This is a genomic window from Acerihabitans sp. (genome assembly GCF_036398755.1).
GTDB lineage: Bacteria > Pseudomonadota > Gammaproteobacteria > Enterobacterales > Enterobacteriaceae > Acerihabitans.
Genome location: NZ_DASWOM010000083.1, coordinates 1 through 57088, shown reverse-complemented (window position 1 = coordinate 57088; position 57088 = coordinate 1). Strand labels below are relative to the sequence as shown.

54 protein-coding genes and 2 pseudogenes (1 of these 56 cut by a window edge) are annotated in these 57088 nt (G+C 58.9%); 23 read left to right on the top strand and 33 right to left on the bottom strand.

What is annotated here, in order from left to right:
- The 7 genes from VGC33_RS13645 to VGC33_RS13615 form a co-directional block, all read left to right on the top strand.
- On the top strand, window positions 1–11 hold the final stretch of the coding sequence (locus VGC33_RS13645; protein ID WP_331121307.1) for an amino acid ABC transporter permease. 898 nt of this gene lie to the left of the window's left edge; 11 of the gene's 909 nt are visible here — the last part of the coding sequence; its start codon lies beyond the left edge, outside the window; the stop codon is at window positions 9–11.
- A gap of 59 nt (window positions 12–70) precedes the next feature.
- Window positions 71–1132 (top strand): LLM class flavin-dependent oxidoreductase, encoded by a 1062-nt coding sequence (locus VGC33_RS13640; RefSeq protein ID WP_331121306.1) that lies wholly within the window; start codon window positions 71–73, stop codon window positions 1130–1132.
- A 45-nt stretch (window positions 1133–1177) separates the two neighbouring features.
- Complete coding sequence (locus tag VGC33_RS13635) at window positions 1178–2341, top strand: aromatic ring-hydroxylating oxygenase subunit alpha (protein ID WP_331121305.1); 1164 nt, start codon at window positions 1178–1180, stop codon at window positions 2339–2341.
- A gap of 53 nt (window positions 2342–2394) precedes the next feature.
- Window positions 2395–3381 carry an aldo/keto reductase gene (locus tag VGC33_RS13630; protein WP_331121304.1) on the top strand — a complete coding sequence of 329 codons (987 nt, stop codon included), beginning with the start codon at window positions 2395–2397 and terminating at the stop codon, window positions 3379–3381.
- A 38-nt stretch (window positions 3382–3419) separates the two neighbouring features.
- Window positions 3420–4778, top strand: a complete 1359-nt coding sequence (glnT, locus tag VGC33_RS13625) for a type III glutamate--ammonia ligase (protein WP_331121303.1) — start codon at window positions 3420–3422, stop codon at window positions 4776–4778.
- Window positions 4779–4887: 109 nt separating this feature from the next.
- Entirely contained in the window at window positions 4888–5871 is a 984-nt protein-coding gene (locus VGC33_RS13620; RefSeq protein WP_331121302.1) for a PDR/VanB family oxidoreductase, read from the top strand.
- 21 nt (window positions 5872–5892) lie between these two features.
- Window positions 5893–6318: a VOC family protein gene (locus VGC33_RS13615; protein WP_331121301.1), complete on the top strand. Its 426-nt coding sequence runs from the start codon at window positions 5893–5895 to the stop codon at window positions 6316–6318.
- Window positions 6319–6355: 37 nt separating this feature from the next.
- On the opposite strand, the gene VGC33_RS13610 is transcribed toward VGC33_RS13615, so the two are convergent.
- Window positions 6356–6991, bottom strand: coding sequence for a TetR/AcrR family transcriptional regulator (locus VGC33_RS13610; protein ID WP_331121300.1), 636 nt, complete (start codon window positions 6989–6991; stop codon window positions 6356–6358).
- Window positions 6992–7174: 183 nt separating this feature from the next.
- Between VGC33_RS13610 and VGC33_RS13605 the strand changes: the two genes are divergently transcribed.
- Window positions 7175–8191 carry an alpha/beta fold hydrolase gene (locus tag VGC33_RS13605; RefSeq protein ID WP_331121299.1) on the top strand — a complete coding sequence of 339 codons (1017 nt, stop codon included), beginning with the start codon at window positions 7175–7177 and terminating at the stop codon, window positions 8189–8191.
- A gap of 17 nt (window positions 8192–8208) precedes the next feature.
- On the opposite strand, the gene VGC33_RS13600 is transcribed toward VGC33_RS13605, so the two are convergent.
- The 3 genes from VGC33_RS13600 to VGC33_RS13590 form a co-directional block, all read right to left on the bottom strand.
- Window positions 8209–8622 carry a hypothetical protein gene (locus tag VGC33_RS13600; protein ID WP_331121298.1) on the bottom strand — a complete coding sequence of 138 codons (414 nt, stop codon included), beginning with the start codon at window positions 8620–8622 and terminating at the stop codon, window positions 8209–8211.
- Between the two features lie 50 nt (window positions 8623–8672).
- Complete coding sequence (locus VGC33_RS13595; protein ID WP_162366697.1) at window positions 8673–9149, bottom strand: cucumopine synthase-related protein; 477 nt, start codon at window positions 9147–9149, stop codon at window positions 8673–8675.
- A gap of 224 nt (window positions 9150–9373) precedes the next feature.
- Window positions 9374–10366 (bottom strand): oxidoreductase, encoded by a 993-nt coding sequence (locus VGC33_RS13590; RefSeq protein ID WP_331121297.1) that lies wholly within the window; start codon window positions 10364–10366, stop codon window positions 9374–9376.
- Between the two features lie 223 nt (window positions 10367–10589).
- On the opposite strand from VGC33_RS13590, the gene VGC33_RS13585 reads away from it, so the two are divergent.
- Window positions 10590–11555, top strand: coding sequence for an AraC family transcriptional regulator (locus VGC33_RS13585; protein ID WP_331121296.1), 966 nt, complete (start codon window positions 10590–10592; stop codon window positions 11553–11555).
- A gap of 7 nt (window positions 11556–11562) precedes the next feature.
- On the opposite strand, the gene VGC33_RS13580 is transcribed toward VGC33_RS13585, so the two are convergent.
- Entirely contained in the window at window positions 11563–12378 is an 816-nt protein-coding gene (locus VGC33_RS13580; RefSeq protein WP_331121295.1) for a shikimate 5-dehydrogenase, read from the bottom strand.
- Between the two features lie 497 nt (window positions 12379–12875).
- Between VGC33_RS13580 and glgX the strand changes: the two genes are divergently transcribed.
- Both glgX and VGC33_RS13570 read left to right on the top strand, forming a co-directional pair.
- A complete protein-coding gene (gene glgX / locus VGC33_RS13575) occupies window positions 12876–15017 on the top strand; it encodes a glycogen debranching protein GlgX (RefSeq protein ID WP_414636933.1) in 2142 nt (713 codons plus the stop codon).
- A 326-nt stretch (window positions 15018–15343) separates the two neighbouring features.
- Window positions 15344–16177, top strand: coding sequence for a hypothetical protein (locus VGC33_RS13570; protein ID WP_331121293.1), 834 nt, complete (start codon window positions 15344–15346; stop codon window positions 16175–16177).
- A 215-nt stretch (window positions 16178–16392) separates the two neighbouring features.
- On the opposite strand, the gene speG is transcribed toward VGC33_RS13570, so the two are convergent.
- Together speG and VGC33_RS13560 are read right to left on the bottom strand one after the other, a co-directional pair.
- The gene (gene speG, locus VGC33_RS13565) at window positions 16393–17007 is read right to left on the bottom strand and encodes a spermidine N1-acetyltransferase (RefSeq protein ID WP_414636932.1); all 615 of its coding nucleotides are present in this window, start codon (window positions 17005–17007) and stop codon (window positions 16393–16395) included.
- Window positions 17008–17066: 59 nt separating this feature from the next.
- A complete protein-coding gene (locus tag VGC33_RS13560) occupies window positions 17067–17396 on the bottom strand; it encodes a DMT family transporter (protein ID WP_331121292.1) in 330 nt (109 codons plus the stop codon).
- Between the two features lie 441 nt (window positions 17397–17837).
- Here VGC33_RS13560 and VGC33_RS13555 point away from each other — a divergent pair, with 441 nt between their 5' ends.
- Complete coding sequence (locus VGC33_RS13555; RefSeq protein ID WP_331121291.1) at window positions 17838–19394, top strand: methyl-accepting chemotaxis protein; 1557 nt, start codon at window positions 17838–17840, stop codon at window positions 19392–19394.
- Between the two features lie 77 nt (window positions 19395–19471).
- Here the strand turns inward: VGC33_RS13555 and VGC33_RS13550 are convergent, their stop codons facing one another.
- Together VGC33_RS13550 and yedA are read right to left on the bottom strand one after the other, a co-directional pair.
- On the bottom strand, window positions 19472–20863 hold the full coding sequence (locus VGC33_RS13550) for an MFS transporter (protein ID WP_331121333.1): 1392 nt from the start codon (window positions 20861–20863) through the stop codon (window positions 19472–19474).
- Window positions 20864–21130: 267 nt separating this feature from the next.
- Window positions 21131–22102 (bottom strand): drug/metabolite exporter YedA, encoded by a 972-nt coding sequence (yedA, locus tag VGC33_RS13545; RefSeq protein WP_331121290.1) that lies wholly within the window; start codon window positions 22100–22102, stop codon window positions 21131–21133.
- Between the two features lie 151 nt (window positions 22103–22253).
- On the opposite strand from yedA, the gene VGC33_RS13540 reads away from it, so the two are divergent.
- A complete protein-coding gene (locus VGC33_RS13540) occupies window positions 22254–22709 on the top strand; it encodes an Lrp/AsnC family transcriptional regulator (RefSeq protein ID WP_331121289.1) in 456 nt (151 codons plus the stop codon).
- A gap of 432 nt (window positions 22710–23141) precedes the next feature.
- Window positions 23142–23657: a DUF1097 domain-containing protein gene (locus VGC33_RS13535; protein WP_331121288.1), complete on the top strand. Its 516-nt coding sequence runs from the start codon at window positions 23142–23144 to the stop codon at window positions 23655–23657.
- On the opposite strand, the gene cho is transcribed toward VGC33_RS13535, so the two are convergent.
- From cho to urtA, 10 genes and pseudogenes are all read right to left on the bottom strand, one after another.
- On the bottom strand, window positions 23654–24517 hold the full coding sequence (gene cho / locus VGC33_RS13530; protein WP_331121287.1) for an excinuclease Cho: 864 nt from the start codon (window positions 24515–24517) through the stop codon (window positions 23654–23656). The two genes, VGC33_RS13535 and cho, sit on opposite strands and share 4 nt — an antisense overlap.
- A 106-nt stretch (window positions 24518–24623) precedes the next feature.
- Entirely contained in the window at window positions 24624–25415 is a 792-nt protein-coding gene (locus VGC33_RS13525; RefSeq protein WP_331121286.1) for an energy-coupling factor ABC transporter ATP-binding protein, read from the bottom strand.
- Between the two features lie 23 nt (window positions 25416–25438).
- Entirely contained in the window at window positions 25439–26302 is an 864-nt protein-coding gene (gene cbiQ / locus VGC33_RS13520) for a cobalt ECF transporter T component CbiQ (protein WP_331121285.1), read from the bottom strand.
- 2 nt (window positions 26303–26304) lie between these two features.
- Window positions 26305–27387: a cobalt transporter CbiM gene (gene cbiM, locus VGC33_RS13515; protein ID WP_331121284.1), complete on the bottom strand. Its 1083-nt coding sequence runs from the start codon at window positions 27385–27387 to the stop codon at window positions 26305–26307.
- A 314-nt stretch (window positions 27388–27701) separates the two neighbouring features.
- Window positions 27702–28100, bottom strand: a pseudogene (gene nikR, locus VGC33_RS13510) (nickel-responsive transcriptional regulator NikR); the annotation flags it as partial.
- 195 nt (window positions 28101–28295) lie between these two features.
- Complete coding sequence (gene urtE, locus VGC33_RS13505) at window positions 28296–28994, bottom strand: urea ABC transporter ATP-binding subunit UrtE (RefSeq protein WP_331121283.1); 699 nt, start codon at window positions 28992–28994, stop codon at window positions 28296–28298.
- Window positions 28995–29010: 16 nt separating this feature from the next.
- Window positions 29011–29811 carry an urea ABC transporter ATP-binding protein UrtD gene (gene urtD, locus VGC33_RS13500; RefSeq protein WP_331121282.1) on the bottom strand — a complete coding sequence of 267 codons (801 nt, stop codon included), beginning with the start codon at window positions 29809–29811 and terminating at the stop codon, window positions 29011–29013.
- On the bottom strand, window positions 29808–30884 hold the full coding sequence (gene urtC / locus VGC33_RS13495; protein WP_331121281.1) for an urea ABC transporter permease subunit UrtC: 1077 nt from the start codon (window positions 30882–30884) through the stop codon (window positions 29808–29810). Before urtC ends, urtD begins: the two co-directional genes overlap by 4 nt.
- Complete coding sequence (gene urtB, locus VGC33_RS13490; RefSeq protein WP_331121280.1) at window positions 30884–32473, bottom strand: urea ABC transporter permease subunit UrtB; 1590 nt, start codon at window positions 32471–32473, stop codon at window positions 30884–30886. The genes urtC and urtB overlap by 1 nt, the downstream gene beginning before the upstream one ends.
- 69 nt (window positions 32474–32542) lie before the next feature.
- Window positions 32543–33811: an urea ABC transporter substrate-binding protein gene (urtA, locus tag VGC33_RS13485; RefSeq protein WP_331121279.1), complete on the bottom strand. Its 1269-nt coding sequence runs from the start codon at window positions 33809–33811 to the stop codon at window positions 32543–32545.
- A gap of 382 nt (window positions 33812–34193) precedes the next feature.
- On the opposite strand from urtA, the gene VGC33_RS13480 reads away from it, so the two are divergent.
- Complete coding sequence (locus VGC33_RS13480) at window positions 34194–34703, top strand: ferritin-like domain-containing protein (RefSeq protein ID WP_331121278.1); 510 nt, start codon at window positions 34194–34196, stop codon at window positions 34701–34703.
- 322 nt (window positions 34704–35025) lie between these two features.
- On the opposite strand, the gene VGC33_RS13475 is transcribed toward VGC33_RS13480, so the two are convergent.
- Entirely contained in the window at window positions 35026–35523 is a 498-nt protein-coding gene (locus VGC33_RS13475; RefSeq protein WP_331121277.1) for a YciE/YciF ferroxidase family protein, read from the bottom strand.
- A 398-nt stretch (window positions 35524–35921) separates the two neighbouring features.
- Window positions 35922–37043: an NADH:flavin oxidoreductase gene (locus VGC33_RS13470; protein WP_331121276.1), complete on the bottom strand. Its 1122-nt coding sequence runs from the start codon at window positions 37041–37043 to the stop codon at window positions 35922–35924.
- A gap of 240 nt (window positions 37044–37283) precedes the next feature.
- On the opposite strand from VGC33_RS13470, the gene VGC33_RS13465 reads away from it, so the two are divergent.
- Window positions 37284–37631, top strand: a complete 348-nt coding sequence (locus VGC33_RS13465) for a winged helix-turn-helix transcriptional regulator (protein WP_331121332.1) — start codon at window positions 37284–37286, stop codon at window positions 37629–37631.
- 78 nt (window positions 37632–37709) lie between these two features.
- On the opposite strand, the pseudogene VGC33_RS23250 reads toward VGC33_RS13465, so the two are convergent.
- The 3 genes and pseudogenes from VGC33_RS23250 to VGC33_RS13445 all read right to left on the bottom strand — a co-directional run.
- Window positions 37710–38270 (bottom strand): annotated as a pseudogene (locus tag VGC33_RS23250) (fatty acid desaturase); the annotation flags it as partial.
- Between the two features lie 329 nt (window positions 38271–38599).
- Window positions 38600–39049, bottom strand: a complete 450-nt coding sequence (locus tag VGC33_RS13450; RefSeq protein ID WP_331121273.1) for a DUF421 domain-containing protein — start codon at window positions 39047–39049, stop codon at window positions 38600–38602.
- 10 nt (window positions 39050–39059) lie between these two features.
- On the bottom strand, window positions 39060–39581 hold the full coding sequence (locus VGC33_RS13445) for a hypothetical protein (protein ID WP_331121272.1): 522 nt from the start codon (window positions 39579–39581) through the stop codon (window positions 39060–39062).
- 339 nt (window positions 39582–39920) lie between these two features.
- Here VGC33_RS13445 and VGC33_RS13440 point away from each other — a divergent pair, with 339 nt between their 5' ends.
- Window positions 39921–40241, top strand: a complete 321-nt coding sequence (locus VGC33_RS13440) for a glucose PTS transporter subunit EIIB (protein ID WP_331121271.1) — start codon at window positions 39921–39923, stop codon at window positions 40239–40241.
- Here VGC33_RS13440 and VGC33_RS13435 read toward each other — a convergent pair.
- From VGC33_RS13435 to VGC33_RS13420, 4 genes are all read right to left on the bottom strand, one after another.
- Window positions 40168–41952 (bottom strand): ABC transporter permease, encoded by a 1785-nt coding sequence (locus VGC33_RS13435; RefSeq protein ID WP_331121270.1) that lies wholly within the window; start codon window positions 41950–41952, stop codon window positions 40168–40170. The genes VGC33_RS13440 and VGC33_RS13435 overlap by 74 nt on opposite strands.
- Window positions 41953–41960: 8 nt before the next feature.
- Window positions 41961–42893 carry an ABC transporter substrate-binding protein gene (locus VGC33_RS13430; protein ID WP_331121331.1) on the bottom strand — a complete coding sequence of 311 codons (933 nt, stop codon included), beginning with the start codon at window positions 42891–42893 and terminating at the stop codon, window positions 41961–41963.
- A 71-nt stretch (window positions 42894–42964) separates the two neighbouring features.
- Entirely contained in the window at window positions 42965–43657 is a 693-nt protein-coding gene (locus VGC33_RS13425; RefSeq protein ID WP_331121269.1) for an ABC transporter ATP-binding protein, read from the bottom strand.
- A 301-nt stretch (window positions 43658–43958) separates the two neighbouring features.
- Window positions 43959–45239 (bottom strand): Gfo/Idh/MocA family protein, encoded by a 1281-nt coding sequence (locus tag VGC33_RS13420; RefSeq protein ID WP_331121268.1) that lies wholly within the window; start codon window positions 45237–45239, stop codon window positions 43959–43961.
- 93 nt (window positions 45240–45332) lie between these two features.
- Between VGC33_RS13420 and VGC33_RS13415 the strand changes: the two genes are divergently transcribed.
- A complete protein-coding gene (locus VGC33_RS13415; protein WP_331121267.1) occupies window positions 45333–46967 on the top strand; it encodes a hypothetical protein in 1635 nt (544 codons plus the stop codon).
- 322 nt (window positions 46968–47289) lie between these two features.
- Here the strand turns inward: VGC33_RS13415 and VGC33_RS13410 are convergent, their stop codons facing one another.
- The gene (locus VGC33_RS13410) at window positions 47290–47637 is read right to left on the bottom strand and encodes a helix-turn-helix domain-containing protein (RefSeq protein ID WP_331121266.1); all 348 of its coding nucleotides are present in this window, start codon (window positions 47635–47637) and stop codon (window positions 47290–47292) included.
- A 624-nt stretch (window positions 47638–48261) separates the two neighbouring features.
- On the opposite strand from VGC33_RS13410, the gene VGC33_RS13405 reads away from it, so the two are divergent.
- Window positions 48262–48900 (top strand): RpiB/LacA/LacB family sugar-phosphate isomerase, encoded by a 639-nt coding sequence (locus tag VGC33_RS13405; protein ID WP_331121265.1) that lies wholly within the window; start codon window positions 48262–48264, stop codon window positions 48898–48900.
- 85 nt (window positions 48901–48985) lie between these two features.
- Here VGC33_RS13405 and VGC33_RS13400 read toward each other — a convergent pair whose 3' ends face one another.
- Entirely contained in the window at window positions 48986–50083 is a 1098-nt protein-coding gene (locus VGC33_RS13400; protein WP_331121264.1) for a LacI family DNA-binding transcriptional regulator, read from the bottom strand.
- 268 nt (window positions 50084–50351) lie between these two features.
- On the opposite strand from VGC33_RS13400, the gene VGC33_RS13395 reads away from it, so the two are divergent.
- On the top strand, window positions 50352–50552 hold the full coding sequence (locus VGC33_RS13395; RefSeq protein WP_331121263.1) for a hypothetical protein: 201 nt from the start codon (window positions 50352–50354) through the stop codon (window positions 50550–50552).
- Between the two features lie 143 nt (window positions 50553–50695).
- Here VGC33_RS13395 and fucO read toward each other — a convergent pair whose 3' ends face one another.
- Window positions 50696–51847 carry a lactaldehyde reductase gene (gene fucO / locus VGC33_RS13390; RefSeq protein ID WP_331121262.1) on the bottom strand — a complete coding sequence of 384 codons (1152 nt, stop codon included), beginning with the start codon at window positions 51845–51847 and terminating at the stop codon, window positions 50696–50698.
- A gap of 452 nt (window positions 51848–52299) precedes the next feature.
- Between fucO and treA the strand changes: the two genes are divergently transcribed.
- Window positions 52300–53994, top strand: a complete 1695-nt coding sequence (gene treA / locus VGC33_RS13385; RefSeq protein WP_414636931.1) for an alpha,alpha-trehalase TreA — start codon at window positions 52300–52302, stop codon at window positions 53992–53994.
- Between the two features lie 88 nt (window positions 53995–54082).
- Here the strand turns inward: treA and VGC33_RS13380 are convergent, their stop codons facing one another.
- On the bottom strand, window positions 54083–54886 hold the full coding sequence (locus VGC33_RS13380) for an SDR family oxidoreductase (RefSeq protein ID WP_331121260.1): 804 nt from the start codon (window positions 54884–54886) through the stop codon (window positions 54083–54085).
- Between the two features lie 66 nt (window positions 54887–54952).
- Complete coding sequence (locus VGC33_RS13375) at window positions 54953–55732, bottom strand: alpha/beta fold hydrolase (RefSeq protein WP_331121259.1); 780 nt, start codon at window positions 55730–55732, stop codon at window positions 54953–54955.
- 128 nt (window positions 55733–55860) lie between these two features.
- Here VGC33_RS13375 and VGC33_RS13370 point away from each other — a divergent pair, with 128 nt between their 5' ends.
- Together VGC33_RS13370 and VGC33_RS13365 are read left to right on the top strand one after the other, a co-directional pair.
- The gene (locus tag VGC33_RS13370; protein ID WP_331121258.1) at window positions 55861–56511 is read left to right on the top strand and encodes a TetR/AcrR family transcriptional regulator; all 651 of its coding nucleotides are present in this window, start codon (window positions 55861–55863) and stop codon (window positions 56509–56511) included.
- 319 nt (window positions 56512–56830) lie between these two features.
- On the top strand, window positions 56831–57088 hold a 258-nt coding region (locus VGC33_RS13365), incomplete at its 3' end, for an MFS transporter (RefSeq protein WP_331121257.1).

Genomic DNA, 57088 nt, shown 5'->3' with positions numbered 1-57088 from the left:
CGCTGGCATGACGTTAGCAACATGAATTTAGGTATATAAGCCATCGGCTAATATTACCCATTAGGGGATTATGATGAAATTAGGCCTGTTTAACTTAATGTCTTACCAGGACAATCCCCAGGGAATACAGGGGGTGATTAACGACACGCGCCTGATGGTGGCGCTGGCCGAGGAAATGGGTTTTGAAACCGCCTGGTTTGCCGAACATCATTTTACCAATTATTCCATCAGCGTGTCGCCGTTATTAATGGCGGCCCATATGGCGGGATATAGCCGGCGCATCAAGCTTGGCACCGCGGTTATCGTGCTGCCGCTATATCAGCCGATGCGCCTGGCGCAGGAGATTGCCCTGGTGGATCGCCTGACCGAAGGGCGGCTGGTATTGGGCATCGGCAGCGGCTACCAGGCCTATGAATTCGATCGCTACCATCTCGATGTGGAACAGCGCAACAGCGTCCTGCTGGATAACTGGCGGTTTATCGAGGCGGCGCTGACCGGCGGCAAGGCGGCGTCGTTATCGCGCCAGGGCGAGCGGATGGAAACGGATTTTTTACTGACGCCATTGCAGCAACCGCTGCCGCCGCTGTTTATCACCACCACCAATCCGGCGCTGTTGCAGCGGTTTACGCGCTGGGGCGCCACCGCCTTTATCACCGCCGGCTGGCGCGGCTCGCCGCGCTTGAAGGAGATGGCCCGGGACGCGCGGCGGCAATGGCGCGAGGCCGGTCTGAACGAATCCACGCCGCTGGCGGTGCAGCAGTATATCCACGTCACCGACAGTAAAAAAGCCGCATTGGAGGCGGCGGAGCGCGCGTTATTTGTCGCCAGGATGATAAGCGCCCTGCACGGCAAAACGCTGGAGACCCGGGGCGCGTTTATTACCGCCGCAACATTCCCCGATGAGCCTGACCCGTCGGTGGTGCGTGATAATTTGATTATTGGCGACGCGCATTATGTCGCCGAGCGGATTATTAACGAAGTGAAGGAGATTAATCCTTCTCACTATAACTGTTTTTTCCAATTCGGTGATATGCCTATCGCGATGGCCAGAAAATCGTTGGAAAAATTCGGTCGCGAGGTGATTCCGCTATTAGAAAAGGTCATCGGCAAGGTCCAGGTGGATATTCGTTAATATCTCCCATGCTACCCAATATATCTGTTAACCGAGGAGGAAATCATGCCTGACTATACACGGCGGATTGACTGCGCAATAGACGACAGCGCCACGATAGTGGAAAAAATAAAACAGCAACGCGCCGACGATGCCACATTATCATCGACGCTGCCGCCGGAAGCCTATAATAGCGATGCGTTCTTTTCCCATGAAATGGAAAAAATATATCGCGGGGATTGGCTATTTGCCGGCCATATATCGCAAATACCTAACACGGGTGATTATTTTACCCTGGATATCGTTAACGAATCGCTGGTGGTGACGCGCGGGCCGGACGGGGTAAACGTGATGTCGGCCGTGTGCCTGCACCGCTGGGCGCCGATCGTGACGGGCAGCGGCAATGCCAGGGCGCTGGTCTGCCCGTTTCATAACTGGACCTATGATATTACCGGCAATCTGATCGGCGCGCCTTATATGAACCAGGCGGCGGAGTTTGATCGCAAGGACTGCACGCTGCCGCGTATACGGCACGAGATTTTCCACGGCCTGATTTTTATTACCTTTTCCGCCCAGGTGGAATCGATAGCGCAACGGCTTAAGCCGCTGAACGCCATGTTCGACAAGTATCAGGTGGCGGAGCTGGACACCGCCTACACCCTGGATTACGACTGCCCGTTCAACTGGAAAATGGCGGTGGAAACCTTTATGGAGTGCTATCACCATTCCGCCGTTCACCGCGCCACCCTGGAGGACAGCTTTCCGGGACGCCTGAGCTATATCGGCGAGGACGGTCCCGGCTGGACCTTGTGCCACCAGCCGCTGCGCAAGAACGGCGAACTTTCGGAAGTGTTGACCGAGGGACTGATCCCGCTGGCGGGATTCAGCGAGCAGGATATGCGGCAAATCGACCTGATGCTGATTTATCCCAGTTGCCTGATCGGCCTCAATCCCGACCGGCTGAGCATCAGCCAACTGCTGCCCATCAACAAGCATATGACCGTTTGGCACCGCCTGGTGCTGGTATCGAAGGACTCAAGCGCCCAGCCCGGTTTCGCCGACACCGCCGCCACGATGAAGGCCTCCAGCCTGTCGATTATCGACGAGGATCTGGCCATCAACGCCGCCCAGCAGCGCGGCAGCCTGTCATCGCTGGCGCGGCCGGGGCGCTTGGGGCATCTGGAAACCACGGTCTGGCATTTGGCCAACTATATTCGCGCCCGTATCTAGGGCGGACGAGCGCGGCGGCGCACCAGCGCCGCGCCATAACCAAAGGATATCGCATGAAGATGGTAAAACTCGGCCGATCGGGGCTGGAGGTTTCAGCGCTGTGCCTGGGCTGCATGACCTATGCCCGGCCGGAAAAAAGCGGTTATGCCTGGACGCTGGACGAGCGGCGGAGCCGGCCGTTTATCCAGAAGGCGCTGGAACTGGGTATTAATTTTTTCGACACCGCCAACGCTTATGCCAAAGGAGACAGCGAGGAAATTCTCGGCCGCGCGCTGCGGGACTTCGCCCGGCGCGAGGATGTGGTGATCACCAGCAAAGTGTTCAACCCGATGCGCCAGGGACCCAACAGTAAGGGGCTGTCGCGCAAAAGCATCATGACCGAAATTGACGCCAGCCTGCAACGCCTGGGGACGGATTATATCGATCTTTACCAGGTCCATCGCTGGGATTACGACACACCGCTTGAGGAGACGCTGGAGGCGCTGCACGACCTGGTGAAAATGGGCAAGGTGCGTTATCTGGGCGCGTCCTCCATGTACGCCTGGCAATTTTGCACGGCGCTGCACGTGGCGCGCGAACATGGCTGGACGCCGTTTATCGCCATGCAGAACCATCTTAACCTGCTCTATCGCGAGGAAGAGAGGGAAATGATGGGGCTGTGCCGGGCGCAAGGCATCGGGGTCACGCCATGGAGCCCGCTGGCGCGCGGCCGCCTGACCCGGCCTTGGCAGCAGGCGGCCGCCACCGGACGCGGCGCCAACGATGCGTACGCCGGTTTTCTGTACTCGGCCACCGAACAGGCCGACCGGGCGGTGATCGAGGCGGTCACCGGGGTTGCCGCCGCGCGCGGCGTGCCCCAGGCGCAGGTGGCGCTGGCGTGGCTGTTTACCAAAGCCGAGGTGGCCGCGCCCATTATCGGCGCCACGTCTTTTGAGCATCTTGAGGATGCGGCCGGCGCCACGGAAATGACCCTGACGCCTGAGGAGATCGCGGCGCTGGAGGCTCCCTATATTCCCCATGCGGTCGTCGAACATACCTGATCGGAAACGCGATATTTACCTATAGAGCAGAGCCTACTATGAAAAAAAGTCAGCAGCAGATAGCGGAAATTGCCCAGCAGTTGAAGCAAAAAGGGGTGGAATATTGCATGGGCGCCTATGTGGATATCCACGGCGTGCCCAAGGGCAAAGTGGTGCCCATCGGCCATTTCAGCCAGATGGCGGCCGGGTCGGAGCGTTATACCGGTTATGCGCTGGACGGATTGGGCCAATCGCCCAATGAGGACGAACTGACCTCGATACCGGATCTGGACCATATCATCCAGCTGCCCTGGGAACCGAAAATCGCCTGGATACCGGCGGACAACGCTTTCAAGGGCGAACCCTATGCGCTTAATACCCGCGTGGCGCTGCAAAACGTCCTGGCGCAGGCAAAAGACATGGGATTCGGTTTCAACCTGGGCATCGAATGCGAGATCTATCTGCTCAAGCGTGATGAGGACGGCGGCCTGTCGGTACCGGAAAAGGATAACAAGCTCACCAAGCCCTGCTATGACCTGCGCGGTTTTGTCGATCAGTTCGCCTGGCTGGATAAGGTCTCCTCCACCATTAACGATCTGGGCTGGGATCTCTATTCGCTGGACCATGAAGACGGTAATTCGCAATATGAATTTGATTTTAACTATGCCGACGCGTTGACCAGTTGCGACCGGTTTATCTTTTTCCGCTTTATGGCCAAGCATTACGCCCGCGAACTGGGCCTGGTGGCCACCATGATGCCCAAGCCCTTTGCCAATAAAACCGGCACCGGCGCCCATTTTAATATGTCTTTATACGATATCGGCAGCGGCGACAATATCTTTGCCAGCAACGACGACCCGCGCGGGCTGGGCCTGTCCGATACCGGCTATTATTTTATCGGCGGCCTGCTCAAGCACGGGCGCGCGCTGTGCGCGGCCTTCGCGCCCACCGTCAATAGCTATAAACGCCTGGTGCGCCAGGGGGCGATGAACTATTTTTCCTGGGCGCCGGTGTTTAACTCCTATGGATCCAATAACCGCACCAACTCGGTACGGGTGCCCGCCGGCGGCGGCCGCTGCGAGTCGCGCAACGCGGACGGCGCGGTCAATCCCTATCTGGCGGCTACGTTGGCGCTGGCGGCGGGCCTGGAAGGCATCCGCGAAAAAATCGACCCGCGCGAGCCGAACGAGGACAACCTGTATGCCATCAGCGAACAGGAACGGCGGTCCCGCGGCATCGATTTCCTGCCGCAGAACCTGCAGGAAGCGGTGGAAGCCTTTGCCGCCGATCCGTTTATCGAGGCCACGCTCGGCACCGCGCTGCGCGATGAGTTCGTGAAATATAAAACCCAGGAGTGGAACAGCTACCATCTCCACGTCAGCCAGTGGGAAATCGATCGGTACAGCACGATATTCTAAGGCGCAAGGTTTATTGCCGGTGGCGGCAATGCATCAGGCATTTCAGGCAATGCGTTGCTTGCCTGAGGGGGCGAATGGATAAACCCCGCGGCGGCGGGACGGCGGATTTATGCAAGCATCAGAGCAGTTTTTTGAAGTCAAGGTGGTGGAAAAAAGCCATCGGGGCACCGGGGTGGTTTTTCTCACCCTGGCCCGTCCCGACGGCGCCGCGCTGCCGCCGTTTACCGCCGGGGCGCATATCCAGCTGCGCCTGCCGGACGGATTGCTGCGGCAGTACTCGCTGTGCGGCGACCCGGCGCGCAGTGATAGCTATCGGCTGGCTATCCTGGCCAGCCGCCGATCCCGGGGCGGCGGCAGCTATATTCGCGATAGCCTGCAACCGGGGGACCGCGTGCTGATATCCGCGCCGCGCAATGATTTCCCGCTGGCGGAGCGGCGGGGGCCGTCGCTGCTGCTGGCGGGCGGTATCGGCATCACGCCGCTGCTGGCGATGGCGTTGGCGCTCAAGGCGCGCGACCGGGAGTTCCGGCTGCATTATCTCGGCAGGCCCGCCACCCTAAGCGCGTTTGCGGAACAGCCGGAGTTCAGGGCGCTGGAGCAACATATCGCCTTACATTTCCCGCGCGCCGCCGCCGGGGAATCGGATCAACGGGCGGTCCTGGCGCGGGTATTGGCCGACGGGCAACGGCGGCACGGCCGGTTCAGCCTGTATTACTGCGGCTCGCCGGCATTTATGCAAAACGTGCGCGACCTGTGCGCTTCGTGCGCAATACCGGCCGGCGATTGTTTTTGCGAGTCGTTTACGCCTGTGGCAGTGCGCGGCGAGGGGGCGTTTGAAGTCGAGATTTTCAGCACCGGCGAAGTTATCCCGGTTCCCGCCGACCTGAGCATTGCCGAGGCGCTTAACCAGGCGGGCGTCGAGGTGGAAATATCCTGCGGCCTGGGCATTTGCGGCGCCTGTCAGGCCGGGATAAAGGCGGGCCTGCCGGATCACCGGGATGAGTACCTGAGCGCCGCCGAGAAGGAGGCCAACCATAAAATCATGCTGTGCTGTTCGCGGGCGCGCTCCGCACGTTTAGTCATCGATCTTTAATATCATCAGAGGAGTCAAGCTATGTCCATTGCACCTTTTCATCTGGCCATTCCCGTTTACGACCTGCACGCCGCGCGCCATTTTTATGGTGAAATCTTCGGCCTTGAAGAAGGTCGCAGCAGCGAACAGTGGGTGGATTTCAACTTTTTCGGCCACCAGTTGGTGATCCATGAACACCCTAAAACCCCGAGCCAGGAGCTCGCGCATACCAATGCGGTGGACGGGCACGATGTGCCGGTGCCGCATTTCGGCGTGGTCCTGGCCTGGGAGGACTGGGAAGCGCTGGCGGCCAGACTGACAGCCCACGGCGCGGCCTTCGTGATTGAACCTTATATCCGTTTCAAAGGGCAAATCGGCGAGCAGGCGACCCTGTTTCTACTCGATCCCTGCCAGAATGCCCTGGAGTTCAAGGCGTTTAAGGATATCGGCCAGCTGTTCGCGCATTAATGTCCCGCGGCGCCGTGTTGCCGGCGGCGCGGCGGTTTTATTTGGTCTTGACGTCCAGATGTTCGAAGACAAATTCCCGCATACAGTTAATGGCGTGTTTATATTTGAATTTAGGAAACATGACGGTGCGAAATAACACGCCATCGAGGAAGGTGGAGATAAACATCGCCATATCCACCGCATTGACCTCGCGGAAGACGCCGGCGGTGATGCCGTCCTTGAGGGTGTTTTTCAGGATCACGGATTCTTTTTCGTAAAATTTCTTCACGGCGTTGTCAATCTCGGGTGTGCGTCCGTTGGTGCCGGCATAATCGAGGCTGATTTTGGCTAATTTTTGCAGCAGGTAAAATTGCAAAATATGAATTTGTATCCACAAAAACAGCACGTCCCTGGGATTATCGGCATTCATTTTAATGGAATCAAATTGCTCAAAAGCCTTTTCCACCGTGGATTCGATGACTTTGAGAAATAAATTTTCCTTGGAGCCGAAATAATAATAAATCAGCGCGGAATTAAGTCCGGTCGCCTCGGCGATATCCTTAATCCTGACCGAGGAGTAATTCTGTTTGGCGAACAGCTCCAGCGCCGAGTCCTGCAGGACATGCGCCACGTCGTTTTGTAAGTTCTTGCCGTTTTTAGCCGTGACTTTTTCTTTTATAACGTTGGTTTTCATACATTGCGTCCGGGCAACCCAATTCGTTGAATTGCGTTATTTCTGCGTGGGGATAACCATGTTTAATGGACGAATACTACCACAGGCGGGAAATCAGCAACAAGTTAACTAGCTGATTAATTAACATCTATCATTACGTCCGCCATATCCATCATACCGGCTACGCCGGTGAGGGGAGGAGCCATGCCAGATTACCACGCCTGCAACCTGGGCACGTTCGCGCTGGAGTGCGGCGCGGCGCTTTATGACGCCACATTGACCTATGAAATCCACGGCCGGCTTAACCACCGGCGCGATAACGCCGTGCTGCTGCCGTCCTGGTATACCGGCACCCACCGATCTTATCGCGCCATTATCGGCGCCGGGCGCGCGCTGGATCCGGCGCGGCATTGCATTATCGCGGTTAATATGTTCGGCAACGGCGTTTCCACGTCGCCCAGCAACTCCCCGCGCCAGGGCGGGCCGCGGTTTCCGCCGGTGACGGTGGGGGATAACGTACGGGCGCAGCACCAACTGGTTACCGAACACCTGGGTATCGGACAACTGGCGCTGGTCTGCGGCTGGTCGATGGGGGCGATGCAGGCCTGGCATTGGGCCGCGGCCTATCCGGCGGCGGTGCGGGCGCTGCTGCCCATTTGCGGCAGCGCCCGCTGCTGGCCGCTGAACCATGTGTTCCTGGAAGGGGTCAAGGCGGCGCTGCGGGCGGACCCGGCGTTCGCCGGCGGCGATTACGCCTCGCCGCCGCTGGCCGGGCTGGCGGCATTCGGCCGGGTGTATGCCGGCTGGGCCTACAGCGCGGCTTTTTATCGCGACGAGCTGTATCAGGCTCTTCATTTCGCCACGCGCGAGGATCTGCTGCGGGACTGGGAGCGCGATCACCAGGCGTGGGACGCCAACGATCTGCTGTGCATGCTGCGCACCTGGCAGGATGCCGACGCGGGACGGGCGCCGCACTATGGCGGCAGCCTTCAGGCGGCGCTGGCGGCCGTTAGCGCCAGGACGATTGTGATGCCGTGCAATACCGACCAGTATTTCACCCAGGAGGAGGCGTTTATAGAGTTTTCATGGCTTAAACAGGCCCAGTGGCGGCCGCTCGCCTCCGACTACGGCCATTGCGCCGGCGCGCCCGGGCGCTTTGCCGCGGAAACCGCCGTGATAGAACAGGCGATACGCGAACTGCTGTCCGGCGGGGAATCATAGCGCCGGACAGGGGCTATTTATTCAATAATTTCCAGTTCGACCACGCGACCCTGGTCAAACCAGGTTTCCAGGCCGGTAACGCGCAGCTGCAGGTCGCCTTCGATAACTTCACCGATATACGAAATAGGCAAGGGTTCCTCGGCGGTATCATCGCCATACACCACGCAAAACTGCTGGCGCGGGCTGTAAAAGCACACCGACCCGGTAACCTTGCCGTATTTTTCACGGCGCATTTTACCCACTTCTTCGGTCTTGAATTTATTTTCCCACGGGGCGACGATGGGCATGGTGAAAAACACCATATCGCCGATAAGCTTGCCGTGCTGCAATACGCTTTTCATCGGCAATTTAGCCCGCAGTTCCTTGACCAGGTTGGGTACTTTATCTTCCCATACCTCGATAATGCAAATAGGTTCGTTCGCAACATTCATTCTGAGTTTCATTCTGGCACCTGATGATCAGTAAGAGGAAATAGGAAGGGTCAGGCCGGCTTGACCCGGCGGAAACCGTCGCCAAGGCCCCAGGGCAGAATAAAATCAACCCACATATGCAAACGGTTGGCATAGGACAGCGCCGCATGGGACAAACGGCACAGGTCGTGCAGGGTGGTGCATTGGCAGGCGGTATCCACATACAGATGGATCATGGCGGCGGCGTGGGGCAGGCTGACAAAATCAAAAAAATCCGCCTTATAGCCGATGATTTCCTTGATGATTGACTGCAGCGTGGGCAAATCGGCATCGGTATCCTCCGCCACCCGGATCAGCCCCCACAGCATTTCGTCGGCCATGGTGCGCGCCTCCCCTTCGGCGAAGATAATGGTGCTCAGGTATTGCCCGCGCGCGCCGGTGCCGCGCGGCACAATGCCGTTGCCCAAATCCCGCACTTCATCCGGCTGCTCGAACCATATTTTTTCGCGCTCCTGCTCAAAACGCGCTATTACTTCATCAACGGTCATTCTGTTACTCTCCGGTTGGCTTGATTAGGCTCAAAAAGATTATTAATTAATTAACTAATTAATAAGCAAATAATATGCCAATGGAGAGCTTTTTTTAGTTATATAAAAACAACAGGTTAGTACCGCTCTTTTTCAAGTGCGCCGCTCAGCCATTCAGCGCGACCAAAAAGGGTGCGTCCGTTGCACCATGGTTAATGCGTGTACGGCGCCGCCGGCGCTGATTATCATGCCCGGTCCACAAGCCGTTCGCTCAGCGTCCACAGACGCTCTGCCGCCTCCGGGTCCACCGCATAAGGCATCACGCCCGCATGCCGCACGGAGTCGCCGATTTTCCAGCCGATGGCGGTGCCGTCCGGCTCCAGCGGCGCGATATCGGTATTTTCGCAATACAGGCCCCCCAAGCCATTGAGCTGCGGGCTGGTGGCGCACCAGACGCTGGTGGACGCGCCTTGTTCCACCGTCTTCAGGTTGCGCGCGGGATCGCGGATCGGGTTGCCGGCCTCATCAAGTACGCCGGCGGCCATGAGTTCCTCCCGGGACAGGTATTTTTCCAGTCCGGTGCCGACAATGCCGCCCGGATGCAGGGAAAAGGCGCGGATCCCATCCGGTTCGCCTCTGGTATCCAGCGCCAGGGCGAAAAGGATATTGGCCGTTTTCGACTGGCCGTAGGCGGCGAAGCGATCGTAGTCGCGGCGGTCAAAATGCGGATCGTCGAACACCAGCGGTGAAAAATGATGTCCCCAGGATGATACCGAGACCACCCGCGCGCCGTCCGCCCGGCGCAGAGCCGGCCAAAGCCGCGATGTCAGCTGGAAATGGCCCAGGTGGTTGGTGGCGAACTGCGCTTCATAGCCGCGCGCGTCGCGCGTCAGCGGACAGGCCATGATGCCCGCGCTGTTGACCAGGATATGCAGCGGCCGGCCGCCGGCCAGGAAACGGGCGGCGAAGGCGTCGATGGACGCCGGATCGAGCAGGTCCATCGGCTGGATGTCGACATCGATACCCTCAAGGGCCGCCGCCGCCCTGGCGATATCGCGCGCCGGTACGATCACCGCCGCGCCGGCCGCGCGCAGGACGCGCGCGGTCTCCCGGCCGAGGCCAGAATAACCGCCGGTGACGATGGCCGTTTTGCCGGACAGGTCGATGCCGCGGATCGCTTCTTCCGCGGTGGACGCCGCGCCGAAGCCGGAGCCGATAGGGTGCTGTAACCTAACCATAATCATGACCTCTTGGTATGGACGCGCGCGGATGAGTTTGGGCCGGGCGTCATGTCGTGGGAAAACGTATCTTCACTATAGGCGCCGTGTTCCGGACGGGGAATGCTTGAAAAGGCGGTTAATCTGCGCAATAGTACGAAAACAGGGCGGTGACGGGGTAATTGCGCGCGAGAGGCGTTGATTAAGCCGTCATTAACCCTTCAACACCGATATAAGGACGGCAATGGCGGACAATAGCGAAATAAGCATCGATCCCTTTTCCGATATTCTCCGGTTTACCAATGCGGAAACCGTGGTCTCCGGCGGTTTTTCCGCCGCAGGCGCCTGGGCTATCCGTTTTCCGGCGCCGGACAAGATCAAATTTTTCGCCTTGGTGAAGGGCAACTGCTGGCTGCGTCTCGACGGCCGGGAGGCGCCGGTGCGGGTCGGAACGGGGGATGTGTTGCTGCTCACGGCGCAGCGCGGGTTTGTTCTCGCCGGCAGCCTGACGGCGCCGCCGGTTGACGCGGCGGGCTTGTTCAGCGGCAACGGCCTGAAAACCGCCATCCTTGGCTCGGGCGACGATTGCGTGCAGATTGGCGGACACGTGCGGCTCGATCCGCTGAACGGCGGTTTGCTGGCGGAGGTCCTGCCGCCGCTGATTCACGTAAGGGCGGCTTCGCCGCAGGCGGGGATCCTGACCTGGCTGCTCGATCAGCTGGTGCGCGAACGCGCCGCCGGCCTGCCCGGATCCGGGGTTGCCTCGGCGCAGCTCGCCCAACTGATGTTTGTGCAGATTCTGCGCGCGCATATCAATAGCCAGGGGCCGCTGACGGCGGGCTGGCTGCGCGCGGTCGGCGATAAGCGCCTCGCTCCCGCGCTGCGGCTGATGCACGGTAATCCCGGCCGGACGTGGCGCCTCGAGGATCTGGCCGGGGCGGCGGCGATGTCGCGCACCACCTTTGCCCTGCATTTCAAGAATATGGCCGGTGTACCCCCGCTGGTTTACCTGACCCGGTGGCGCATGCGCCTGGCGCAGCGGGCGCTCAGGGAAGATAATACCCCGGTTGCCGTCCTGGCCGGCATGCTGGGCTATACCTCCGAAAGCGCGTTCAGCAATGCCTTCAAACGCGCCACCGGCAAGGCCCCCCGTCATTACCGCAGCGAAGCGCGGGCCAACGCCACCGCCGTTGCGCCGCCGTCCCCGTAGCCGTTATTCAGCCGCGGGCGTAGGCGGCAGCGCGCTCCACCAATGCGTCATCGGGACGCACGCCGGTATACAGCACAAACTGCTCCAGCGCCTGGATGGCTATCACCTCGGCCCCGGTGATTACGGCTTTGTCGTTCAGGCGCGCATATTGAATCAATGGCGTTTCAGCCGGCAGCGCCACCACGTCGAACACCCGGTCGGCCCGGGCGATATGCGGTTCGCTAAAGGCCAGCTCATCGGCCCCGGCGCCGCCCGTCATGCCCACCGGCGTGACGTTAATCAGCAGCGCGGCGTCCAGACCGGTTTCATCCGCCTGCCAGCGGTAGCCGTAGAGCTGCGCCAGATGACGGCCGGTTTTTTCGTTGCGGGCGATGATCACCCCCTGGCGGAATCCGGCGTTATGCAGCGCGCCGGCCACCGCTTTCGCCATGCCGCCGCTGCCGCGCAGGGCAAAGGCGCTGTCCGGGCTGACCTGATGCTTGGCCAGCAGGCGTTCAATGGCGATAAAGTCGGTGTTATAGGCTTTCAGATAGCCGTCGGTGTTGACGATGGTATTCACTGATTCGATGGCCTTGGCCGAGGGATCCAGCTCGTCCAGGTAAGGGATGCAATCCTCTTTGAACGGCATCGACACCGCGCAGCCGCGGATGCCCAGCGCCCTGACGCCGCCGATGGCGGCGGCAAGATCGCGGGTGGTAAAGGCTTTATAGAGATAATTCAGGCCAAGCTGTTCATAGAGGTAATTATGAAAACGCGTGCCGAAATTGCCGGGGCGGGCGGCAAGCGACATGCATAATACGGTATCTTTATCGATATTCATCATGGGGATCCTGTTTGCCTGCGTCGTGAACAAACGCCGTTACGCGGTTGATGAAAGGCTGTCCGGAAAAGCATATCACATCATGGCGTCGCCATCAGGCGGTTCAGACGGCGGATGGCGGCGCCGGCGTCGAAACATTCCCCGGCGCCTCTGGCGTAACCCTAAACCGGTACTACACTCCAATAAGGCGTGATGACCATTCCACTTTCACCGGCCGATGTGCCGTTAACCCCCATGCCATTACCGGCAGGAACCATATTGTCCATCGGATGCCGGCATAACCTGCGGGCAACGGTCGGCATTTTGACTGAATAGACTAAAATCAAGCGCAGGAGATGAGGTTGATGGCTAAGGGAACGTCGAAAAAAACCACCGAAATTGTTATTCCGACCACCACCACCACCATGGCGAGCAAAGTTGATAATCAGGTGGTGGTGACCATTGATGATAAGGGAGTGCGCATTGCACATCCCAACAGCGATCATGACATTGTCAGCCGCCTGGACGCGGAACGCAAAACGCGCGTCAGGGAAGGGATGCCGGTACCGCTGGGGTCCACCTGGGACGGACTGGGGGTTAATTTCGCCATTTTTTCCGCCCATGCCACCAAAGTGGAGCTGTGCCTGTTTACCGAAGAGGGCGAGGAGTATGACCGGATAGAACTGCCGGAATATACCGACGAGGTGTGGCATGGCTACCTGCCGGACGCGCGTCCCGGCCTGCTGTATGGCTATCGGGTCCACGGTCCTTTTGCCCCTGAGGAAGGACATCGTTTTAATCCGTCCAAACTGCTGCTCGATCCCTACGCCAAGCAGATCTGGGGCGAGCTGAAATGGGATGACGCGCTGTTCGCCTACAACTTCGACGCGGAGGATAAGGATCTGAGCGTGGATGAGCGCGACAGCGCGCCCTTTATGCCGAAATGCCGGGTGATCGACCCGGCGTTTTCCTGGCCGGCCAACGGCAAAAGTTTTATCCCCTGGGAAAAAACGCTGATTTATGAAACCCATGTGCGCGGCTATACCATGCGCCACCCCGCGGTGCCGGAGCATCTGCGCGGCACCTTTTCCGGGCTTAGCACGCCGCAGATTGTCGATTACATCAAATCGCTCGGCGTGACCGCCATCGAACTGATGCCGATCCATGCCTTCACCGACGATCGCCATTTGCAGGAAAACGGGCTGCACAATTTTTGGGGCTACAATACGCTGTGTTTTTTTGCGCCCCATCCGCAGTATATGGCCACCTCGACGGTGAATGAATTTAAACAGATGATAGCCACCCTGCACGCCGCCGGCATCGAGGTGATCCTGGATGTGGTGTACAACCATACCGCCGAAGGCAACGAGCTCGGTCCGACGCTGTCGCTTAAAGGTATCGATAATGCCAGCTACTATCGCCTGTTTCCCGAGGAAAAGCGTTATTACATTAACGATACCGGCACCGGCAATACCCTTAACCTGAGCCATCCGCGGGTGTTGCAAATGGTGACGGACTCCTTGCGCTACTGGGCGACCGAGATGCAGGTGGACGGTTTCCGTTTCGATTTGGCGACCATTCTGGGGCGCGAGGCATATGGTTTCGACGAAGGCTGCGGTTTTCTCGACACCTGCCGCCAGGACCCGATACTGAGCCAGGTCAAGCTGATTGCCGAGCCTTGGGACTGTGGCCCCGGCGGGTATCAGGTCGGCGGTTTCCCGCCGGGCTGGTCGGAGTGGAACGACAGGTATCGCGATTCGGTACGTAAATTCTGGCGCGGGGACGAAGGCCAACTGGCGGATTTTACCACCCGTCTGGCCGGGTCCGCCGATATCTTTAATCACCGCGGCCGTAAGCCTTATGCGTCGGTTAATTTTATTACCGCCCATGATGGTTTTACGCTTAACGATCTGGTGTCCTACGAGCATAAGCATAACGAAGCCAACGGCGAGGATAACCGCGACGGCCACAGTGACAATATCTCGGCAAACTATGGCGCCGAAGGCCCGACCGACGATCCGGCCATCAGCGAGCTGCGGCTGCGCCAGATGCGCAATATGCTGGCGACGCTGATGTTCTCGCAGGGCACGCCGATGCTGTTGGCGGGGGATGAATTCGCCCGCACCCAGCAGGGTAACAATAACGGTTATTGCCAGGACAGCGAGATCAGCTGGATAAATTGGGATATCAACGATAAGGGCGAATCCCTGATTTTATATACCTATCGGCTGATTGCCTTGCGTAACCGTTTCCCGATTTTGCATCGCGGACGTTTTCTCAGCGGTAAACTGAATGAAAAACTTAATATTAAAGATGTGACCTGGGTTCAGCCCAATGGCGATGAGATGTCGGAGGAAGCCTGGAATGACGGCAATCTGAAGAGCATAGGTATGTTGCTGGACGGTCGGGCGCAGCCTACCGGGCTTTTGCGGGTGGGATCGCAGAGTACCGTGCTGTTGCTGTTTAGCGCGTCCCATGAGGATTTGGTGTTTACCTTGCCGGAGGTGGCGCACGGTTACGGTTGGCGGCATATTTTTGATACCTTCCAACCGGATGATATTAATGAGCATAGCTTTGGTTTCGGCCATGCTTATACCTGTCCATCGCGAACGGTGGTGCTGTTTGAACTGGTGAATACCAAGACCACGATGGTTATGGCTTAACACACTTCATGTCAGTCCGGCGATCGCCGGCATACCGTGCCATGCGGCGCGCGGTCGGGCGAAAACACCACGCCCGATCCGACCCCATCGGCACGCTGTCCCTTTAACCGGCCTGCCTGGCGGGCGGTGTAGGCGGGCATACCGTGCCGCCGCGCCGGTTGTCCGGTTAAGGTGGGGATTTACCGCGTTTTTTTCTAAATATTTACCTCCCGCTGCCGATAGTCCCTAAGCGCGAATACGTTGGCCTCAGTTGACCAGAAGGATAACCGTTGCCCTGTCGTTGGCGCTTCCGGAAAACTGCTTAATGCCATGGGACTTGATAACAGATGAATGCATTGCGCAATAGCCCCTTAAGATTTATCCGCCAATTTGAGTTTGGCGACGATCTGCTGTTAGACGCGGTCTGTCTGATGCTGGGCAATCCTTTTTTAACGCAGGCGGCGCTGGCTCGAGAATTTAACCTTAGCTTTATCCAGTCGGATGTATTATTTAACGAATTGATTGATATCAATAAGTATCTTAAAACCAATTATTACGCCATGTCGTATGTCACCAATAATAAAATCGCCGATGCCGTAAGGCTTTGGGTTAGCCATCATCGTGCGCAAGACTGCGCGGCGTCTAAACTGGATGCGCAGATTTACCATAAACTGATTGATCTGGCGCCGATTTTTTTTGAAAAACGCCAAGAGCTGGTCTTTACCGATGGCTACGGTTCCTATTCTCAGTTTAATAAAGATACGGAAATCATGTTGATGGTGAACGGCGTGTTAAGTAAAATCCTGGAACCTTATCAGAAGGTTGTTCTGGACCCTGTTTCGGTGAAAGCATTCATTCTGGAGCAGGTTAACGTTATGCGCGATGTGGCGGCGATATCCGGCGATGATTTTGATATCAGGGCCATGGTGATCAATGCGGGCTGGAATGTTAACCTTATTACGCCGGAGCGGGTCATTATCGCCGATAAGCGTGGTTGTAAAGCGGCGATTACCCGTATCAATAAAACCCTGCCGACGAATACGCTGCAAAAAAGCAAAATTGACTACGGCTGCGATATTTCAGTCTATATTGACAATGCCATGTCACTGCAGGACGATTTTTATGTTAACTGTAGCTCGGAAGTCTTCAACACCAGGGAATTCTCTAAGATAAGAATATAAAGCAGCGGGCGATGGCAATAAAACCGAGTCAAAGACCTGGGTTTCGTCCGGCTTTCACGTCCCGTCCGCCCCAGGGGATATAAAAAAATGCTAACGTCGCTTATATATATTGGCCTTGGTTACCCGGAGATGCATTGGCGTCGCCCGGGTCACTGGGGTTTTTGCCCGGGGTCCGGGGACATGATGATGATATCAGCTGCGATCAGCGACCCGGATTACGCCCCGTGGGCGATATCCTGCGGATTACGGTGCGATTGGCAGCCGTCTTGCCTGGCGCCAGGGGGATTTTTCGTCCTGCCGGCCAGGTAGCCATTTTGGAAAATACACATCCGGATGGTATTGCGGTATTCGCCGTTGACGAAATATTCTTTCAGCAACAGGCCCTCGACCTTGAAACCCAGCTTGCCGTAGATATGGATGGCCTTTTCGTTTTCCTCATCCACGATCAGGTACAGCTTATGCAGGTTAAGCACCATAAATCCGTAGTTCATGGCCAGCTGCGCGGCGATGCCGGCATAGCCGCGGCCCTGGTGGGCCGGGTCGACCAGGATCTGGAACTCGGCGCGGCGGTGGATGTGATTGATTTCCACCAGCTCCACCAGGCCGATGCCCACCCCTTCCTTATCAATGATAAACCGCCGTTCGCTTTGGTCATGGATATGCTTGTCATAAAGGTCGTTTAGTTCGACAAACGCCTCATAAGGTTCCTCGAACCAATAACGCATGACGGTTTCATTATTATCCAGCTGGTGAACGAAATGCAGGTCTTCCCGTTCCAAAGGTCGCAGCTTGATATTATAGCTATGAGAAATTTCATTTTCCACAATCATGATATTTACCAAGGATTATTTTATATATCTAGTAATTAAATAATTATATTATAAGTTAATTAATGGCTGGTGGATTTCGATACGACATTCATGACCAGCACGCCGCCGATAATCATAAACATGCCTACTATTGCGTAGATGTCGAGTTTTTGATCAAAAAATAAGTAGCCGGAAACGGCAACAAATACAATGCCTAAGCTTGCCCAAACCGCATAGGCGACGCCCATCGGCATCGTTTTAAGCACCAGCGACAGCAATATAAAGGAAATACAATATCCGGTGACAACCACAATGGAAGGGTAAATTTTCGTAAAACCGGCCGAGGCTTTTAGCGAACTTGTGGCAATCACTTCAGAAATTATCGCGATGAGCAGATAAAGATAGGTCATAAGGTTATTCTATGGTTTTCAATAAGGTTACCGATATTAGCATAGCCCGCGGGAATAAGAAAATTGGCAATATTATGACAAATACGGTGAATAATCTCTGTAGTGGCTGTACTAACACGTACCTGTTACGGGTTATATTACCGGTTAGAGCTACGGGCGCAGCGGGGCGATCGCTGCGTCATGGCGCAGCCGTATTATCGCCCGTCGCGCCGTCGCCCGCGACACCACCGGCGATGCCGGCGGCACGCGCGCGCCGGGGGCACCGCCTTGAATCCGGCGCGCAACGTGCGCATTTTGCCAGGGTTCGGCCAATTGGTATGATAACTTTCCTGCCAAAAATGACAGGTTGATCACGGAACGCAATTAAACCCTCTTTCGCTCCTCATTATCCCTCATTTTTTGCCGATAGACCGTTACTTCTCTGCACGGATGGCTATGGTCATGAAAAAAATACTCCACTTACCCTTTATGGTTCAGCTGTTCAGCGGCTTTGCCATTATTATCGCCTTAATGCTTTGCCTGGGCGGCGTGTCGCTTTACCAGCTCAGCGCCAATAATGCCCATATCGACGCCTATCGCAACGACTGGCTGCCCGGTGTGCGCTACACGCTTGAGATGCGCGGTACCTTAGCCGAGTTGCGTTTACAGCAGGTGCAATACATCGCGTCCCCAACGGATGAAGACCGTGAAGGACATCGGGTGGAACTGATGCAGGCGGTGGCGAATTTCCTGCGCGCCCAGAATGCCTACCTGGCGCTGAAAACGCCTTTAAGCTCCACGCCGCTGTTTAGCCAGATCATGGCTAATTTCAATGAGTTCAGCCAGGCGAATGATAAAATGGTCGCGGCGATGTCGGAAAATGATGTCACCGGCGCCATCCGCATTAGCGGAGATACCTCGCGTAAATACCGTACCCAGCTGATGATCGATTTGGCCACCATGGTCGACCGGGAAGTCGGCGGCAGCCAGGAGGCGGCCAGGCAGGCGACCCAAGGCTATGAAATCGCGAAATATACCCTGCTGGGCCTTGCGCTGTTCGCCCTGCTGGTATCCGGCGTGCTGGCCACGATGATATCCCGCAACCTGTGGCGCCAACTGGGCGGCGAGCCGGCTTACGCCACCTCAATCATGCGTAAGATTGCCGCCGGCAACCTTACCACCGGCATCAAGCTTGGCGCCAAGGACAGCAGCAGCCTGCTGGCGGCGCTGAGCGCCATGAGCCAGCAGCTGCGGGGCACCATCAGCGGCATCGTCAGCGGCAGCGAATCCATCTCGGTGGCCTCCGGGCAAATCGCCCAGGGCAATACCGACCTGTCGCAGCGCACCGAAGAACAGGCGGCGTCGTTAATCCAGACCTCGGCCAATATGCAGCAACTGACGCAGACCGTGCATCACAATGCCGATAATGCCAAGGAAGCCAGCGAACTGGCGGTCGCCACGTCACGCACCGCCAGCCAGGGCGGTAAAATCGTGGCGGAAATGCTGACGCATATGCGCGACATTTCCCAAAGTTCGAAAAAAATCGTCAATATCATTTCGGTCATCGAAGGGATTGCTTTCCAGACCAATCTGCTGGCGCTTAACGCCGCCGTCGAGGCGGCGCGGGCCGGCACCCAGGGAAAAGGATTTGCCGTGGTGGCGAGCGAAGTACGCACGCTGGCGCAAAAGAGCGCCGACGCCGCCAAGGAAATCAAAGCGCTGATTGAGGGTACGGTGGAAAAAATTACCGCCGGGTCCGAACGGGCGGATAACGCCAGCAAGGCGATGACCGAAATTGTCGATTCGGTGGACAAGGTGGCCGCCATTATTCACGAAATCGCCACCGCCAGCAGCGAACAGCATATGGGTATCCAGGAAGTGGGGCAGGCAGTGGCCCAGATGGACCAGGTCACCCAGCAAAACGCCGCGCTGGTGGAGCAGGCCGCCGCCGCCGCCCGTTCGCTGACCGAACAGGGACAAGAGCTGCGCCGGGCGGTAAGTTTCTTCCAAACCGCCTGATAACGCCGCGGTGAAACGCGCCCGTGGATCAACACCGGCAACGGTATGGGTCCGCGGGCGTTTTGTTATCGTATGGTTTAACCGGCCTTGGCGCGCTTGGGCTTGCGTGAGACCAGTTCGCCGGCATTGGCCGGCAGGCGCAGCAGATCCAGCAGACCGAGCAGCGACATCAGGGTAATCAGCACGAAGGCCAGCCGATAGGCGATGCCCGGCAGATCCCCCAGCCCCAGCCATGGCGCCAGCTGTTCACCCAGGCGGATGCCTATGGCGCCGATGGTAATACCCATGCCGATGGATAACTGCACCGCGGTGCTGAACAGCGTATTGGCGTAGCTCATCTCGCTTTGCGGAATATCGGCAAACGCCAGGGTGCTGATGCCGGTAAACTGCATCGAGCGGCACAGGCCGCCGAAAAACAATACCGCAAGCGTCAGCCAGCCGGGCGTCTGCGGCGTCAGGAAGGCGCAGGCCAGCAGGGACAGCGCCGCCAGCGTGCCGTTAACCAGCAGTACCTTGCGAAAGCCGAAGTGGCGAATCAGCGGCGTGGTAGCCGGTTTCATCGCCAGGTTGCCGGCAAAAACCGCCAGTACCAGCGACCCGGCATGGAACGCATCCATGCCGAACCCGACCTGGAACAGCAGCGGCAGCAAGAAAGGCACCGCGCCTATCGCCATGCGGAACAGTGAGCCGCCGCCCATGGTGACGCGAAAGGTCTGCACCCGCAGAGAACCCAGGCGGATCATCGGCTGCCGGGCGCGCCGCAGGTGCCGTACGGTGACCGCAAGCGCCAGCACGCCCAATCCTAAAAACAGGATCATATACGGCCACGAGGCATCGTGGCGCCCGGTCAGTTCCAGGCCGTAGACCAGGCTGAGCATCGCCGCGCCGCTGGCGATAAACCCGAACACATCGAACGGCGCGCGCTCTGTGCGCGGCGGATTGGGAATAAGTTTCCAGGCGGCGATAATCGCCACCAGCCCCAGGGGCAGGTTGATAAAAAAGATCCAGCGCCAACTGGCGTAATCGGTAATGAAACCGCCCAGCGGCGGACCCAGGATCGGCGCCACCAGCGCCGGCCAGGTGAGGGTGGCGATGGCTTTGATTAACTGTGATTTGGGGGTGCTGCGCAATACCGCCAGCCGCCCGACCGGTACCATCAACGCGCCGCCCGCGCCTTGCAGGATACGCATCACCACGAACTGCGGCACAGTCTGCGTCAGGCCGCACAATACGGACGCCAGGGTAAAGATCGCCAGCGCCACGGTAAAGACCTGCCGCGATCCAAAACGATCGGCGATCCAGCCGCTGGCCGGGATCAGCACCGCCAGCGTCAATAAATAGGCGCTCATGCCGATATTCAGGTCCACCGGCGAGATGCCGAAGGTCAGGGCCATCTGCGGCAGCGCGGTGGCGATCACCGTACCGTCGATATACTCCATAAAAAACGCCCCGGCCACCAGCAGCGCCATGGCCGAAATACCCCTTGAGGCGGTCTCGTCCGGCGCGTCGGCCGCGCCGTTCTCGCCTAAGGGAGACGCCGGTTGTTTCTCGTTCGCCATCGCCTGTCCCAATCCTTACGCTATCAACTGTCGCCGGCCGGCCCGTCAGCCGCTGCCACCGGAAGATACCCGGACATTCGCCGGGAAAGTGATAATATTTTACCCTGCGCATAGAATTTGTCATACAAAAAATCATGCTGGTTTACAACTTGCCGTGCGCCGGTAGGGCGGGATTATCTAGCGGGTGGACTTGGGATTGATATCCGCCGCGCTCAGCCGGCTGTCCGGGGCTTCGCGGGCCGGGAGCGGATTGGCGGTGCGTTGGTTGCGTCCGCCGAAGGATTTGCCCACCATGACGATGGCCACCGCCAGGATGATAATGCCCAGCGCCACCCATTCCACCGGATTAAGCCGTTCGCCGGCAAACCCCATGCCGAGCAGCACCGCCACCACCGGATTCACATAGGCGTAGCTGGTGGCCAGCGCCGGACGGGCGTGGGAGAGCAGGTACATATAGGCGTTAATGGCGATAATAGAACCGAACACGATCAGATAGCCGATGGCCAGCAGTCCGGCGGTGTCCGGCATCCGGGACAGGCGCTCGCCGCTGAGCAGGCTGGCGATAAGCAATACCGCCCCCGCCACGATCATTTCCACCGCCCCGACCATCATGCCCTTGGGCAAATCAAGCCTTGAGCTCCAGATGGAACCGAACGCCCAGCTGACGGAAGCCACGATCACCAGCAGCGCGCCGAGCGGGTTGCCGGTCAGGTTGCCGCCGGTGTTGAGCAAAATAATGCCGACCAGGCCCAACATGATGCCAAACCATTCCAGGCGCGTGGCGCGCAAGCCCCAAAAACTGCCGAAACAGGCGGCGAACAGCGGTACCGTGGCGACAATCACCGCGGTAATGCCTGACGGCACCTGCATATGCTCGGCCACCGTCACCAGGCCGTTGCCAATCGCCAGCAGCAGGATGCCGATCATGCCCGCGTTAAGCGTCTGGCGCGGCGAAGGCAGGGCCTCGCCTTTCAGGCGCAGCAGGGCAAACAGCACGATGCCGGCAGTTAAAAAACGTACGCCGGCCATCAGCAGCGGTGGCCAGCTGGCTACCCCAACGCGGATAACGAAATAGGTCGATCCCCAGATGATATAAAGCGTAAAGAGCGCCAGGGCCAGCTTGAGTCCGTTGGAATCCCGTAATTGCATGTCACTGCCTTATGAAACTAAACCTTGGAATAATTAGTAAACCTTTTTTTATGCCGGTCAATGCATTTTTTTTCTCGTAATCACCCGGCAAACCAACGAAAATAGCCGGATAAAACCTTTGATTCAACGGCGGCGGGCCAACGGGACAGATATGGATAAATTTGATGAGCTGATACTGCAGGCGCTGGTGGAAAACGGCAGGCTGACCTACGCCGAGCTGGCGAGAAGGGTGAATCTCTCGCCGCCGGCGGTGGCGGAGCGGGTCGCCAAGCTTGAGGCGAAAAAAATCATCACCGGCTATCACGCCCACGTCAACCTGGAAAAACTGGGTCTGCCGATTACGTTTATCGTCGAGCTGCGGCTTAATCATAACCACTGGCAAAATACGCTGAAGATGCTGACCCGGATCCCCGAAATCCTCCAATGCTACCGGGTTACCGGCGAAGCCTGCGTTATTATCCGCGGCGCGGTCGGCGATATGGCGGCGATGGAAGCGTTTATCGAGCGGGTAAGCCAATTCGGCGCCACCAAGACCTCGATTATCCTTTCGGCGCCGGTGGAGCGCATCGCGCCGGAGCTGGTAAGCGAAACGTTAAAAAAAATGTGATAAGCATCACATAAAATTGACATGCTGTTTCATTATGCATAAACTACGAAAAAGTGTGATGAACATCACATTAACCGCAGAGCAATGTGAGGAATCAGCAATGAAAATTATACGCAAATTTAACAAATTTCTGCAACAACAGGCCAATATCCACACCCAGGCCGCAAAATTCAGTCTGTATTAAGGCATGGCGCTTTTGTCGGGGCGTCATCCGCTGTAGCTTGACCCCGGTTTTTTGATCAACAGGCGGCCCTTTTCAGGGCCGCCTGTTCATGGTCAAACCTGCGAATCTGAAGCGGGCATGATGGGTTTGCCAGCGGTCAAGGCGCGCGGCGCGGCGACGGCAAAGATACTATAGATGCGGCGACATAGACCGCCTTATCCCCAGCGCCTATCTTGAAAGCAAGTGCCAACTTGCGCAAGGAAACGGCCGTGAACACCCGCCAACCCGAACATGTTCTACCGCAAACGCCCGGGCAGTTCATCCTGTTCACCCTGCTAGCCGCCGCGAGCGCGTCGTTTGCCGCCTGGGGCAGCGCGGCGCTGTCGCTTGAGGTTTGGGTGATGTTCGCGGGGCTGATAAGCTGGTTCACCCGCCCGGCGTCATGGCGCGAAGGGGTGTGCGCCATAATCTGCCTGTGGCTGGGCATAGGGCTGGCGGCCGTTTCCCATCGGTTACTGTCTGCGCTGTCGCCGGCCATGGACGCGCTGGCCTTGCCATTGGTGGTATTTTTGGTGGCCGTCCTGATAGTCAGCCTGCGCACTACCCGTATCGTCGATAATACCCTGGCCTGGTTTCTCGGCATGGTGACATTCCATGCCGCCGGGCAGGAACCGACGCCCGAGGCGTTTACCGCTTTGTTCGGCGCATCCGCCATCGGCGGGCTCGCCGGGTTTGCTTGCCAGGCGCTGCATGGTCATTTGCGTATCGCCTGGTTCACCCCTTAGCGTAGTTCTATAATCTCATGCAGGCCGCTTAATATCGGCCCGCTGAGGATATTGTAGCCGTCGCGGTCAAACCCCTGCGCCACGGTGTTCAGGCCCGCCGCTTCCGCCAGGCTGGCTGCCGAACCCAAATAAAACCAATTGTTGACCACGTGGATTTGCCGCCGGTCGCCGCTGTGCTCCACCAGGCCGATGGCGCCGGGGTAGGGCCAGGAGACGATGCGCATCCGCTGCAGCGCGTCCAGCAGGCGCAACTGGTGCTCCTCCGGGCTTTCCTTGCCGCAGCAGGCGCCCGCGCAGCGTCCGAGATGGAACCGGAAGCAGGCGCGGCCGTGGCTAAGCCTTTCCAGGCCGAGCAGGCTGTAACAGAGCAATTCGCCGTCGCCGATATCCAGCAGGGTCTGCTGGGCGGAGCGGCGACTGGAAAACAGGCCGTATAAATCCGGCGTGCGGGCAAAATCGATCTCTTTGGCCGAGACGATGACGGGCACGCCGCCCGCCAGATGAATCGAGCACAGCTGACGGCTGCGCCGCAGCCGTTTATTGTGCAGTGGCTGGAGCGCCTTGATCATTTGCGCCTCCAGCAGCAGGGCGCCGATTTCGCCGGCGGTGAGATGGTAGCTGATGCGCCGCGACTGACGCAGCATGCGCGCTTCGCCGGCGGTGCGCAGGTGCGACATTACCCGGCTGCGGATATTCACGCTTTTGCCGATATACAACGGCATTACGTCGCTGTCGCTATGAAACACATATACGCCTGGCGCGGCGGGCAGGCCGTCGAGATACTGGCGCAGGTGCTCGGGATACTGATAAGCCTCGGTGGGGTCGAACTCCTTGCGGGCGGCGGACAAACGCTTATACACTGACCTGAACTCTTTTTACTGTTGTTTTATCCAGCATAACAGGTTATTTTTTATCGCGACAGCGCAAAATAACGCCTGATCATAATTTTATAAAGCAATCTGTGGATTAATACCGGTGAAGGTTATCATCCTCCTGCCGGTGCCGGGCCAGATGGCATTCCCGCAGCAGCGCGCCGTCGGACAGAATTGTCGCCGTTGGACCATGGGCCGCGAGACGCCCCTCGCGCAGCACAAAACACCAATCCGCAATATCCGGAACAATGGCCAGATCGTGCGTGGCGGTGATAAGCGTATGCCCGCGGCTGTCGCGCAGGAATCGCAGCATATTGCCCTGGCTTAACGGGTCCAGGCCGCCACAGGGTTCGTCAAGCAATAACACCTCGGGCTCGATAATCAAAACCGACGCCAGGGCGACGCGTTTTTTCTCGCCGCCGGACAAACGGTGGGGCGACCGGTGGCGCAGGTGCGCGATGCCGAACTGTTCCAGCAACGCGTCGATACGCCCGGCGATGCGCGGTTTATCCCAGCCCAGTTGCAGGGGGCCGAACGCCAGTTCGTCATAGACCGTCGGGTTGAACAATTGCACATCGGAATTCTGGAACACCAGTCCGACCCTGCGCCTGAAAGCATAGGCCTCCTCGTCCCCGCGCAGGGCGTTTTCATCGAGTTCCCGGCCGAACGCGCGCAGGCGCCCGGCGTTGGGGAAATACAGCCCGTCCAGCACGCGCAGCAGGGTGGATTTGCCCGAGCCGTTGGCGCCGAGCAGGGCAATGCGCTGGCCCGCCTGAACCTGGAACGTGATCTCCCGCAGCGCGGGCACCGACTGATAGGCGTAACCCACCTGCTGTAAGTCATAGACCGGCGGGGTGTTCAACGGCGGGGTGGGGTGCGTTCGCATGGCTTGTGTTTCCAAGGCGTCATTCAGGGTAACCGCAGCCACTGGCAGCCGAAACCGGCCAGCACCAGCAGCATAAACACCGGCAGCGCGCGCCAGTCGCGTTTTTGCAAACGCAAATCGTCCATCAGCCTGATATCGCCGCGAAAGCCGCGCGACAGCATGGCCAGATGCACCTCCTGGCTGAGATACAAAGAACGCTCCAGCAGGCTGCCGGCGGCGTTGACCGCCAGCCGGCGGCGCTCGCCGGCCGGCAGGGGGCCGACCATCCGGCTGGCGCGCGCATCAAACAGGGCAATCGCGCTGCCGAGCAGGACAAAAATATAACGATGGGTCATGCCGAGGATCATCACCACCGCTTTAGGCACCCGCAGCGATCGCAAAGCCTTGAGCAGCAGGGGCCAGGGGGTGGTCAAAACCAGCAGCAGCGTCAGGGTCGCCGACGTTTCCGCCCGGCCGACCAGCAGCAAAGCCACGCGCAACCCCTGCCCGGTGACGGTAATCGGCGTGAAGGGCAGGGTAAAAAGCGGCGCGCCGGGCACCATAAACAGCGCCGGCAGCGCCAGTACGCCGGTGAACAGCAGCACGCCGAGCCATACCTGTCGCAGCAGCCGGGCCAGCGATATCGCCGACCGCCGCGCCATGACCGCCGCCGCAAGCAGCAGGCCGGCCAGAGCCAGCAGCGAATGCACGGCGACGGCGGTCATTATCAGCGCGCCCAGGCCCATCAGCTTAACGCGCGGATCCAGCTGTTGCAGCCATCCCCGCCGATCGGCCATGGCCTGCGCGTCATCGGCATGCGCCATGGCCGCCAGCAGGCCCGCCAGCAGGCGCGCGACAAAGTGCCGGCTTCCCGGCGCGCGCCGGCGGCTGAAGGACGGTTCGCGCACCCTCAGCGCTGACCCGATTGCGGACGCCAGGCGGCGGTGCGCTTGAGGCGCGCCAGCAGATAAAACGCCAGCAGGATCATCCCGCTGCCCATAATGGCCGACAGCACATAGCCGAGGCGGGCGTTTTGCATAAATGACGGGGCGTAGGCCGGCATGGGCGCGGACCACAGCGCCTGCAGGCGCATCATGCCCGCCGGAACGCCCGGCGGCGGCGCGATATTGCCCGAGGCGCGGGTGATGCCGGCCCTGGCGCCGGCGTCATGGAAATCGGCGGCGCCCCATTCACCCCAGGCGGTGCCGGCGGCCAGCAGGCCAAGCGGGCTTAATATCATCACCATCGCCATGCCGAGCCACAGCGAGCGCACCGGCCGCCAGCCGGAAAGGCGCGCCGGCGCCGGCGCGTCGCCCGCGGCGGTGGCGCGCAGCAGGTCGGGATTGGCTTTCTGCAGATAGGCGACGATGCCGCCGGTCACCACGGCCTCCGCCAGTCCGGCGAAGGTCAGATGGCCCAGCAGCATGGCGGGCACCGCCACCGCCAGCGGATAGGGCGCATACAGCGGCGCACCGGCGGCGTCGGTGAACAGCAGCGGCTGGATGCCGAATTCCACCGCCGCCAGCAGCGCGGCGATATTAATGGCGCAGTAGCCGGCCACCGTGGCCGCCACCACCCGCCGCCTGGCGGTAATGGCCGAACCGGCGGCAATCAGGCGGTAGAGGCCGTAGGCGGCCAGCGGACCGACAATGGCCATATTCAGGCAGTTGGCGCCCAACGCGGTAATACCGCCGTCGCCGAAGAATACCGCCTGGATAAACAACGCCATCGAGACGGCCAGTATCGCAGCCCAGGGTCCCAGCACGATGGCCGCCACCGCCATGCCCACCGCGTGGCCGGTGGTGCCGCCCGGCAGGGGCAGGTTAAACATCATAATGACAAAGCAAAAGGCCGACACTACCGCCAGCAACGGCACCAGACGGGTATGCAGCAGGCTTTGCACGCGTTTTTGCGCCACCCACCAGAACGGGGCGGCGATCAGGAAGGCAACGGCGCAGGTGGACGGGCTGAGATAACCATCGGGGATATGCATCGGACAACCCTTTAATTCAGGCCGCGCGCATCGCACCGCGCGGCGAACGGGCAAAACTGGGTGGGAATCAGTATGCCTTCGCGATTCATACTTTTCCAGAAAAAATCATACCGGATCATTGATCGGGCGCAATTAACAATCCGATAGGCTACAGGCGCATTGGCAAGCTTGGCGTCCCTGGCCAAAACCCGCCGGTCGTCCTATGCGTGTTTATGCGGATGCCGGTGAACATGAGGGTGATCGCCCGCGGGGCTATGCTCGGCCGGCATAGCGGCGCCGACCGGGGGGCTTTCGGCGTCGCCCGCGGCGGGGGCATCCAGCGGAATCAGGTTTATGCTGCCGTGGCGCACTCCGGTCTGGGCAATCACCGACTGGGCAAAGTCGGTCAAGATGCCCAGCGGGCCGCGCAGGATGGCGGTCTCGACACATTCGTCATGGCTGAGATGGGCGTGCATGGTGGAGACGGTCAGCTCATGGTGGTGGTGCTGCAGCTCGGTCAGGCGCGTGGCGAGCTGCCGCTGATGATGATCGTAAACGTAGCTGAGCACCGCGATAAACGGCGCCTCGGGATCGGCGGTGGCCGCCTGCTGGCCCAGGTCGCGCCGCAGCATATCGCGGAACGCCTCCGAGCGGCTGCTGTAGCCGCGCAGGCGCATCAGTTCGTCCAGCTCGGCCGACAGCCGATCGTCAAGGGAAATGGTTAATCGCTGCATGGGACATCCCGGCAATGTGGCAAAAATGTAGTGTGAAACATTTTTGCGATAAAGCATAGGGCCGGTACGCCAGGGAGATCACGGAACATGCCAATCCAAAACCGCCGCTTGACGGTCTTCTCGCGCCGCGGCTTCTTTTTCCTGTTATTTGCCGAAAAAGACGTTTTCCCGATTTTTATTACATTGCGGCAAGCCTCAGATAGTCACCAGCCCGCGCACTCCCTCGGTTTCCATATCGACGCCCCTGCCGCGCTGCACTATCTGTCCGCGCGACATCACCAGATAATTGTCCGCCAGGGCGGCGGCAAAATCATAAAACTGCTCCACCAGCAGGATCGCCATATCGCCGCGCGCCGCCAGGGTCTTGATCACCACGCCAATCTCTTTGATAACCGACGGCTGGATGCCTTCGGTGGGCTCGTCGAGGATCAGCAACTGCGGCTGGCAGGCCAGCGCGCGCGCAATGGCCAACTGCTGTTGCTGGCCGCCGGACAGATCGCCGCCGCGCCGGTTTTTCATCTGCGCCAGTACCGGGAACAGCTCATAGACCGAGCCGGGCGGCTGTTTGGCGCGCGCGCCGGAAAACCGCGACAGGCCCAGCAGGATATTCTCTTCCACCGTCATGCGCGGGAAGATTTCCCGGCCCTGGGGGACATAAGCGATGCCCGCCTGTACGCGCTGGTGGGGACGCCGTTGATTGATAAGCTCACCCTGCCAGCGGATGCGGCCGGTTTTTGCCGGCAGCAGGCCCATCAGGCATTTCAGCAACGTGGTTTTGCCCACGCCGTTGCGCCCGAGCAGGCAGGTCACCTCCCCGATCCGCGCCTCGAACGACAGGCCGCGCAGGATATGGCTGCCGCCGTAAAACTGGTTTAACTCTTCCACCTGTAGCATCCCGTTTCCCCTGCGGTCATCGCCCCAAATAGACTTCAATCACCTGTTCGTTGGCCTGCACCTCGCGCAGGGATCCCTCGGCCAGCACCTGGCCCTGGTGCAGCACGGTGACGTGATCGGCTATGGTTTCCACAAATCCCATATCATGTTCCACCACCATCAGCGAATGTTTACCCGCCAGCGAGCGGAACAGCTCGGCGGTATAGGCGGTTTCGGCGTCGGTCATGCCGGCGGCCGGCTCGTCGAGCAGCAGCAGATGCGGATCCTGCACCAGCAGCATACCGATTTCGAGAAACTGCTTCTGGCCGTGGGACAGCAGGCCGGCCGGACGCTGGCGCAGCGGGCCGAGACGCAGCGTGGCGAGCATGGCGTCAATGCGATCGCGCTGTTCCTCGCTGAGCTTATTGCGCAGGCAGGCCCAGACCGATTTATCGGTTTTCAGCGCCAGCTCCAGGTTTTCAAATACCGTTAAGGCCTCGAACACCGTCGGCTTCTGGAATTTACGGCCGATGCCGGCCTGGGCGATTTGCACCGGGCTTAGCCTGGTCAGGTCGGTATGCTGATCGTAAACGGCGGCGCCGCTCTGCGGACGGGTTTTGCCGGTGATGACATCCATCAGGGTGGTTTTACCCGCGCCGTTGGGTCCGATAACACAACGCAGCTCGCCCACGCCTATCTGCAGCGACAGATCGGTCAGGGCGCGGAACCCGTCGAAGCTGACGTTGATGTTGGTAAGCGTCAGCACCGGATCGCGCCGCAGGCGGTGGATATCGGCGGGATAGGTCTGCGTCAGCAGCGCGTTCGGCGTGGCGTTCATCCATTCCTCCGTTTGCGCAGCAGGCCGATAACCCCCTGCGGCAGCGCCAGCGTCACCAGGATAAACATCAGTCCCAGGAACAATTGCCAGTACTCCGGCATGGCCATGGTAAACCAGCTTTTGGCGCCGTTGACGATACCGGCGCCGAGCAGCGGCCCCACCAGCGTGCCGCGGCCGCCAAGCGCCACCCAGATGGCGGCCTCGATGGAATTGGTGGGCGACATTTCACCCGGATTGATAATGCCCACCTGCGGTACATACAGCGCGCCCGCCAGGCCGCACAGCACCGCCGACAGCGTCCAGACAAACAGCTTGAACCCCCTGGGGTCGTAGCCGCAGAAGATCAGCCGGTTTTCCGCATCGCGCACCGCGGTCAGCACCCGGCCGAATTTGCTGCGCGCCAGGGCGAAGCCCAGCAGCAGGCTCGCCGCCAGCAGCGCCACGGTGGCCAGGAACAGGCCCACCCGGGTGGAGGTGGCGGTGACCTGGAATCCCAACAGGGTGGTAAAGCCGGTGAAGCCGTTATTGCCGCCAAAGCCGGTTTCGTTGCGAAAGAACAACAGCATTGCGGCGTAGGTCAGCGCCTGGGTCATAATGGAAAAATAGACCCCTTTGATTTTGGAGCGAAAGGAAAAGTAGCCGAAAACGAACGCCAGCAGGCCGGGGGCCAGCATAATCAGACACAGCGCCCAGGCGAAGTGCTGGGTGCCGGCCCAGAACCAGGGCAGTTCGTTCCAGGATAAGAAGGACATAAACGCCGGCAGCCCGTCTCCCGCCGCCTGGCGCATCAGGTACATGCCCATGGCGTAGCCGCCGAGGGCGAAAAACAGCCCATGCCCGAGGGACAGCAGCCCGGCATAGCCCCAGACCAGATCCAGGGCAATGGCCACCACGGCGTAGCACAGGATCTTGCCCACCAGCGTCAGGGTATAGGTGGAGATATTCAGCGGATTGGCCACCGGCAGCAGGGCCAGCAGCGGCAGGATAACCAGCGCGATAAAGGCCAGCGCGCCCAGGGCCATGGCGGTGCGGGGCGCCCTTTGCAGGCCGGTGAGGGTTAAGGGTTGGCTCATCAGTCGATTACCCGGCCTTTGACGGCGAACAGCCCCTGCGGACGTTTTTGGATAAACAGCACGATGAGCGCCAGGATCAGGATCTTGCCCAGCACGGCGCCGATTTCAGGCTCGAGGATTTTATTGACGATGCCAAGCCCGAACGCCGCCACCACGGTGCCCGCCAGTTGGCCGACGCCGCCCAGCACCACCACCAGGAACGAATCGATAATATAGCCTTGCCCAAGCTCGGGACCCACGTTGCCCAACTGGGACAATGCCACGCCGCCCAGGCCGGCAATGCCGGAACCCAGGCCGAAGGCCAGCATGTCCACCCGGCCGGTGGGCACGCCGCAACAGGCGGCCATGGCCCGGTTCTGGGTTACCGCGCGGATATTCATGCCAAGGCGGGTTTTATTCAGCAACAGCCAGCACAGCGCCAGCACGCACAGCACGAACACGATGACCGCCAGGCGGTTGTAGGGCAGCACCAGGTTGGGCAGCAGCTGGATGCCGCCGGAGAGCCAGCCGGGGTTGGCGACGCTGACGTTTTGCGCGCCGAACAGCATGCGCACCCCCTGGATCAGCACCAGGCTGATGCCCCAGGTCGCCAGCAGGGTTTCCAGCGGGCGGCCGTATAAATGACGGATCACGCTGCGTTCAAGCAGCATGCCGATGACGCCGGTCACGGCGAAGGCCACCGGCAGGGCCGCCAGCGGATAAAACGGCAGCAGCGCCGGCGCGTAGTGTTCCATCAGCTGTTGTACCAGATATGTGGAATAGGCGCCCAGCATCAGCATCTCGCCGTGCGCCATGTTAATCACCCCCAGCAGGCCATAGGTAATGGCCAGGCCCAGCGCCGCCAGCAGCAGTATCGAGCCGAGCGACAGGCCGGTAAACGCCTGCCCGAGCATATCGCCGATCATCAGCCTGTGCTGCACCTGTTTGAGGCTGTTTAGCGCCGCCGCGCGCACCTGGGCTTCGGGTTCGGTATTTTCCCGCGTCAGCGCCTGCAGGCGAACCTGAACATCGGGATCGCCCGATTCGCCCAGCAGCGTAACCGCCTGTAGACGCACCTCGGGACGCGGATCGCCCAACTGTAGATTGGCCAGCGCAATCAATAACGCGCCGTGTACCGCCGGGTCTTTTTCCTGCGGCAGCCGGGCCAGCAGCAGCGGCAGCTGATCGGCCTGTGCTTCGCGCTGGAGCGCGTCGGCCGCCTGTAGTCTTACCCCGGCATCGTCGCTGACCAACTGATGGACGGACAGGGCATTGGCGATAAGATTGCGCAGGCGGTTATTAAGCCAGATTTTTTTGACGCCGCCGGTGGGCGCGGCGTCGCCTTCCATCGGCGTCAGCGTGGCGCCTTGCTGGACAAAGGGTTTGCCGGCCTCGTCGAGAACCATGGTTTCCTGGCGCAACGCCTGCAACAGCGGCAGGCGGGAGGCATCCGGCGCGCTTGACCACGCCTGGAGCAGTTTCGCCTGATCGGCGCGGCTGGCCGCCGCAAAGTCGGCGGCGGGACCGGCCAGGGCCAAGACCGGCAGGCATAGGACCAAGCCCAGGCTAAACCGTAGAAAAAAAGCGTATAATACAGAAAGATAACCCATATTTTCACCCTATGGAACGCCCAGGCCCGCCGCCGTCTTTACCGTTTTCCACCCTAGGGGTACGCCCCTTTACTGGGTGCTTTTAACCGGATGATCCGGTTTTTTATCGTTGCCGGCGATAAACGGGCTCCAGGGCTGCGCGCGCACCGGCCCTTGGGTTTGCCATACCACATTAAACTGGCCGTCCGCCTCAATCTCGCCAATCATCACCGGCTTATGCAGATGGTGATTGGTCTGGTCCATGGTCAGGGTAAAACCGGACGGGGCGGCAAAAGTTTGTCCGGCCATCGCCGCGCGCACCTTGTCCACATCGGTTGACTTCGCCTTTTCAACCGCCTGCGCCCACATATTGATGCCGACATAGGTGGCTTCCATCGGATCGTTGGTGACCACGGTATCCGCGTTGGGCAGGTTGTGGGACTTGGCATAGGCTTTCCATTGCGCGACGAATTTCTTATTGGTGGGATTGTCCACCGACTGGAAATAGTTCCAGGCCGCCAGGTTGCCGACCAACGGCTTGGTATCGATGCCGCGCAGCTCTTCTTCCCCCACCGAGAAGGCGATAACCGGCACATCGGTCGCTTTAATGCCCTGGTTGGCCAGCTCTTTATAGAAAGGCACGTTGGAGTCGCCATTAATGGTGGAGATCACCGCGGTTTTGCCGCCGGCCGAGAATTTCTTGATATTGGCCACTATGGTCTGGTAATCGCTATAACCAAACGGGGTATAGACTTCTTCGATATCTTTATCCGCCACGCCTTTTGAGTGCAGGAAAGCCCGCAGGATTTTATTGGTGGTGCGCGGATAGACATAGTCGGTGCCGAGCAGGAAGAAGCGCTTGGCGCCGCCGCCGTCTTCGCTCATCAGGTATTCCACCGCCGGGATAGCCTGCTGGTTGGGGGCCGCCCCGGTATAAAACACGTTAGGCGACATTTCCTCGCCCTCATACTGCACCGGGTAGAACAGCAGGCCGTTCAGCTCTTCAAATACCGGCAACACCGATTTGCGCGAGACCGAGGTCCAGCAGCCGAACACCACCGCCACCTTGTCCTGGGTCAGCAGTTGCCGCGCCTTTTCCGCGAACAGCGGCCAGTTTGACGCCGGGTCCACCACCACCGGCTCCAGTTTTTTACCCAGCACGCCGCCTTTGGCATTGATTTCATCAATGGTCATCAGCGCCACGTCTTTTAACGGCGTCTCCGAGATGGCCATGGTGCCGGATAAGGAATGCATCACGCCGACCTTGATGGTATCGGCGGCAAGCGCCCCCCAGCTGATGCCCATGCCGATGACCGTGGCGGAAAGGGCGAAGGCTTTCAGTAATTTACGTCGTTGCATGCAATACACTCCTGAATTGATGAGGATTAACAATGACCGGCGGGACTGAAATGCAGCAAGCAATCCCCGTGCCAGTTGCATGGCCACGGGCCGGCGGCGCGTACCCTGGGGTTAACCGCCCTGGCGGCGGGGGAGCGCACCAAATAAGGGCACGTCTGCGGCATGGCGGGGCGGCTGGCCAAAACCGTGCATTGCCGCGCCCGGATGCGCCCGGGTATTTGATGCGCCCGGGGCGTTTGCCACCACACGCGGCAGGCGGCGATCGCTCAATTTACAGACAGATTACTGGCGCGTTTCATAACGACGGCTAAACTAAATGAGTAATTTGATAATAAATAATTCTCTTATTTTTGTATTAAACTGACCGATTACGAGGTGAAATATGGCCGATTTACATGATAACTACCTGGACTGGCTGCGTGACGCCCATGCCATGGAAGAGCAGGCCGAAAGCATGCTGAAAGGCATGGCGGGCCGCCTTGAGCACTACCCGGATCTGAGGGCCAGGATCCAGCAGCATATTGAAGAAACCATTGAGCAGCAGCGCCTGGTGAAAAGCGTAATCAAACGTTATGATTCATCCAGTTCGGCTTTCAAGGATATGGCGGGGAAAATGGCCGCCATGGGCCAGGCGGTGGGCGGCATGCTGGCCAGCGATGAAGTGATAAAAGGCGGCATCAGCGGCTATGCCTTCGAGAATTTTGAAATTGCTTCCTATACCGCGCTTATCGCCGCGGCGCAGGCGGTTGGCGATACCGAGGGGCAGCGGATTTTCACGCAGATCCTGGAACAGGAAAAAGCGATGGCCGCCTGGCTGCTGGAACATTTACCGGAAACGACCCGGCAATTTTTGGCGCGTTCCCAGGCGCCCCACACCGAGGCTAAAAAGTAGGCCGGACACCGCGCAGCGTCGCCTTTGCGCGTGCGCGCCAGGCGATCCGCCCTTGGCGCGTCAGGTCCGCCTGCGCCCACGAATGCGTGATTTCAGTAGGCAAATATAACCGCCCTGGTTGCCTGCCGGTTATTTAGCTGGTATTGCGACGGGGTGTATTTGTTATCACATTAAGTTAATTGCAATTTATTACGTAAATAAAACGCAAAAACCCGGCGAGGCAATGCCGGGTTTTTGTCGAGCTATAATAACCAGCTCATTACGTGGTATATTGTCCGTTGATATTCTTTATAAAATAGACGGTCGTTATACCTAAAGCATGTTATTTTTTACCGGCATCGGCGTTGATTTTAACACTGGCCAGCTTAGACAATTTTATGTCGGTATCTTTTTCTTCCTGCAGCGTTTCGGCCAGCAGGGTTTTTGCCTCGGCATAGCCCAGCAGTCCGGCAAGGGTGGCTAACGTGCCATAGGTGGCAATTTCATAATGTTCTACTTTTTGCGCCGCGGCAATAAGCCCCGCATCGCGCACCGGGCCTTTTTCCACCTCGTCGATGATCTCCTGTCCCTCTTCCACCAACCCTTCCATCGCCAGGCATTTCATCCGTTTGATTTTGACGTTAGGCGTAACTTCCACCAATTTATCAATACGTTCTATCTGGCCGTGCGTTTGTTCCAAATGAAGTTTAAAGCCGTCAATCAGTTGGGGATCCGTCGCGGCCCGCGCCATTTTCGGCAAGGCGCGGGTAATTTGCTTTTCGGCACTGTAAACATCGGATAGGGCATGAATAAACAGGTCTTCAAGGGTCTTGATATTCATCTGGCTCACCATAAGGAGTTGTTAATATTAAGAATGGCTAAAATTATAATGTATTATCAGCGGCTATAATCAAACCGGCTGACAATATTAATGCTAGCCTACCGATGCGAATAAAACAAATTATTGGTTTGAACCAGGTAAATAGTCGACGGGAATTCTCAAGATATGATTGATATCAATTGGTTGGCCAGGTTTTTATAATTATTTTTAGCGGGTTCAATCTCGGGAAATAAAAACAATTATCAGATTAAATACCCTGGATAAGAACTGAAAAATGTTCTAGTGGCATGCCGGCGCGAGATCGGAGCGGAATGGCGGATGGCAATAAAATACCGCGCCGTTGTACCCACGCCCAAGAGACGCATGGGTACAACGCCGGCAAACCGCCGGCTCTTTTGCTAAAATAATTCGCCCAGGGCGGCGGGACTGAAATCAGCCATATTGCCGGTATCGCCGGTACGGACCTTGGCCGCCCAGCGCGGGTCGGTTATCAGCGCCCGTCCCACCGCAATCAGGTCAAACTCGTTGCGTTCCAGCCGTCCCACCAGATTATCCAGTCCGACCGGGCTGGCGCTTTGGCCGCTGAAGCTGCCGATAAAATCCCCGGACAAACCGACCGAACCCACGCTGATGGTGGCGGCGCCGGTCAGTTTTTTCGCCCAGCCGGCGAAGTTAAGACCGTTTTCCCCATCCTGCTCCGGGAATTCCGGTTCCCAGAAACGCCGCTGCGAGCAGTGCAGCACGTCGGCGCCCGCCTCCACCAGCGGCTGCAGCCAGTCGGCCATGGCATCCGGGGTCGTCGCCAGCCTGGCGGCGTAATCCTGCTGTTTCCACTGGCTGACCCGCAGGATAATCGGATAGTCAGGGCCGACCGCCGCGCGCATTTCTTTTAAAACCTCGGCGGCAAAACGGGCGCGCTCCTTGATAGTGGCGCCGCCAAAACGATCGGTGCGCCGGTTGGTGCCGGGCCAGAAGAATTGATCGATAAGATATCCGTGGGCGCCGTGAATCTCAAAGGTATCGAAACCCAGCAGCTTGGCTTGCGCCGCCGCCCGGGCATAGGCGGCAAGGGTATCGGCAATGGCTTCATCGCTCATGATCTCCCCGCGCGGTGTGTCCGGCGCCGCCAGGCCGGAGGGACTTTCCACCGCGACATCCGGCACCCAGTCGGTCTGGAAGCTGGCGACCGCGCCCACGTGCCACAACTGCGGCCCCATTTTACCGCCGGCGGCATGGACTTCATTGATTACCCGTTGCCAGCCGGCCAGCGCCTCTTTACCATGGAAAAACGGCACGTTGGGATCGTTCCTGGCCGCCGGCCGGTCGATTACCGTCCCTTCCGACAGGATGAGACCCACGTCGGCTTCGGCGCGCCGGCGATAATAGGCGGCCACATTCTCTCCCGGCACCCCCGACGGCGCAAAAGAGCGGGTCATGGGGGCCATGACGATACGGTTTTTCAATACCAGCGATTTTATCCGCAACGGTTGGAACAGGGCGTCGACTTGTGATGTGCTCATACAGATCATCTCCGGTTAATGATAAGGATTTGATGGTATATTATGTATACTGGGAGTCAATCAGGCACTTTCACGCTACCAGGTAGCCATGAGGAAACCACCATGTCGGAAGTCTATCCCGCCAAGGGCAGCATGGCGCAAACCGTCCTGCCCAACGATACCCATCCCGCCGGGGGCAGCATGGCGCAGGAGCAGGTGACCTGCTGTGGCGACGCCGCCGCGACGCTTGCTCATTATCCGGTGTTTTCCACAGTGGACTGCCCCAGCCGCCTGCTGCTCGATCAGATTGCCGATAAATGGTCGGTGCTAATCCTTACCGTCCTGTGCGCTGGGCCGTTGCGTTTTAACGTTATCAAACGCCGTCTTGACGGTATTACGCAAAAGGCGTTGACCCAGAGCCTGCGGCGCCTGGAACGCAACGGTATCGTGGCGCGGCGCGTCATTACCGCCTCGCCCATTGCGGTGGAGTATCAAATCACGCCCCTGGGGCACAGTTTGAAACAGCCTTTTCAGGCATTGTATCAATGGACCGTCGATTACCTGCCGGAGGTGGAGCGCGCGCGGGCGGTATTCGATCACAATAGCTAAGCCGTGAACATCGCCGATTGCGGGGTTGATAAGGACGATCGCCCGAGCCAGTTGCTCCACCGGCAAGGAGGGGAAGCTGTGGTGTTCAACGTGATAATTGTTGCCGTTGGTAAACCGGCTAATCAGTGGATGGGTCTGGATGGTGCGGGTATTGTCACCCACCCGCGAAAGCGCGTCGATAAATTTCAACAATTGTGAATAAAAATGATTTAGCATAAAAAAGTGTTTAATAATAACCCAATGCGACATCGTCGAAGTTTGCCCATATTTGAAAAATTCCTCATCATCCGGCCTGCCGAGGGCCTGGTGGTGGAACAGATGGCTGTCGCGATAGGCGTAATAAGAGACCAGCATCGGCAATCCCAGCAGGAATCCGGCGCAATGATTGGCCCTTCGGGAATGAAAACCGGTATGGTGCAGCGCCTGATGCTGCAGTTCCACGCCGTGGGCGAAACCCAGCCCAAGCAGTAATTGCGGCAAAAGCCTGGCCGGCCAGTTTTCCAGGGACAAAATGCAGTAAAAGCACAAGGCTATCCAGCAGGACCATAGCGCGAACTTCGCCGCATAAATGACTAACCATTTAATCGGCTTGTTTTTAAACTCTCTTAATATTTCCTGAGGTATGGTATTTTTATCCATAAACAATTCCCTTTAGTGATAAATAAAATTATTCAATGAGCATGGTAATGCTCAGGATGGTTTGTGATAATAATAACAAACAGCGACAACATAACGAGAGATGGCGCAGTGCAAGCATATTTATATAACAATATATATTCACCGCCTGTCAATGCGTTATTGAAAGATTATTTAACAGGTCGGTATGATAACTAGAATATTTTTTTTATTACAATATTAAAAAACGGTATGAAATAGAGTTATAGAAAATAATGTGGATAAGGATGACGTGGAAAATAACCTGGATTTAACGCGCCGGGAGAGTGGAAATTCCGCCGGCGCGGTCCAGGTTATGAGTCATTTTTTGGAATAATGGTGATTTTGCCGTTTTGTTCCAGAATGGCATAGCGGATCTGGTCTAATGCCAGAATGCCGTCCGACTTGCGCGCGCTGGTCAACAGATCGTCATGGGAGATCCCGGTCCGCTTAAGGCGCAGTTCAAGCACCCGGCCGTCATCCACCAGCAGCAGCGGCGGGCCGTCGGCGGCCAGCCAGACGATATGGTATTTATCCTTCAGCCAGGAAAGCACCAGATCAAGACCTATCAGGGTAACGATGGAAATCGTGGCGCCGATCACTGAAAAATCCTCGCCCAAAATCGCCTGCTGGCAGGCTTCACTGATGATAAGCAGCAAAATAAAATCGAAACTGTTCATCTCCAGCAGCGTACGCCGTCCCGAGATGCGAAAGACCACAATCAGGATCAGGTAAATAAACGCCGCTCTCAATACCATATCCATGATGTTCTCCCTAAGGATAAACCAATTGGTTAAACGTTATTTTTTCGTTATCGGAGAGGGCAATGGTATTGGTGAAATACCCCATTTGCTTAGGCTTCAGGGTAATATAAATACTATGCCAGCTGTCTTTTCGGGTTATCGGCTGGGTTAAGGTCAGGACACGATCGCTGATAATCGACACGTCCGGGGTGGGTTGGATAAATTCGATATCGTAATTATCGAGGATATCGCCACGCAGCGCGGTGGTGAGCAGGTTTTCTTTATTGATTTTTATCCGAATGATTAAATGAGTATCCGTGGTGTTACGGGCAAAACGGTCATACTCAACTATCATATTTCCCCCTGCCGATTGCGCGGACGCATTGCTGAGCACGCCTTGGGAAAAAAGTCCCAGGCAGGCGGCGGCAATAAAAATAAACAGCAGTAAAAAGCCGATTTTCTGCATCTTCCAGGCGAAAAGCTGGAAGCGCATATTTTCCTTAACCGGATAGTGCCTGCTGCGATAGTCGTCGGGTAAGTGGTCGTTATCCATTTCCGTTACCTCGAAAGCCGCTCGATAAAGGAAGATAACCGCGTTATCCCCCGGTTTAACCTTCTGAAAAGTATAGGCGTAAAAAATAAAGGTGAATGAAATTAACGCCCGCGGGCTAATGGCGGGGACGCGGCAAGGCGGAGGGCAGCCACTGACGGCAACCAATAGGGGCAACAGTTTGCCGAGCCGGTGGCGGCAAGCGGGGCATGGGATTTGAAACCCGCTTTGCGGCGAACCGGCATCGCGGTAGGATAAGCCGGTGCTGCAGTCGTTTCTCCGGGCATGTCCCGGCGGGTTAGGGTTTTTCCGTCCGCCGATATCTTCTAAAAGGATAGCAGAATGGTCAATATCAAAGAATTCATGCGCGTGTTTAAAGAAAAATTGACGCACCAGCATAACGTGGCCCCGGGCGATCCGGATATCGCCTTGTTGATCACCGCATTGGGCGAGCGGGACAACATTGTCGATGTCGATGCCTGCATTACCCGGCTGCGGGTTAAAGTCAAGGACCTGGGCAAGGTCAATACCGGCCAGATCCAGCATTTGGGCGCGCTGGGCGTCGTGGTTATCGGCCAGGAAGTGCAGGCTATTTTCGGCCGTCAGTCGGATAATCTGCGCCGCGAACTGGCGGAACGGTTCGGCCTGGAAAGCGGCCAGTAGCGGCACGCATCGCGTTACCCTGGGTCGGTATGCTCAAACGCGCCGCGCCGTCGCCGGCCTGGCGGCGCGGACGCTGTAATAGCGCCAGCGCCGTCAGCATCACCATGATGCTCAACAGCATGGCGATACTGGCCATGGCCATGCCATCGCCAACCGAACCTTGCTCAAACTGGCGCCAGATAAATACGGATACCGTTTGTACCCCGGGTGGCGACAGCAGTAGCGAGGTCACCAGTTCCCTGGAGGCGATGGCGAACACCATCAGCATTGACGCCAGCAGCGCCGGAAATACCAGCGGCAGCACGATATGGCGCAATGCGCGCGTGGCGCTGGCGCCGTGTACCCTGGCGGCCGGCTCCAGGCTGGCGCCGAGCTGGCGCAGCGCGGCGGCGGTATAGCGCACCGGGTAGGGCAATAACAGGCAGCTGTAGGCCAGCAGCAGGATAACCCAGCTGTCATAAGGCGTTATCGGCCAGAACCGCCGGTTCCAGGCCAGGATCAGTCCTACGCCCACCACCACCCCCGGCAGCGCGGCCGGCAGCAGCGACAGCGCGTCGATGCATGCCGTGGCGCGGCCCCTGGCGCTGATAACCCGCCAGGCAACCATGAATCCCAGCAAACCGGTCAATAACGCGGAGCCAAGGGCCAGGCCCAGGCTGGTGGCCAAGGCGTCGGCCGCCTCGCCGTGCTGGGCGAAAAGCGTGCTGAAATGGCGCAGCGTCAGGTTGGCCGCCGTCAGCCCGCCCGATACGGTGGAGGAAAACGCGGTGGCAAGCATGGCGGCCATCGGCGCCGCCACCGCCAGCCCGGTGACCAGGCCGAACAGCAGCAGCGTCGGCCAGCGCCATACGCCGAGCGGCCGGGAGGCGATGGCCACCGGTTTGCCGCCGGTGGTGGCCACGTCCCGCCCGCCCGACAGGACGCGCTGGATACCATAGGCCGCCAGCGCCAGCGCCACCAGCATTAATGACAATAGCGACGCCGAGGTTAAATCAATAGGCCAGTCCGCCAGGCGCTGCTCGATGCCGACGGTCAGGACCGGCGCGCCGGCGCGCATGCCAAGGGCGGCCGGTACGCCGTATTCCTCGATGGCCAGGGTAAACGCCAGCAGCAGACCGGCGCAAATGGCCGGCAGCGCCAACGGCAGCGTCACCCGGTAAAATGCCCGCCACGGCCCGGCGCCGTGAACCCGCGCCACATCCGCCAGGCGATGGCCCCCCGCGGCCATGGCGCGCGACACCGCGAAATAGACCACCGGGAAAATATTCAGCGTCATGACCAGAACCATACCGGTGCGGCTAAACAGCAGCGCATCCAGCCGCAGGCCGGTCAGTTGCTCAAGATAACCGCGCCGTTGCAGCGCCAGCATCCAGGATAAGCCGGCGATATAGGGCGGCGTGAGGAATGGGATCAGGACCAGCACATCCCAGAACCGGGCCAGCGGCACGGCAAACAATCCGCGCAGCGCCCCCAGGGGAACGCCCAGCAGGGCACAGGCGGCGGCTACGCCCAGGCCGGTTTGCAGCGTGCCGCCGAGCAGCGTCGGCACCTGGGGGTCGCGCCAGAGGGCGGGCACAGCGCCGAAGGCATGCGCCAGCGAGCCGGCGGCCAACTGGGGGAAAATGGCCTGCAGCAGCACAAACAGCGCCGGCAGCGCCACCAGGATCAGTAATGCCGCCAGGGTCAGCAGGGGCGTGGCGTTATAACGCATCACGCGGCCTAGCGCTGGCCGAACAGCGTGGCGAACCGGTCGAGCACCGCCGTTCGCGTGGCGGTCTGGGCGCCTTGCGCCGGCAGCAGCCGCAGATCGCTAAACAGCGGGCGTTTGGCGCTGATATCGCCGCGCGCGGGCATCAGCCAGGCTTCCGCCACCAGTCGCTGCCCCTCGGGCGAAAGCGCATAGTCAATAAAGGCCTTGGCCTGGTCGGGCTGCGCGCTGGTTTTCAGGATCATCATCGGGCGCGGGGCGATCACCGTGCCGCTGGAGGGGAAAATCACTTTCACCGATTCGCCTTCCTGCACGCTGTTATAGGCGACATAGTCCACCGCGCCGAATACCGCCGCGCGGGCGCCCTGCAATACCGGCGTCAGCGCCTGGGCGTTGGGTCCGGCGATAATCGCCCCGTTGTCCTTTAACTGGCCGAACAATGTCCAGGCTTGTTCGCCCAGGGCATTTTGCAGACCCATCAGCAAATCCAGCGAGGCGCCGGACAACGCCGGATCGGGGGTGGTCACCTTATCGCGGAATGCCGGCTGCGCCAGATCACGCCAGTCATGCGGCTCCGGCGTGCCGCTGGCGCTGTTCCAGACGATACCGAGGGCGGAGATGCCCTGGGCCACGTAATGGTCGGTTTTAAACTGCGTCGGCACCGTGGCGGCGTTCGGGCTGCCGTAAGCCAGCAGCCAGCCCCGCTGTTGCAGCTCCTCCGCGGTATCCCATGAGGCGGAAATCAGGACATCGGCGCGCGGATTGGCCTGTTCGGCCTCAAGGCGCGCCATGACTTTACCGGTGGTCGCCTGGAACACATCGACCTTGACCCCGGTTTGCCGCTCATACCCCGCCGCCAGCTTTTTCGCCAGGGAGCCGGGGCCTGCGGTATAGAGGGTCAGCGCCTGGGCATCGGCGGCCATAAGGGTGGCGGCGGCAATCATAATGGACAAGGCTCCTGCGCTGATACGGTTTAATAGACGGTTGCTGATCGGTTGCATGTGTTTTTCCCGGTTTAAACGGCGTGATAATTGACGATGCGCCCCTGCGCCATATGCGCGATATGCTGGGCAAGCTGTTGCGCTTCGCCGCGATCGTGGGTGACGTAGACGGCGGTAATCGCGAGTTGCCTGAGCAGGCGCGCCATTTCCGCGCAGAGGGTTTCGCGCAGTTCGCGGTCGAGATTGGATAGCGGTTCATCGAACAGCAGCACCCGGGGTTCGGCTACGATAGCCCGGGCCAACGCCACCCGCTGCTGCTGGCCGCCGGACAGCTCCGACGGTTTACGCGCGGCGAACTCGGCCAGGCCGACCCGCGCCAGGGCGGTATCAACCCGCAGCCGGCGTTCGGCGCGCGCCACCCGGCGCATACGCAACGGGAAATCGACATTTTGCGCCACGCTCATATGCGGCCATAGGGCATAGTCCTGGAACACCATGCCGATATCGCGTTGTTCGGGCAGGATATTGACCGCGTGGCCGGCCATCAGGCGCTCGCCAAAATGAATCTCGCCGCGCGAGGGCCGCAGCAGGCCGGCCAGTAGTTTCAGCAGCGTGCTTTTGCCGCATCCGGAAGGCCCCAGCAGGGCCAGGGTAGTGCCCGCCGGCACCCGCAGGTGAATATCCTCCAGCACCCGTTTACCGCTGAACTCATGGCTGAGGGCGCTGATGGCGATCGACGTGCCGGCATTAACGGCGGGGTTTGGCATCGGGCGCCCCCTTGCATGCGTCAGGGCGGTACGCAAGGCAAACGGCCGGCGCGCGGCCGCGCTCGGCGGCGTGATGGCAATAGCGCATGGAGGAAAATAGGGCGCGGGGTAAAACCTCCGGCGGCGATCGGCGACCGGACGTTCCCCCCTGCGCAAAGGACAGGCGGGCGTACATGGTGTTATCCTCTTTGGGACTTATTCCTGGCTGGAGTATAGAGGGGGAATATGACGGTTTTATTGCCGCAACGGTAAAAACGCCGGTCGGGTTTTATCGCTGCGGCCGTTGCCCGGGATGGACGGGCTACAGTTGTACCGCCAGGTCGCGGATACGCACCGGCAGTTCGGTGCGCAGCGAGCGATTGGCGGCAATGCCGGTCAGGATGGACATGGCGCCGTCGCGGTAGCTGGCCGCGCGTTTCAGCGGGTCCGGCGCCGGCGCGCCGAACACATCCGCCAGCATTACCTTATCGCCGCCGCCGTGGCCGCCGGCCAGGAAATCCACCGGTACGTCATAAGGCGCGGCGAACAGGGGAAAGACCCGGATGGCGCAGCTTTCAATCGCCCCTTCCAGCTCTTTTTTGCCGCCGCTGTTAACATAAGACGTCTCCACCAGCTTCATCTCCAGCCGGCCCCGGCTGCCGTTGAACACCACGTTCAGCCCTTCCCAGGGCAGATAGGCGTTCAGGGAATAGGTCATGATGGCCTTATTTTTATAGCGCACCATCACGCCCATCACATCCTCGATGCTGATGCCGTCGTCGAAGACGCTTTTGTCGCGATAATAGCCGTCCTCATGCTCGGCGTTCAGGTAAAGCTCGCGCAGCGGCTCGCTTTGATCCATGTGCAATGCGAAGGGATCCCGCGCCGCCGCCTGGTTACCGAACGCGCGGGAATAAAAGCGCGCCACGCCGCGGCTTTCCGCGTTCTCCTTGCCGTAAAAACGCAGATCGCCCTGCGCATACACCGTTTCCGGCTCGCTGTTCAGCCAAAAGTTGACCAGGTCGAAATGGTGAGTGGATTTATGCACCAGCAGGCCGCCGCTGTTGCGTTTATCGCGATGCCAGCGGCGGAAATAGTCGGCGCCGTGCTCGGTATTCAGCAGCCACTCGAAATGCACCGAAAACACCTCGCCGATGGTGCCGCCGGCCAGCAGCTCGCGGATTTTGCTGTGGTGCGGGGCGTAGCGGTAGTTAAAGGTCACGCGCAGGTTCCTGCCGGTGCGGTGAATGGCGTCGATAATCGCCTGGCATTTTTCCTCGTCGATGGTCATCGGTTTTTCGCTGATAACATCGCAGCCCAATTCCATGGCGCGCACGATATAGCGATGATGGGTCCGGTCGATGGAGGTGACGATGACGATATCCGGCCGGGTTTCGCTCAGCATGCGATCAAACTCCAGCGCGCTATACATCGGCACGCCCTCATGGCCTTCGGCGCCGATTAACCGGTTGGCGTACTCCATGCGCGTGCGGTTGGTATCGCAAAACGCGACAAACCTGGCGTGGGACCGATATTCCCCGGCGATGGCCTGCAGATAGAGTCCGGCGCGGCCGCCGGTGCCGACCAATGCATATGTCTTCATATCATCGCTCTCCCGCTATTGCTGGTGTTACAGTACATCATGTCATCGCTCCTGATTTGATAAAGAAAGGGCAAGCCTGGTTGACAGGCGAAAGTGGATGCTTTATACCCGCAGAACCGGCCTTGTGGTCTTGGCGCCGACGAAATGAGGGAACATAACGTGCCGCAACGCCTGCTGGAAATTAACTCTCCGCTTATCTGGCACTGGCCGCATTTCCTGGAGATGGCGGCGGTCATGGAAAAATACCGCTTCACCGGCCTGGTGATTCATCAGCAAAATATCCTGGCGCTGCTGGCCCGGCCTCCGGTTCACTACCAGGGCGCGGATAAAGCCAACCTGCAGCACGAGTGGGAAGGCGCGTTGCTCTACCTGCGGCGGGTGGGCGACTACTGCCATACGCGGCGGCTGTCGGTGTGGCTGCAGGGCGAAGCCTTTGCCCAGGATGGCCGCATCGAACATAAATTTCCCGAGCTGTCCCTGGCGAACGACGCCGGCCAGGGTGAAAAATTTCTCTATTATTTTTATACCGAGGTGGTCAGCGCCTCGCTTGCGCAGCTGCCGCTGTTCGACGGCCTGATCCTCAGCCTGCAGACGCCGGCGTTTAATGAAACGCAGTGGCAAGCGCCGCTGCAGTCCCTTCACCACCAACTGCGGCTGCAAAATAAAAAACTGGTGCTGCGCGATTACACCGACGACAGCTGGCCCCGCCGGCAGTTGCAGCAAACGCTGGCGCATCTGCCGGCCGATGTGCGCGCTTCGCTGAAGGCCACGGCGGTGGACTATCGCCCCGGTTTTGCCAATAACCCGGCCATCGGCGCCTTTGAGCAGCGAAAGATATGGCTTGATATCGATTTGTGGGGCATCGATTACGGCTGGACCTTGCTGCCCTGCCTGCTGATAGATGAAATCCAGGGCCGCCTGGGATGGGTGCAATCGGTGATTGGCGGGCGGCTGGAGGCCATCAGCATGCGTATCAACTGGGAATGGGTCAACAACGGCTCGCTGCTGGACTCGGTTAATGAAAGCAATCTTTACGGCCTGGCGCGCATGGCAAGCGGCGCGCCGCCGGTGAGCGCCGTCACGTTGTTTGACGACTGGCTCGACGCCCGCGGGGTGCGCCCCACGGACAGCCGCCAGCGGCAGATGCTGCGGCAGCTGTTTTTTACCAGCTACGACTGGATGTGCAAGACGCCTTATCTGCTGGGCCGGATAATGCATCGCCACAGCCAGCTCCCGCAGGACATGGACGACGCGCTGCGGCTGATTCACTCCGATGCTCGCGGCGCCAACTGGAGCCAGTCTCTCCAACCGCTGTTTCCGGCTGACGATAACGCCTCGGGCCTGGCGCAGCGCGAGCTTATCCGCCTTGAACGGCAGCAGGCGGAGTTTTTGTCCCGTCATCTGCTGCGAATGGCGCGGACGCTGGGGCAAAACCCCGACCTTCCCGTCGTCTGGCGCCGCGACCTGATATCCGCCTGGGAACGGGCCGACGAGTATTCCCGCCTGTTCGGCCACGTTCGTCACCTGATCGAACTGCACTGGTATATTCAGCAATACGGCGCTACCCGTGCGCTGTGCGCCGAGCTGGTGAATGCCGCCGCCGATGCGCAGCGCTGCGCGGAAAAAACCGACCGCTGGCTTGATGATAACGCCGATGCCCATCCCCTCTACCTCCGCATGCTGATGAATCCGGCCCGGCTGTCCGCCATGGCGCGCCAATGCCGGTGACCCGGTGCCGACGTGAAAAGGCTAAACGCCGGTCCGGATAAAACCTACCGGCAAAACGTCCTTGCCGGCCCCGTCGGCGCGTTAAGCGGCGAAAGTGCGAGGAAGTTCACAATGCTGTCGACGGCAGTGTGACGGCAATCACGCTTCACCCTGGGTAAAAGGTGACAACAGAGGTTTAACACCGGATAAAATGTGCGTTGGATCACAATCGTGATAACAGCGAAGGAAAGGTCGCCGGCGGCGTTACGCGGCCCCCGCTTTAAAGGGCGGCTACCGGTCGGCGGCGCGGCGCTCAAGCGGTCGCAAATAACGGCGACAAGCCTCAGGGCGGCGTTGCGCAGGGAGCATGTCGCCAGCCGGCGTCGGACCAGGTAAACATCATCGGCCCCGGTGATGACGGGTAATCGCCATCGGCCAGCAGGTGAACCGAGAGCTGGTTGTCGCACTCCGTTAACCGGGCAGCGGCATACAAGATGCGCAGGTTGACGTCGGCGTAGCGCGGCAGGCGACGGTTGTTGCGTTCCCAGTGGGTAATGAAGGCTTTATCCACGCCCAACTCGTCGCCGAGCGACTGGCGGGATAAATTCATGGCATGGCGCAGAAAACGCATTTCCGCCGATATCAGCGGGCCGCGGCGGTTAATTAACCGCAGGGCGATTAAATGATGCAAATCCGCCTTGTCATTAATGTCGGCGGAGGTTCTGGTGCCAGTCTCTTTATGCTTATAACCGTTAGTTAGCCAGACATTTGATAGTCCACAATCTATATATTGAAACATAAATTTTCCTTGTAATATAGCATCCTGGTTACTTATGACTTATAAACAAAGAGTGTTCTCTTGGCAATCCCCCTGGTAATTCATTGATACCTGTCATTTAATCGATAAGGGATGATATAAAAATAAATTTTTAAATTCAGTGAGCGATGGGGAAGTATTCCTATTTAAGATGGAAAAGACTAAAAAACCGCGTCCACCCGGTAAGTTATTTAATTGGAGATGTAAATTATTTATATAAACTTCTTTATAATTACTTCATGATTTAATTTGTCATCTTTCACACCGCCGGGGCCTCGGCGGGGATAACGGCGCTCAACGTGACGGCGGCGAGGTTTTTGCCAACATGGGGGAGCTATAATGAAAAATAAAACAGCATTTCATTTCATTGAATAGTCACGCCGGTTTCTTTATCATAACGCCAGGCGTTGAGGTTGTCCGGCAGGCTGCCAGGGGCGGACCGCAGGGCATGACCTCGTTCTCACTACATCATTTTCACTCTTCAAGGGTAACGTTATTATGAAAATTGCGCTGATTAACGAAAACAGCCAGGCCGCCAAAAATGAGCTTATCGCCGCCACCCTGACCAAGGTTGTCGAACCGCTGGGCCATCAGGTGTTTAACTATGGCATGTATTCCGCCGATGATAAGGCCGCGCTGACCTACGTCCAGAACGGCATCCTGGCCGCGATCCTGCTTAATTCCGGCGCGGCGGACTATGTGGTGACGGGCTGCGGCACCGGCGCCGGCGCCATGCTTGCCTGTAACTCTTTCCCTGGCGTGATTTGCGGTCTGGCCATCGATCCCGCCGACGGATTTATGTTTGCCCAGATTAACGATGGCAACGCCATTTCCCTGCCCTTTGCCAAGGGGTTCGGCTGGGGCGCGGAGCTGAATCTGCAGTATATTTTCGAAAAGCTGTTCGAAACCGCGGGCGGCCAGGGTTATCCCAAGGATCGCGTGGTGCCGGAACAGCGTAATAAAAAGATCCTGGATGCGGTGAAAGCGGTGAGCTATCGCGATTTACTGTCCATCCTGCGCGATCTCGATCAGGATCTGCTCAAAGGCGCCGTCGCCGGGGCCAAATTCAAGGAATATTTCTTCGCCAACTGCCGGGATAAAGCAATTGGCGGTTATATCGAATCGCTGGTGGCCTGACAGCCTCTCCCCAGGGCGGGGCGCCGCCCGGTTTCTCCTCGACTGATGGCCGGGAGGAAATCCAGGCGGTGAGGCCTTGCTGGTATCATTGCCCGTCTAGCAGCGGTCCGGTGCTGTCGCGATCCACGAGCGTAAAGCCGACATCCATGGCCACGGGCTGGGCGCCGTTGGGGTCTTTCAATCGCGCAAGCAAGGCCGCCGCCGCCTGCTGGCCGATATAAGCGCCGTTGATTTTCACCGTCGACAGCGCCGGGAAGGTATGGGCGGCGAAATTCATATCGCCGAACCCCATCACCGCGATATGGTCCGGAATGGCGATCCCCCGGCTGGCGGCTTCGGTCAATACGCCGTGCGCCAGGGTATCCGAGGTGCACACCAGGATTAACGGCCGCGTCATGCCTTGGGAATGGTCCAGGGCCCTGGCCGGCGGCCGTTGCAGCAGGGGCAGCACGTTAACCAGGCCCTGCCGCCCTTGTTCGAGGGTGGGTAAGCCCTTGAAGGTCTGGCGGTCAAGGGGAGTAATGCCCCGCAGCGCCAGCTGGCGGATAAAACTGTTGCTGCGCCGCATGCCGCGCGGGTCGTCCACCTCGATCAGGACAAAATCGCGATAGCCTTGCGCCAGCAGATGCTGCGCCTCCCGCTGCCCTATGGTTTCATGCGAGAACCCCACCAGCATATCAATGGGATCGTCGGTCATGTCCCAGGTTTCCACCACCGGGACGCCGGTGGCCCGCAGGCGCTTGCGGCTGACCTCGGTATGGATGGTGCCGGTAAGGATGATGCCGTCGGGGCGTCGGCTCAGCACCACTTCCAGCAGTTCCTGTTCCTGGGCGGCCTGATAGCCGGAGATGCCCAGCAGCACCTGGTAATTCGCCTGCGCCAGCCTGGCGGCGATGGCCTGGAAGGTATCGGCGAATATCGGGTTGGTGAGCATGGGCACCACCACCGCCACCAGGCGCGTGCGGTTGGAGGCCAGCGAACCGGCGATCTGGTTGCGCACGTAACCGGTCTCTTCAATGACCCTTCGCACCTTGAGCAGGGTGGATTCCTTAACCTGATCGGGCTGGTTCATTACCCTGGACACGGTAATCGGCGCCACGCCGGCGAGTTTGGCCACGTCGAATAGCGTGACGCCATGGGTGGATCGCGCGCTGGCGGGACGGGCTTTATCAGGCTTGGGCATGGTATGGCTCGGCTATAAAAACAGGGTCAATGCTACAACGGCGCGGAGATACGAGCAAATCAAACGCGCCTCGGGCGCGTTGGTCCGGGAGGCGGCGCCTGTGGCGGCATTGCCCGATGCGGCATAAGAATAGGCGAAAAAATGCTTTCACGCGGTGGTGATTTATGGTTATAACTGTACAACTGTCATATGCAGTGGGTAGGGTAGTATTTCAGGGTTAACCGGCCCTGAAAGGTCAGGCTTCTTGTTTACAGCCCGGAGAATCGTGATGATTGTCGATCGTTTAAAGCGTCTGTTTGTCAACCAGTCTGAAGAGCCGGCCAGCAATATGTTTGCCGGCTCGGAAACGGATGCCCTGTTCAGCGCCATGGGCTGCGAGAATATGCCGGTGTATATTCCGGCCGAGGTCTGGCAGCGGGTAAGCGATATGGAGCATCGCATCCATTCCGATCACGCGCAGCGGATATAGTCCGCCGCGGCGCCTGTTTCGCTTGCCGCGCCCGGCAGGCCGTCCTCCCTGTCGCTTGCCGCGCCCGGCAGTCCTTATGACAGCCCGCCGCACGGCAAGCGAAACTCCCGCCAGGTCGACATGAGTCTTCCCGCCAGGCGCGGTTAGAAAATCGATTGATAGAGTTGCTCAATATCGGCAATCGACGTTGGTCGTGGGTTGCCGCCGGTGCATACATCGGCAAAGGCCGCTTTGGCCAACAGGCCGATATCCTCTTTTTTCATCCCCACATCCCGCAGCGACGCGGGGATGCCCACATCGTGGCACAGTTGTTTGACCGCATCGATGGCGGCGGCGCGCGCCTGGCCTATATCCATGGAGTTGGCCGCCTCAATGCCCATCGCCACCGCGATATGGCGGAATTTTTCCCCGGTATGCGCCGCGTTATATTCCATGATGGTCGGCAGCAGCACCGCGTTCGCCACGCCGTGCGGCGTGTCGTAAAACGCGCCCAGCGGATGGGCCATGCCATGCACCAGCCCAAGGCCGACGTTGGAAAAGCCCATGCCGGCGATATATTGGCCCAACGCCATATCCTCAACGCCGCGCGCTTGGCCGCGCACGGAATCACGTAACGATCGGGCGATGATTTCTATGGCCTTGAGATGGAACATATCGGTCAATTCCCAAGCCGCGAGGGTGGTATACCCTTCGATGGCGTGGGTCAGGGCGTCAATTCCGGTGGCGGCTTTCAGGCTGGCGGGCATGCTGGCCATCATATCAGGATCGATAATGGCCACCAGCGGGATATCGTGCGGGTCGACGCAGACGAATTTGCGCCGGTTTTGCAAATCGGTAATGACATAATTGATGGTGACCTCGGCGGCGGTGCCGGCGGTGGTGGGTACCGCCAGGATGGGCACGCAGGGATTTTTGGTGGCCGCAACGCCTTCCAGGCTGCGGACATCGGCAAACTCGGGGTTATTGATGATAATGCCGATGGCCTTGCTGGTATCCTGCGGCGACCCGCCGCCGATGGCAATCAGGTAATCCGCCCCGGCCGCCTTATAAGCGGCAACGCCTTTATTGACTACCTCGATAGTGGGATTCGCTATCACCTCATCATAAATCTGGAATGGCAGGCCGGCATGTTTAAGCAGATCGGTTACGCGGGTCGCCACTTCAAAGCGGATTAAATCCTTATCGGTGACCACCAACGCTTTTTTCAAGCCGCGGGCCCGCGCTTCGTCAATTATATGGGCGATGGCGCCTTTACCGAAGTAGGAGGTTTGATTAAGGATCATTCTGTTAGCCATAATAAATAACCTTTGTCTTAGAGAGGATGGGTTAATATTTTCACCTGGCCTGCCGGGCTACAAGGGTTATTAATTGCTTCACTTCACACTAATGATTATTGAAAGCTATCTTTACCAATAATGAATTATTTTTTTTCAAGAAATATATTTGTTTTGTTATTGATGCTAATTGGTAGGATTTAATGTAATTATAATGTTATGGCGCGCGATCGCTTTTTTCCGCGTTTTTCCGCGCGCGCCCGGCTGACCGCGCCGCCCAGGGGCATCATGGCGTTGCGATAATTCCGAATAAAGCCGTAAAACAGGCTAACCGGCTAATTTCTCCCGCTAATTTGCCTTGCCGGCCCCAGCTTGCGCGGTGAGTGGCTATAGTTATAAATCAGCTGTGGGTTATGCTAAGACGAACCCTGGTCAGATTAGCCGGATGGCGTATAAAAATGGAGAGTTAACCTATGATTACACGCTCTTTCAGGTGGGCCTGGAGAAGATTTCTAACCATGGGCATGTCGCTGAGCACCGCGTCAGGCCGGGTTTTTTCTACGGCGCTGGCGAAAAATAAATATAAAATCAACGTACGCCAGGGACCGGATGCCTTGCTTGGGCAATTGTATATCGATGTGCAGACGGCAAAACTGTTCTCCGACCAGAAAACGTTTGCCGATGCGGTGCCGCGCCGTACGCCGGCGGCAATATTGTCCGACTACCAGGCAAAAAAACGGCGCAAGAACTTTAAATTGCAGACCTTTGTCGAAAAAAACTTTATTTTCCCCACCGACCGGGTGAAATATGTGCCGCCCAACGGACAAACCCTGCGCGAGCATATCACCACGCTGTGGCCGGTGCTGACCCGGAATACTTCGACCGTGCGGCCTTATGATTCCCTGTTGCCGCTGCCGAAGGATTACGTGGTGCCGGGAGGCCGTTTTCGCGAGGTTTATTATTGGGACAGTTATTTTACCATGCTGGGCCTTGCCGAATGCGGCAAGTGGGAACTGGTGGTGGACATGACCGATAATTTTTCCCATGAGATCGAGACCTATGGCCGCATTCCCAACGGAAACCGCAGTTATTATCTGAGCCGTTCGCAGCCGCCTTTTTTTGCGCTGATGGTGGATTTGCTGGCAAGCAGGGAAGGGGACGGCATTTATCAAACCTATTTGCCGCAGTTGAAAAAAGAGTACCAGTACTGGATGGAAGGGGGCGACGCGCTGGAAAACGGCGCCGCCGCCGAACGGGTGGTGCGCATGAAAGACGGCGCGCTGTTGAACCGTTATTGGGACGATCTGGACACGCCGCGCACCGAATCCTATATGGACGACATCGTGACCGCCAGCGAGGCCACGGATCGGCCTGCGGGGGAAGTGTACCGCGACCTGCGGGCGGGGGCGGCGTCCGGGTGGGATTTCAGCTCGCGCTGGTTTGACGATCCGCTGGCGCTGTCATCGATCCGCACGACGTCCATCCTGCCGGTGGATCTGAACGCGCTGCTGTTCCATCTGGAGCAGACGCTCGCCAAGGCCAGCGCGCTCGGCAATAATCATGATGCCGCCAGCTATTACAGCCAGCGCGCCGAGCGCCGTAAGCAGGCGATCAACCTGCACCTGTGGAACGAGGAGGGCGGTTATTACGCCGACTTCGACTGGCGCCAGGACAGGCTGCGCGATCAGCTGACCGCCGCCATGGTTTTCCCGTTGTATAACCACGTTGCGCCGCCGGAACGCGCCGTGCGCACCGCGCAGACGATACGCGATCGGCTGCTTAAGCAGGGCGGGCTGATTACCACCACCAATGTTTCCGGACAGCAATGGGATGCGCCCAACGGCTGGGCGCCGCTGCAATGGGTAGCGGTGGAGGGCTTGCGCAATTATGGTCTTGACCAATTGGCGGAAGATATCGCCACCCGCTTCCTGGGCAATGTGCAGCGGCTGTTTAACAATCAGCATAAGCTGGTGGAGAAATACGTGGTGGAAGGCAGCGGCCTGGGTGGCGGCGGCGGCGGTGAATACCCGCTGCAGGACGGCTTCGGCTGGACTAACGGGGTAACGCTCAAGCTGATGGACATGTATGACGACAAGATGCCGGCCTATCTGGAGGCCGCCGGCCTGGCCGAGGCTAAGCCCGAACCGGTCGCCGCCGTCGGCGCCTGATGCGGCCGTCGGTCCCTGACGCCGCGTCCGGTGCCTTCCGCTTTGGCGCGGAAGACGGCGCGGCCGGAGCGCCGCCTCGGCGGATTTTTCAAATCTGATGGTCCCAGGCCGCGAGTTGCTGAGCCTTGAGCATATCCTCCACGGACTGCGGTACCACGTTACGGAATTTTCCGTTGTCGGCGGGGACTATCTCAATCATGCGATCGATCATTTCCCGCGCGTCGAGATGGCCGAATGGCGATGACAGCGCCTCGTCGAACTGCGCGCGCAGGTCGGCGCGCCGGGTAACATTGTTCGTATCGTCGAGCCAGCGGAACGCCGTATCGGCCATGGTCTCGTTAAAGCCGGTATAAAAGGCGCCTGGATTGATGGTCTGGACTTTGATGCCGTGCCCGGACAGTTCCTGCTGCATCGCCTCGGCAATGGATTCCAGCGCATGCTTGGTCGAGGCGTATACGCCCCAATTGGCCGGTGAGAACAGCCCGCTCATCGAGGAGGTGAAGACGATTTTTGCCTGCTTGTTCTGCCTGATCCACTTTTTGACAAAGCTTTGCGTCAGGGCGAGCGGAAGAAAAACGTTGACCTCGTAGTTATGGCGAACGAGATCGAGCGGAATTTCGAAAACCGGGCCGCCCTCGCCCATGCCGGCATTATTCCAAAGCACGTCGATGTCCCAGCTTTGGGCGTATGCCATGTCATGCGCGTCGAGTAGATCAAGCTTTTCCACCCGCAGGTTGGCCAGTCCCAGGGTCTTGGCTTTTTCGCGCAGCGGCGTTACCTGTGGCGAACATTGCACGGTGGCGATAACCTGGTGGCCGTTGCGCGCCAAGCCGATGGCCGCCGCTTCGCCAAAGCCGGAGCCGGCGCCGGTAATAAGAATGGTCTTGTACATATTATATTCTTCCTATGCAGGTGAAAAAGGTTATGGCGCTTGTCTGACGCGCGCCGGTATGACGTTTTAGGGCAGTGCCGCAATAAAGGTTCTGATCAATCCGGCGATTTCCCCAGGCGATTCCAGGGGGGATAAATGTCCGGTACCCGCCAGTACCCGCATCCCGGCCTGGGGAATGCGCGGCAGCAGTTCCGTCTCGAGCGTCAAGACGCTGTCGACCCGATCACATTCACCGGCGATCACCAGAACCGGCACCGTAATCGCGCTCACCGCGGTCGAAATATCCTCTTGGCTGGTATAGCGCGGCCAGGCGATTTTTGCCGCCGCGCCGCCGCGCAGGCTGTCTTCGATAACCTGCCGGCGCTGGTCTTCGGTGAGAGGCTTCGCCGTAAGCACCTGGTCGATGGTGGCCGCAACCGAGGCCGCGGACGCGTACGCGGCCTCCATGCCGGCGCGCACCTCGGGCGGCAGCCCGAGCGGCGTGGGCGGCGAGGGGGCGACCAGCACCAGCCCGGCCAGCCCCTCCGGCTGGCGCGACGCGACCAGTTGAGCGATCTTGCCGCCCATGGAGTGCCCGACCAGCACGAAATTCGTCAAACCTCGCGCCATGATCACCCGCTCAACGTCATCGGCGAAGTCGGCCAGCGCATAACCCTCCTGCGGCGCATCCGACAAGCCCCAACCGCGCAGATCGACGGCGATGGTGCGCCAGGCGCTGGCCAAGGCGTCGATGACGTGGCTCCAGGTTCGGGACGACCCGCCCCAATAATGCAGGAACACCAGCGACGGGTCGTTTTCGCCCTGTTCCTCGACATGGATGTGAATCTCCCCGTTTACGGCGGTCATGGCGTCTCCTGTTTGAATGTTCAAGGTAAAGTTTTGACCGCATGCCGGGCCGGCTTGGCGTATGGCGTGGTCATCGCTGGTAAAATCTGCTAATATCCAACATCTGTCACTTTTTAGAAATCTAACATATGTCTGATTTTGACGCAAGTCCCCCCAAGGAAAAACGAACGCGCCGTCCCGTGCAGGAACGGTCGCTGGAACGCATGACCCGGGTTATCGAGGCGGCGGAGCGCATGCTCGAACAACTGGGCCCGGAAAAAACCTCGATACCCGCCCTTGCGGCCCTGGCTGAAGTGCCGAGGGCCAGCATCTATCCCTTCTTTCCGGATAAGTACGCGCTATACGCGCACATCGCGCAGATCCATATGCGGCGCCTTGCCGACGCCATCGCGGATTCGGGCGCCGCCCGCGCCCGTACGCTTGGCGCGTGGGTGCGGATAGTGATAGATATTTGCGTGGAGTATTACAACGCCCATCCGGTGGCGAGCGTGCTGTTGCTGAATGGTTCTTTTAGCGATACCGACCGTGACGCCCATGCCGTCAAGAACGCATCGATTGGACGCCTGCTGCGCGACACGGCCGCGCGCTTGGGCGAACTGCCGGCATTACCGGTGTCGCCCGACGTTGCGACCCTCGCCGTTGAAATCGGCTTCGCTTGCCTGAAGTTCGGCTATGTACAGGATGGACGCATCGATAACGCGGTGCGAAACGAAGCCCTGCGGGCGGTCATGGCCTACCTGGATCACTGGCGGGAGGACGGTAAGGCCAAGGGAAGCTGACGGGCGGGGCGGCGGCGGATCGCCGCCGCGCCAGGCGGGAACCCGTGCGCCTAAACCCCGGCCGGGATAAAGGGCGACGCGCTGCCATTATTCCCGTTGCTGTTAAATAAAATGATGTTTTATTAAAAATAAACTATTTTTTTATAAATTTGACCTCGATCGCTATTCTCTTCATTTTTTTGCCACCGGACCCTGGGTTCTGGCAGCCGCAGAAAGGTTTTCATCGCAGGTTGGTTCTATCTTGAACCGCGTTATAACCGGCAGATTCAGATGTTCTTCCAACTATGTCTTCCATGATACAACCCTGGACATCACAGCGATGAAAATACGTTCCATAGGTTTACCTCAGTACCTGGCTTATGGCTCCGGCGACTTCCTGGGGGCGGGCACCACCGCCCTGACCGCCGCCTGGCTGCTTTATTTTTACACCACCTTTTGCGGCCTTTCGCCCATCGAAGCCACCTTTATCTTTGCCTGCGCGCGGGTACTGGACGCGGTGGTCAGCCCGCTGATGGGCTACCTGACCGATAACTTCGGCGGCACCTGGCTTGGCAAGCGCTTCGGCCGCCGCAAGTTC

Bases quoted from the DNA above. Each gene is read 5' to 3' on its own strand.
- VGC33_RS13480 (WP_331121278.1), top strand. From the start codon at position 34,194: ATGGCCGATTTACATGATAACTACCTGGACTGGCTGCGTGACGCCCAT.
- treA (WP_414636931.1), top strand. From the start codon at position 52,300: ATGATTACACGCTCTTTCAGGTGGGCCTGGAGAAGATTTCTAACCATG.
- VGC33_RS13425 (WP_331121269.1), bottom strand. From the start codon at position 43,657: ATGCCAAACCCCGCCGTTAATGCCGGCACGTCGATCGCCATCAGCGCC.
- VGC33_RS13375 (WP_331121259.1), bottom strand. From the start codon at position 55,732: ATGACCGCCGTAAACGGGGAGATTCACATCCATGTCGAGGAACAGGGC.
- VGC33_RS13600 (WP_331121298.1), bottom strand. From the start codon at position 8,622: ATGAATGTTGCGAACGAACCTATTTGCATTATCGAGGTATGGGAAGAT.
- urtB (WP_331121280.1), bottom strand. From the start codon at position 32,473: ATGGGTTATCTTTCTGTATTATACGCTTTTTTTCTACGGTTTAGCCTG.
- fucO (WP_331121262.1), bottom strand. From the start codon at position 51,847: ATGGCTAACAGAATGATCCTTAATCAAACCTCCTACTTCGGTAAAGGC.
- VGC33_RS13475 (WP_331121277.1), bottom strand. From the start codon at position 35,523: ATGAATATCAAGACCCTTGAAGACCTGTTTATTCATGCCCTATCCGAT.
- VGC33_RS13640 (WP_331121306.1), top strand. From the start codon at position 71: ATGATGAAATTAGGCCTGTTTAACTTAATGTCTTACCAGGACAATCCC.
- urtA (WP_331121279.1), bottom strand. From the start codon at position 33,811: ATGCAACGACGTAAATTACTGAAAGCCTTCGCCCTTTCCGCCACGGTC.
- VGC33_RS13445 (WP_331121272.1), bottom strand. From the start codon at position 39,581: ATGGATAACGACCACTTACCCGACGACTATCGCAGCAGGCACTATCCG.
- VGC33_RS13525 (WP_331121286.1), bottom strand. From the start codon at position 25,415: ATGCGAACGCACCCCACCCCGCCGTTGAACACCCCGCCGGTCTATGAC.
- VGC33_RS13570 (WP_331121293.1), top strand. From the start codon at position 15,344: ATGAATGCATTGCGCAATAGCCCCTTAAGATTTATCCGCCAATTTGAG.
- VGC33_RS13380 (WP_331121260.1), bottom strand. From the start codon at position 54,886: ATGTACAAGACCATTCTTATTACCGGCGCCGGCTCCGGCTTTGGCGAA.
- VGC33_RS13430 (WP_331121331.1), bottom strand. From the start codon at position 42,893: ATGATTGCCGCCGCCACCCTTATGGCCGCCGATGCCCAGGCGCTGACC.
- VGC33_RS13620 (WP_331121302.1), top strand. From the start codon at position 4,888: ATGCAAGCATCAGAGCAGTTTTTTGAAGTCAAGGTGGTGGAAAAAAGC.
- VGC33_RS13405 (WP_331121265.1), top strand. From the start codon at position 48,262: ATGAAAATTGCGCTGATTAACGAAAACAGCCAGGCCGCCAAAAATGAG.
- VGC33_RS13540 (WP_331121289.1), top strand. From the start codon at position 22,254: ATGGATAAATTTGATGAGCTGATACTGCAGGCGCTGGTGGAAAACGGC.
- VGC33_RS13550 (WP_331121333.1), bottom strand. From the start codon at position 20,863: ATGGCGCTGCTGGTGGCCGGGGCGTTTTTTATGGAGTATATCGACGGT.
- VGC33_RS13605 (WP_331121299.1), top strand. From the start codon at position 7,175: ATGCCAGATTACCACGCCTGCAACCTGGGCACGTTCGCGCTGGAGTGC.
- urtD (WP_331121282.1), bottom strand. From the start codon at position 29,811: ATGAACGCCACGCCGAACGCGCTGCTGACGCAGACCTATCCCGCCGAT.
- VGC33_RS13630 (WP_331121304.1), top strand. From the start codon at position 2,395: ATGAAGATGGTAAAACTCGGCCGATCGGGGCTGGAGGTTTCAGCGCTG.
- VGC33_RS13400 (WP_331121264.1), bottom strand. From the start codon at position 50,083: ATGCCCAAGCCTGATAAAGCCCGTCCCGCCAGCGCGCGATCCACCCAT.
- VGC33_RS13450 (WP_331121273.1), bottom strand. From the start codon at position 39,049: ATGGATATGGTATTGAGAGCGGCGTTTATTTACCTGATCCTGATTGTG.
- VGC33_RS13470 (WP_331121276.1), bottom strand. From the start codon at position 37,043: ATGAGCACATCACAAGTCGACGCCCTGTTCCAACCGTTGCGGATAAAA.
- VGC33_RS13585 (WP_331121296.1), top strand. From the start codon at position 10,590: ATGGCGGACAATAGCGAAATAAGCATCGATCCCTTTTCCGATATTCTC.
- urtE (WP_331121283.1), bottom strand. From the start codon at position 28,994: ATGCTACAGGTGGAAGAGTTAAACCAGTTTTACGGCGGCAGCCATATC.
- VGC33_RS13610 (WP_331121300.1), bottom strand. From the start codon at position 6,991: ATGAAAACCAACGTTATAAAAGAAAAAGTCACGGCTAAAAACGGCAAG.
- VGC33_RS13395 (WP_331121263.1), top strand. From the start codon at position 50,352: ATGATTGTCGATCGTTTAAAGCGTCTGTTTGTCAACCAGTCTGAAGAG.
- VGC33_RS13615 (WP_331121301.1), top strand. From the start codon at position 5,893: ATGTCCATTGCACCTTTTCATCTGGCCATTCCCGTTTACGACCTGCAC.
- VGC33_RS13635 (WP_331121305.1), top strand. From the start codon at position 1,178: ATGCCTGACTATACACGGCGGATTGACTGCGCAATAGACGACAGCGCC.
- VGC33_RS13595 (WP_162366697.1), bottom strand. From the start codon at position 9,149: ATGACCGTTGATGAAGTAATAGCGCGTTTTGAGCAGGAGCGCGAAAAA.
- speG (WP_414636932.1), bottom strand. From the start codon at position 17,007: ATGATTGTGGAAAATGAAATTTCTCATAGCTATAATATCAAGCTGCGA.
- VGC33_RS13420 (WP_331121268.1), bottom strand. From the start codon at position 45,239: ATGAAGACATATGCATTGGTCGGCACCGGCGGCCGCGCCGGACTCTAT.
- yedA (WP_331121290.1), bottom strand. From the start codon at position 22,102: ATGCAATTACGGGATTCCAACGGACTCAAGCTGGCCCTGGCGCTCTTT.
- VGC33_RS13555 (WP_331121291.1), top strand. From the start codon at position 17,838: ATGAAAAAAATACTCCACTTACCCTTTATGGTTCAGCTGTTCAGCGGC.
- VGC33_RS13560 (WP_331121292.1), bottom strand. From the start codon at position 17,396: ATGACCTATCTTTATCTGCTCATCGCGATAATTTCTGAAGTGATTGCC.
- VGC33_RS13435 (WP_331121270.1), bottom strand. From the start codon at position 41,952: ATGCGTTATAACGCCACGCCCCTGCTGACCCTGGCGGCATTACTGATC.
- VGC33_RS13370 (WP_331121258.1), top strand. From the start codon at position 55,861: ATGTCTGATTTTGACGCAAGTCCCCCCAAGGAAAAACGAACGCGCCGT.
- VGC33_RS13440 (WP_331121271.1), top strand. From the start codon at position 39,921: ATGGTCAATATCAAAGAATTCATGCGCGTGTTTAAAGAAAAATTGACG.
- urtC (WP_331121281.1), bottom strand. From the start codon at position 30,884: ATGAGCCAACCCTTAACCCTCACCGGCCTGCAAAGGGCGCCCCGCACC.
- VGC33_RS13580 (WP_331121295.1), bottom strand. From the start codon at position 12,378: ATGATGAATATCGATAAAGATACCGTATTATGCATGTCGCTTGCCGCC.
- cbiM (WP_331121284.1), bottom strand. From the start codon at position 27,387: ATGCATATCCCCGATGGTTATCTCAGCCCGTCCACCTGCGCCGTTGCC.
- VGC33_RS13590 (WP_331121297.1), bottom strand. From the start codon at position 10,366: ATGGTTAGGTTACAGCACCCTATCGGCTCCGGCTTCGGCGCGGCGTCC.
- glnT (WP_331121303.1), top strand. From the start codon at position 3,420: ATGAAAAAAAGTCAGCAGCAGATAGCGGAAATTGCCCAGCAGTTGAAG.